This window comes from Actinomyces bowdenii (assembly GCF_017592395.1).
In the GTDB taxonomy this organism is placed as follows: domain Bacteria; phylum Actinomycetota; class Actinomycetes; order Actinomycetales; family Actinomycetaceae; genus Actinomyces; species Actinomyces bowdenii.
In genome coordinates this window covers 1-43,213 of sequence record NZ_JAGFOU010000030.1, presented here as the reverse complement: position 1 = coordinate 43,213, position 43,213 = coordinate 1, and the positions used below count along the sequence as shown (strand labels likewise).

At 70.1% G+C, this 43,213-nt stretch carries 37 protein-coding genes and 1 tRNA gene; 16 read left to right on the top strand and 22 right to left on the bottom strand.

Annotated features, from left to right (window positions below; all coding sequences use genetic code 11):
- Nucleotides 1–191 (top strand): transposase family protein (locus J5X07_RS11615; protein ID WP_208479902.1); only part of this gene is annotated, 191 nt, incomplete at its 5' end.
- A 132-nt stretch (nt 192–323) separates the two neighbouring features.
- Here J5X07_RS11615 and J5X07_RS11610 read toward each other — a convergent pair.
- From J5X07_RS11610 to J5X07_RS11545, 15 genes are all read right to left on the bottom strand, one after another.
- A complete protein-coding gene (locus tag J5X07_RS11610; protein ID WP_208479901.1) occupies nt 324–857 on the bottom strand; it encodes a hypothetical protein in 534 nt (177 codons plus the stop codon).
- A gap of 341 nt (nt 858–1,198) precedes the next feature.
- Nucleotides 1,199–2,578: a hypothetical protein gene (locus J5X07_RS11605; RefSeq protein ID WP_208479900.1), complete on the bottom strand. Its 1,380-nt coding sequence runs from the start codon at nt 2,576–2,578 to the stop codon at nt 1,199–1,201.
- Nucleotides 2,579–2,767: 189 nt separating this feature from the next.
- Nucleotides 2,768–3,220 carry a hypothetical protein gene (locus J5X07_RS11600; RefSeq protein WP_208479899.1) on the bottom strand — a complete coding sequence of 151 codons (453 nt, stop codon included), beginning with the start codon at nt 3,218–3,220 and terminating at the stop codon, nt 2,768–2,770.
- 985 nt (nt 3,221–4,205) lie between these two features.
- Nucleotides 4,206–4,781, bottom strand: coding sequence for a hypothetical protein (locus J5X07_RS13140; RefSeq protein WP_243896793.1), 576 nt, complete (start codon nt 4,779–4,781; stop codon nt 4,206–4,208).
- A gap of 225 nt (nt 4,782–5,006) precedes the next feature.
- The gene (locus J5X07_RS13135) at nt 5,007–5,177 is read right to left on the bottom strand and encodes a hypothetical protein (RefSeq protein ID WP_243896792.1); all 171 of its coding nucleotides are present in this window, start codon (nt 5,175–5,177) and stop codon (nt 5,007–5,009) included.
- A 210-nt stretch (nt 5,178–5,387) separates the two neighbouring features.
- Nucleotides 5,388–5,476, bottom strand: a tRNA-Ser gene (locus tag J5X07_RS11590).
- A gap of 88 nt (nt 5,477–5,564) precedes the next feature.
- A complete protein-coding gene (locus tag J5X07_RS11585; protein WP_208479898.1) occupies nt 5,565–6,914 on the bottom strand; it encodes an AGE family epimerase/isomerase in 1,350 nt (449 codons plus the stop codon).
- Nucleotides 6,915–7,067: 153 nt separating this feature from the next.
- A complete protein-coding gene (locus tag J5X07_RS11580; RefSeq protein ID WP_208479897.1) occupies nt 7,068–8,630 on the bottom strand; it encodes an extracellular solute-binding protein in 1,563 nt (520 codons plus the stop codon).
- Complete coding sequence (locus J5X07_RS11575; protein WP_208479896.1) at nt 8,630–9,646, bottom strand: HAD family hydrolase; 1,017 nt, start codon at nt 9,644–9,646, stop codon at nt 8,630–8,632. The genes J5X07_RS11580 and J5X07_RS11575 overlap by 1 nt, the downstream gene beginning before the upstream one ends.
- Before the next feature lies 1 nt (nt 9,647).
- Nucleotides 9,648–10,922: a serine--tRNA ligase gene (serS, locus tag J5X07_RS11570; RefSeq protein WP_124934510.1), complete on the bottom strand. Its 1,275-nt coding sequence runs from the start codon at nt 10,920–10,922 to the stop codon at nt 9,648–9,650.
- 116 nt (nt 10,923–11,038) lie between these two features.
- The gene (locus tag J5X07_RS11565; protein ID WP_124934509.1) at nt 11,039–11,722 is read right to left on the bottom strand and encodes a hypothetical protein; all 684 of its coding nucleotides are present in this window, start codon (nt 11,720–11,722) and stop codon (nt 11,039–11,041) included.
- Nucleotides 11,723–11,973: 251 nt separating this feature from the next.
- On the bottom strand, nt 11,974–13,101 hold the full coding sequence (locus J5X07_RS11560) for a hypothetical protein (RefSeq protein WP_124934508.1): 1,128 nt from the start codon (nt 13,099–13,101) through the stop codon (nt 11,974–11,976).
- A gap of 118 nt (nt 13,102–13,219) precedes the next feature.
- The gene (locus J5X07_RS11555; protein WP_208479895.1) at nt 13,220–14,347 is read right to left on the bottom strand and encodes a DUF6545 domain-containing protein; all 1,128 of its coding nucleotides are present in this window, start codon (nt 14,345–14,347) and stop codon (nt 13,220–13,222) included.
- Nucleotides 14,348–14,356: 9 nt separating this feature from the next.
- A complete protein-coding gene (locus tag J5X07_RS11550) occupies nt 14,357–14,695 on the bottom strand; it encodes an ImmA/IrrE family metallo-endopeptidase (RefSeq protein WP_124934506.1) in 339 nt (112 codons plus the stop codon).
- Between the two features lie 98 nt (nt 14,696–14,793).
- A complete protein-coding gene (locus J5X07_RS11545) occupies nt 14,794–15,069 on the bottom strand; it encodes a hypothetical protein (protein ID WP_208479894.1) in 276 nt (91 codons plus the stop codon).
- Nucleotides 15,070–15,805: 736 nt separating this feature from the next.
- On the opposite strand from J5X07_RS11545, the gene J5X07_RS11540 reads away from it, so the two are divergent.
- The 3 genes from J5X07_RS11540 (at nt 15,806) to J5X07_RS11530 (ending at nt 20,302) form a co-directional block, all read left to right on the top strand.
- Nucleotides 15,806–16,741, top strand: coding sequence for a LysR substrate-binding domain-containing protein (locus J5X07_RS11540; RefSeq protein ID WP_124934504.1), 936 nt, complete (start codon nt 15,806–15,808; stop codon nt 16,739–16,741).
- A gap of 84 nt (nt 16,742–16,825) precedes the next feature.
- A complete protein-coding gene (locus J5X07_RS11535) occupies nt 16,826–18,052 on the top strand; it encodes a diacylglycerol/lipid kinase family protein (protein ID WP_208479893.1) in 1,227 nt (408 codons plus the stop codon).
- Nucleotides 18,053–18,370: 318 nt separating this feature from the next.
- A complete protein-coding gene (locus J5X07_RS11530; RefSeq protein ID WP_208479892.1) occupies nt 18,371–20,302 on the top strand; it encodes a MinD/ParA family ATP-binding protein in 1,932 nt (643 codons plus the stop codon).
- Nucleotides 20,303–20,333: 31 nt separating this feature from the next.
- On the opposite strand, the gene pheA is transcribed toward J5X07_RS11530, so the two are convergent.
- Nucleotides 20,334–21,269: a prephenate dehydratase gene (gene pheA, locus J5X07_RS11525; protein ID WP_124934501.1), complete on the bottom strand. Its 936-nt coding sequence runs from the start codon at nt 21,267–21,269 to the stop codon at nt 20,334–20,336.
- A 144-nt stretch (nt 21,270–21,413) separates the two neighbouring features.
- On the opposite strand from pheA, the gene J5X07_RS11520 reads away from it, so the two are divergent.
- The gene (locus J5X07_RS11520) at nt 21,414–22,343 is read left to right on the top strand and encodes a fructosamine kinase family protein (protein WP_208479891.1); all 930 of its coding nucleotides are present in this window, start codon (nt 21,414–21,416) and stop codon (nt 22,341–22,343) included.
- A 9-nt stretch (nt 22,344–22,352) separates the two neighbouring features.
- Nucleotides 22,353–24,791 carry a hypothetical protein gene (locus J5X07_RS11515; protein WP_208479890.1) on the top strand — a complete coding sequence of 813 codons (2,439 nt, stop codon included), beginning with the start codon at nt 22,353–22,355 and terminating at the stop codon, nt 24,789–24,791.
- 228 nt (nt 24,792–25,019) lie between these two features.
- Here J5X07_RS11515 and J5X07_RS11510 read toward each other — a convergent pair whose 3' ends face one another.
- The 3 genes from J5X07_RS11510 to J5X07_RS11500 form a co-directional block, all read right to left on the bottom strand.
- The gene (locus tag J5X07_RS11510; protein WP_208479889.1) at nt 25,020–25,883 is read right to left on the bottom strand and encodes a glycosyltransferase family 2 protein; all 864 of its coding nucleotides are present in this window, start codon (nt 25,881–25,883) and stop codon (nt 25,020–25,022) included.
- Nucleotides 25,884–26,257: 374 nt separating this feature from the next.
- Nucleotides 26,258–28,090: a DUF885 domain-containing protein gene (locus J5X07_RS11505; RefSeq protein ID WP_208479904.1), complete on the bottom strand. Its 1,833-nt coding sequence runs from the start codon at nt 28,088–28,090 to the stop codon at nt 26,258–26,260.
- Nucleotides 28,091–28,100: 10 nt separating this feature from the next.
- Nucleotides 28,101–29,525 carry an amidohydrolase family protein gene (locus J5X07_RS11500; protein WP_208479888.1) on the bottom strand — a complete coding sequence of 475 codons (1,425 nt, stop codon included), beginning with the start codon at nt 29,523–29,525 and terminating at the stop codon, nt 28,101–28,103.
- A gap of 617 nt (nt 29,526–30,142) precedes the next feature.
- Here J5X07_RS11500 and J5X07_RS13125 point away from each other — a divergent pair.
- The 3 genes from J5X07_RS13125 to uppS all read left to right on the top strand — a co-directional run bounded on the left by J5X07_RS13125 (nt 30,143) and on the right by uppS (nt 32,455).
- The gene (locus tag J5X07_RS13125) at nt 30,143–30,445 is read left to right on the top strand and encodes a hypothetical protein (RefSeq protein WP_243896791.1); all 303 of its coding nucleotides are present in this window, start codon (nt 30,143–30,145) and stop codon (nt 30,443–30,445) included.
- Nucleotides 30,446–30,472: 27 nt separating this feature from the next.
- A complete protein-coding gene (locus J5X07_RS11495; protein ID WP_243896790.1) occupies nt 30,473–31,099 on the top strand; it encodes an HNH endonuclease in 627 nt (208 codons plus the stop codon).
- 612 nt (nt 31,100–31,711) lie between these two features.
- On the top strand, nt 31,712–32,455 hold the full coding sequence (gene uppS / locus J5X07_RS11490) for a polyprenyl diphosphate synthase (RefSeq protein WP_208479887.1): 744 nt from the start codon (nt 31,712–31,714) through the stop codon (nt 32,453–32,455).
- A 278-nt stretch (nt 32,456–32,733) separates the two neighbouring features.
- Here the strand turns inward: uppS and J5X07_RS13440 are convergent, their stop codons facing one another.
- Together J5X07_RS13440 and J5X07_RS11480 are read right to left on the bottom strand one after the other, a co-directional pair.
- On the bottom strand, nt 32,734–34,164 hold the full coding sequence (locus tag J5X07_RS13440) for a family 4 glycosyl hydrolase (protein ID WP_208479886.1): 1,431 nt from the start codon (nt 34,162–34,164) through the stop codon (nt 32,734–32,736).
- Entirely contained in the window at nt 34,161–34,910 is a 750-nt protein-coding gene (locus tag J5X07_RS11480; RefSeq protein WP_124934493.1) for a DeoR/GlpR family DNA-binding transcription regulator, read from the bottom strand. Before J5X07_RS11480 ends, J5X07_RS13440 begins: the two co-directional genes overlap by 4 nt.
- A gap of 146 nt (nt 34,911–35,056) precedes the next feature.
- On the opposite strand from J5X07_RS11480, the gene J5X07_RS11475 reads away from it, so the two are divergent.
- From J5X07_RS11475 to J5X07_RS11445, 7 genes are all read left to right on the top strand, one after another.
- Nucleotides 35,057–36,208: a carbohydrate kinase family protein gene (locus J5X07_RS11475; protein ID WP_124934492.1), complete on the top strand. Its 1,152-nt coding sequence runs from the start codon at nt 35,057–35,059 to the stop codon at nt 36,206–36,208.
- On the top strand, nt 36,205–37,731 hold the full coding sequence (locus J5X07_RS11470) for an ABC transporter substrate-binding protein (protein ID WP_279596198.1): 1,527 nt from the start codon (nt 36,205–36,207) through the stop codon (nt 37,729–37,731). The genes J5X07_RS11475 and J5X07_RS11470 overlap by 4 nt, the downstream gene beginning before the upstream one ends.
- Entirely contained in the window at nt 37,728–38,675 is a 948-nt protein-coding gene (locus J5X07_RS11465) for a carbohydrate ABC transporter permease (protein WP_124934490.1), read from the top strand. Before J5X07_RS11470 ends, J5X07_RS11465 begins: the two co-directional genes overlap by 4 nt.
- Nucleotides 38,672–39,481 carry a carbohydrate ABC transporter permease gene (locus J5X07_RS11460; protein ID WP_124934489.1) on the top strand — a complete coding sequence of 270 codons (810 nt, stop codon included), beginning with the start codon at nt 38,672–38,674 and terminating at the stop codon, nt 39,479–39,481. Before J5X07_RS11465 ends, J5X07_RS11460 begins: the two co-directional genes overlap by 4 nt.
- Nucleotides 39,482–39,701: 220 nt before the next feature.
- Nucleotides 39,702–40,271 carry a TetR/AcrR family transcriptional regulator gene (locus J5X07_RS11455; protein ID WP_124934488.1) on the top strand — a complete coding sequence of 190 codons (570 nt, stop codon included), beginning with the start codon at nt 39,702–39,704 and terminating at the stop codon, nt 40,269–40,271.
- Nucleotides 40,268–40,861, top strand: coding sequence for an NAD(P)H-dependent oxidoreductase (locus tag J5X07_RS11450; RefSeq protein WP_124934487.1), 594 nt, complete (start codon nt 40,268–40,270; stop codon nt 40,859–40,861). Before J5X07_RS11455 ends, J5X07_RS11450 begins: the two co-directional genes overlap by 4 nt.
- A 193-nt stretch (nt 40,862–41,054) precedes the next feature.
- A complete protein-coding gene (locus J5X07_RS11445; RefSeq protein WP_208479885.1) occupies nt 41,055–41,810 on the top strand; it encodes a DNA alkylation repair protein in 756 nt (251 codons plus the stop codon).
- 110 nt (nt 41,811–41,920) lie between these two features.
- On the opposite strand, the gene J5X07_RS11440 is transcribed toward J5X07_RS11445, so the two are convergent.
- Entirely contained in the window at nt 41,921–42,799 is an 879-nt protein-coding gene (locus J5X07_RS11440; protein ID WP_208479884.1) for a DUF5926 family protein, read from the bottom strand.
- Between the last annotated feature and the right edge of the window lie 414 nt (nt 42,800–43,213).

Here is a 43,213-nt window from a genome sequence, read left to right as displayed (position 1 = left end):
CCAACGGCGATCTCACCAAGGCCCAGAAGCAGTCCAACAAATCCCTGAACAACATCCGATACGTCGTCGAACGAACCATCGCACACATCAAATCATGGAAGATCCTATCCCACGACTACAGGCGCCCACTGGACACCTTCAAAGAAACCATCACAGCCACCCTAGCCCTATACACCTACACCAACCCCTGAATAACCTTCGAAGAACGACTGGGCGGCCTTGCTGCGGTCGACATAGATTTTTGTGCGCTTATCGGCAGGGAGCCACATCCTCCTGGTCTCCGTCTCGTGCTCAACCCGGACCTCATCGACGGCGTAGACCTCTCATCCCTGGGCCAGCAGGTCCTCGACCTGGTCTGTGACCTGCGCCATCCGCTTGTTGATGACCTTCTCATCACACCGCTTGTCGAACGGGTCGGGCAGCTTGAAGGTCATGCCCAAGAAGCGCATGAGCAGTCGGTAGGAGGAGTCCGACTTGTACTCGACATCGAATATGGTCCTCACTACATCGGCCAGGGCGGGCACGTCCCAGAAGTCGGCGCTGATGCCGGACTGCGAGGGTGGCTTGCTCAGGACCTCTTTGAGTTGTTCTTTTTGTTCTCGGGTAAGCTTGGCGGCGTTCTCATTACCCGCATGACCGGTGATCACCGAGTGCAGCCTGGTGGCACGCCACGCAGACAACCATTCTTTAACCGTCCTGACGGTTCGGCCCACCATCTCCGCGATGAAATCCAGGTCAACGCCGTGCGAGGCGTAGAGAATAGCTTCGGCTTTCAGTCGAATGAGGATCAGGCTGTCGCTGCGCTTTTTCCATCCGAGGAGGGCCTGCCGCTCTTCGACCGTGATATCTACCTGCATGCAGGTATTCTACAACGACCGGCGCCATCATTTCCATCCCGAAAGACTCCTAGGATACGGCTTTGTTTAATTTCAGCCATATCATCATACCGCTGTCCACATCTTTGACTATGTCGCCGGCCCGGCCAGCGGACTGCTAGGCCTGGGATTCAGGCAGCACCAGTGCTACACCGGCTTACCGATACCACCGATATTAATCTGGCACGTGATAACAACACTTCGGCGGTAGCGGTCTGTCTAGAGAAGACCCTTTACAGCACCCTTCAGGCCTGTCTGAGCGTCCCCAATCGGAGAGCCAACACTCTTAAGGCTTTAAATCGCTGAAGACAGGCTGAGTTTACTCACTTTATTCCGACTTTTCCCTTAGGGCGAATAAACATCACAAAAAAACAAATTGTAAGCATAATTAAGTACACGCCAACACCAATTCTAGAGTACTGGAGGATGTCAGGAATAAAGCCCACACTTCGATCGTGCACACCAAACAACTCACCAAGCTTAATTGCTGCATGAGGTAAGAAAGGGAAGGCCACTACGAAAAACATCCCTATTCCCAACCCCCATTGAATTCTTTTTACCATCCAACCATATAGGAAAGATCGCTCATGATTCCTGTAAAATAATGTCGGGATATTAGCGGTATAGTAGGCTAGAAGAAAAGCGTAGGAAGGGCGCTTAGCAAAAAGTCCTACGGTTTGTTCGTTCCAGTCGCTGAGAGGCGTTCTTTGTGTAGAAAAGTACCAATAAATGCACAAGCAAATTCCGAACAATAGTATCAATAATCCGGGAGTGACAGTATGTGCGCGACGAGGGTAGAATGTTATAGCCCACTTGATTATATCGCTAGAATGATTCTCATTTATATGTGCCCAACTTCCGTCTCCATATAGTGACGCTTGATACGGCGTCGGTTGTTGCATATCATATAAAGCAGCTGACTTTATACGTACATCTGGAGGAACTACGATTTTAATACTGGAGGCTCTTCTTGATCTCAAGGCTGCAGGCCCCGTCGCCAACATCGCCTGCTTCAGTTTTCTGTGCGGAAAGTCAAGAGTTCTCCGTTCGCGTAACTTCAGTATAGAAAAATCATAACTCTTCTTCGCCTTGAGAATTAGAGGCTCACGGCTTCTCATTCTGAGAAAATCTGAGTAGATTTCAGGATCGCTCATTAATGAATTCCATAATTCTTCACACTGAGTAGAATGGTTAGCGCATGATTGACCACGTAATTTTACTCCTTGTCTTAGGTTTGCTGTCCCATTAATTACGGCAACTATATGGTCTCTAATACAACTTGGAAGACTGGAAGAACTAGAGAGTTTTCTCTGGCATGATTTTAAAAACCGCCACTCCGTGTATCCATGCCTGAATGACAGAGGCATCAGTTGCAACGATTCTCCGGAGTTGGCCTTGCAGTCGAATTCCAAAAAAGTGTGTCTTTGACGCCATCCAAGTGGTATATAATAATGCTCAGAGCGTTCGTGATTAATACTCTCTTCAAATTTAGCCTTATCTATATCAATACTAAGGTGCTCTACATATGTGCCCGCTCCATCAGCAAAATCGAGAGTTATAATAGAGCGACTTCTCCATGAAACATAACTATTTTCCAATGCTTCTATCTGAGAATAGATAGTAGAACGATCCTCAAGAAGTTCTTCTTTATCCGAATCGTCTTTAGGAATAAAGTTGCTTGAGGTGGCATTTTCATTATACATTTTGTATCAACACCTTTACACACTGCCGTACATACCCGCAAAATGCTGGTTAACTTAGAAGCGAGACGTAACTGTATGACAAACAGGGCCAACAGAACTTAGAAACTTAGATTAGACCAAACTCTATGATGCGAATCAAAGTCTAATATTAAACAGGGCTTGCCATCACGAGGGGTGCAGCGAGACCCACTAATCTGTGGTTATATTGTCGGGGTCGTCAATTATGTTGTAGCGATTAAAATACTTTCTAGCACCTTTTGGCCCTATGCAGGCCACGGGATCAAGCGGATCGACAGGGTCTCCTGTCACGATGATGTCGTCCCCCGGTTTCCAAGTTACACTCGCCCACCATTGCGAGATCCGAGTCCGCAACTTTTCCATTTTTTTTGCGGTTGGATTCGTTGGATAGATCGCTACAGTTGCCATGGTGTCATCCTTTTCTTCTGCCGTTGCTTCACGGTTGTGTGTACGCATCTGGCATAACGCCTCTTGGCAGGCAGTCGCTCCAAGTTGTGCTGCTACCTCACCCGGCACTACAACCTGTTCACTGCAGTCTGCTACCTCGTGGTGCAGTGGTGCTGCGTCCGTCCCTTGGCAAGGCTGGTATTCGCTGGAGTTTGTGGGGTGTTCAAACTCAGTCATAGACATTCCTGTTTACAATTACATGATCTCCTTGCATTGTAAACGAGATGGCAGATTAAGGCAATACCTTTGGGGTATTCTGTTCGTCCTCGCCGCTGTCTATTGTCTATTATGCGCGCACTACCGTATGGAGTTCTGTCCAATGGGTGCTATCTGCCCATTATGGCTCGGCACGTTCTAACCGTCGGTGTACATCATGCGCCGCGTCTTTCGGAGCGTGCCGTGCGAGCAAATCAGCACTTGGCCGCTGGTCAACATCGTCGGAACATCAAATGCCAACGCGGATTAACGCGCCTTTGAGGTCGAGTGAGCCACCAGCCAGATCCTCGGCATATTCGATGCCGCGAGGCATACGCCTTCCGAACGTATCGTTGCAAGCGCGCCAAGGCAGAACGAGGGGAAGCATAATTTTTTTCGACTGAGGGCGTCACCTGAGTCTCTGCTCGCGGAAGAAGCACGTACAGGGACTGGCCCAGCTCAGCAACAACCAAAGCAATACCAACTAGAATATCTGCAGGGATATACCAGAAACTAAAAGGACCACGTGTGCGTGGGGTACTGGCAAGCGCCCAATCTGCTGACCGCTTGATCTGTTGGGCCTCGCTGACCCAGTGCGCACTCACATCGTGGCGCATGACTCCTCATCCAGTACCACGCCTTTCGGCGTCCCGATCGTTGCCCACCCTAACGATGCATGAGCTTCGATCCAAGTAGCCGTTCTCTCTCGCCAGCAAGATTCTCGGAATCCTACAACAGAGTTGTAGAAACCCAAGCAGCAGCGGTGATAAAACGACACGAGCCTGGACTACCCCTTGGGTAACCCAGGCTTTGCACTTTCAGCGTAAGACATCGAAGCCAATGGTGCAAGTCGTGTGACGATCCCCATACATGTGACCTTTGAGGTCTCCTGGGCTGGCTGACCACGCATCTCCAGTAGGCCGTTCAAGCACACTGCCAACGGCCAGAGATCATCCGCCGCCTCCCCCTACCACTCCCACCCGAACCCGCTGAACAGTCCACCGTGGACGTCGCGCAGCACCAGGGTGGCCTGCTGGTGGGCGTCCAGGCCGGTGCGGTTGTAGCGGCTGGCGGTTTGGGGGCGGGCGAAGGGGCTGGCCCCCTCATAGGCCCAGATGCTGCGGGGCGCTTCCCCGATGAACCGCACCCGGATGGTGGCCAGCAGGCTACGGGCATGGAAGGCCCGGCTGGCCAGCAGCAGCGGCTCAGCCACCGCCTCATCCTGAGGATCGGGCTCCAGGCGGAAGGCCAACTGGTAGCGAGTGGCATCCCGCATCGGGGCCGGCTGACCACTCGCTGGGTCGATGTGCCAGAAGTGATCACTCCACCCCGAGCCGGCCACCTCCCGGGAACGCACCACGAACTCCCCAGCCGGGTCGGCACTCACAACGGCGGGATAGGAACGGGCAATGGTCAGGTAGTCCACCTCCCCGGCCATGTTGGCCAGGCGGTAGCGCTCCACCGTGGCCCGCCAACGCCGCTGGGCCACCACCACCAGCGTACTGGTCTCCTCATAGACCACCCCACCATGCATCTCAGGCACATCCAGCACCAACGGAGCCTGGGCGTAACGGCCCGCCACCAGCCGAGCATGAAGCAACCGCATGCCCGCCTCCTCACGATGAGCCACGGTCTCCATGCTGCACCCCAGGCGATCAGCCACCACACGCCTCCGCGCCAGCAGCCCACCGCAACCGGCCGTGGCCTGGCTCAGCCCATAGGCATCCAACAGCACCTGGGGCAACTGGGCATCGTCCTCCTCCAGGGATCAGATCGCCGAGACGAAGCGATGACGCAACCGCTCAGAAGAATCCTCCAGGCTGGCACGCAGCGCCTCATCGACCAACGGTGCGCCCGCCAGGCGCGCCGCGGTGAAGCCCGCCCGCTTGCGCAACCAGGCCAACTCACGCAACAACCACGCCGCATCCTGCTCATCCAACCGCGCCCCAGTCTGCCTGCTACCCCCACCCCACAGACAGCCCCACCAGCCAGACCCCCACCACCCCACTGGCCAGCCTGCTCACCCCCACCTACCCGGACACCGAGCCCACTTCCCCATCCCAGCCAGACACCACCGACCACACCACCCCCAGACACGCCACAACCCCCGGCAGTCCGGGGACCGTCGGGGGTTCGAGTAAGCAGGGTATGGCGGAGAGGGAGGGATTCGAACCCCCGGTGCGCCAGGCGCACAGCGGTTTTCAAGACCGCCACATTCGGCCGCTCTGTCACCTCTCCATGCCCCGCCGTGGCGGGACGAGGCCCGAGACTACCACCACCGGGCCCGGGCCGCAGCCGCACGGCTGCGGCGACCGGCGGGCTCCTGCTACTTGCGCCCGAAGAAGCCCCGGCGGCGCGGCTGCTGGGCGTGCACCGGCAGGGCCGAGGCGGGGTCGTCGAGCCGCCCCTCGGCCAGCGCCTGGCCCATCGCCGGCCACACCGGCAGGCGGGGCATGAGGGTCATCTGGAGGGCGTGGTAGATGTCCGGGTGCCCGGCCCAGGTGCGAGTCGAGGGCGCGTTGCCGGCGTCGAGCTCGTGGGTCCACACGCCGGGGGCCTCGATGAGGTACTCCTCGGCGAAGTCCAGCCAGGAGCGGTAGCAGTGCTCGTACAGCTCGACGTCGATCTCGCCCCGGCCATCGTCGAGCAGCGCCCGGCGCAGGGCCGCCGCCGCGCTCACGCCCTCGCACACCACCCAGTGCATGCGCTCGTGCACCACCGGCTTGCCCGAGAAGTCGGTGGTGTAGACGAAGCCGGGCTCGCCGTCGACCCTCCAGCCATCACTGCGGGCGCGGTCGAACAGGGACTCGGCGGCGTCGAGCATCCACTCGGGCACGGGCAGGGCCCGGGCCACCAGGGCGCCGCGGGCCTGGACGGTCAAGCGCGCCCACTCCAGGCCGTGGCCGGGGGTGACCCCGTAGGGGCGGAAGGGGTGGGCCGGCTGGTCCCGGTTGTACTCCAGCTGGGGGCGCCAGGCGGTGTCGTAGTGCTCGGGCAGGCGCCAGTCGTTGCCGCGGGCCTGAACATTGACCGCGAAGTCGATGATCTGCACGGCCCGCTCCAGCCAGCGCACATCGCCCGTGACATCGGCGGTGACCAGGTAGGCCTCCACCGTGTGCATGGCCGCATTGATGCCGCGGTAGTCCTCGGGATCGGTGAAGTCGACCGCGTAGGACTCGATCGGCAGGCCGTGGCGCTCATCCCACCAGTGGCGCTCCTGGAGCGCCATGGCCTCGCGCAGCAGCTCGTGCGCCCCGGGGCGGTCCGCGGCCGTGGCGGTGGCCGCGGCCAGCAGGACGAAGGCGTGCTGGTAGCACTCCTTGCGGCCCCTGGGGTCCACGGGGACGCCGTGGCCCTCGGAGTCCAGCTCGTGCTCCACTGCCGAGTACCAGCCCCCGTGCTCGTGGTCGCGCAGCACCTTGCTCAGGGTCCGCACGCCGTGGTCGGCGTAGCGGCGGCAGCCGGGGATGCCCATGAGGGCGCCCAGGGAGAAGCAGAAGGTCATGCGGCCGGTGATCCACAGCTCCACGGGGTGCGAGGCGTCCACGGCGCCGTCGGGTCCGATCCAGCCGAAGCCGGCCGGGACGGCGGCGGCGCGCGCATAGCCCAGCAGGGCGTGGGTCTCCTGGGCGAGCCAACGATGGTGCTCCGGAGCACCGAACCATCCCAGTCCCATGGGTCCTCCTCGACCTCGCGGATGAAGGGACGGCGGTGGCGCAAGGTGGTGGTGGAGGTCGCACCACCGCCGTCCGAGCGCAGGCTACCAGGAAGTCCTCCCCCCGTGTCCAGCGCCACTTCTCAGTCGTGGGATGCCCTGACGGCGGCGCCCTCACTTCTGGGGCCAGGCCTCCTCGGCCCGGCCCAGGGCCTGCTCGGAGGTCAGGGAGCCGGTCGTCCACTGCTCCAGGGAGGACCACAGGGCGTCGGTGCCCACGGCCACGGGCATGCGGTCCGAGGCGTCCATGCGCACCGCCGCCTCCCGGGACTGGAGCAGGGCGCTGGAGCGGCGGGCCACATCACTCGGGATCTGGGAGGGGTCGACCCCCCGGTGGGCGGTGGCGATGCCTCCCAGGGCGGTGCGCTCCTGCGCCCACTGGGCGGAGGTCAGGTAGGCCATCACCGCGGTCTGGGCCTCCCCCCGGGAGAAGGCCACCAGGTATTCGGCCCCCACCAGCACGGGGTCGCCCCCCTGCTCATCGGTGGGCAGGAGGAAGGCCGAGACGGCGCCCTTGGTGCTGATGCCGCCCATGTCCGCACCGCCGGGGCTCGCACTGGCGGTGGCCGGGGAGGCCGCCTGACCGGAGGCGGCCTGCCCACTGCCGTCGGTCCCGGCGCCCGGGGCCGAGGGACTGCGCGAGGCGACCGGGGCGGGGACCGCCTCCCCGCCCCTGAGGTCGGTGATCATCGTCCCCGCGGGCAGCTCGGACTCGAAGGAGGAGGAGGCCAGGAGCATGAGGCAGCGCCCCTCCACCAGCTGGGCGCCCGCCTCGACGGCGCTGCGGGCGGCGGCGGCCTGGCCACCGCCGGGCACATGGCCCGGGGCCATGAGCATCTGATCGACCTCCCCCAGGGCGCTGAGGGCGGAGGGGTCGTCGAGCGGCACGCTGTGGTCGGCCCAGGCCTCGTAGGCCCCCGGCCCCTGGGTGGACAGGAGCGCGGCCTCCAGCCAGTCGGTCATCACCCAGCCCGAGGCCTTGCCGTCGGCCACGCCCAGGCACCAGGGGGCGACCCGGCCGTCGGGATGGTCGGCGGCGATCTGCGCGGTCAGGGACTCCAGCTCGGCCCAGGAGGTCGGCACCGTGTACCCCTCAGCCGCGAAGGCCGATGGGGAGTACCACACGAGTGACTTGACCGAGGCCATGAGGGGAGCCGCGTAGGGGACCGAGGCGTGGATTCCCACCTGCCCCCACTGGCGGTCCCAGCCAAGCTCGACATTGGCGTTGACCGCGTCGGGCAGCGGCTGGACGACGCCGGTGTCGACCAGCTCGGCCGCCAGTCCCGGCTGCGGGATGATCGCCAGGTCCGGCATGCCCTCGTGGCTGGGGAGCTTGGCGGGCGAGGCCCCCGATTCAGTGGCGGTGTCCGCCCCCGAGGCCGCCAGGAGGTCCCCCTCCAGGGAGTCCGAGCCGGTGTGGACGATGTCGATGCCCGTGCACTGCTCGAAGGCCGCCACCGAGGCCTCGAACCGCTCAGCCTCGGCACCGCCCAGGGAGGAGGCCACGGTGACCTGCGCCGGGGCCACGTCGTAGGCCTCGAAGGCCGCGCAGGCATGCGCCCTCTCACCATCGGAGCCCGCCGAGGGCGAGCAGGCGGCCAGGCCCGCGGCGGCCAGGGCCACGGCGCAGCCCGCGGCCAGGAGCCGGGAGGAGGGGCGGGCGGGGAGGTGGAGCATCAGTCGTTCTGCCTTACTCGTTCCACGAGGGCGTCCAGGACGGCGGCGCATCCCTCGCGCCACACCGGTTCGGTGAGGATGTCGCCGCGCTCGCGCACCCACTGCGGTGCGCTGCCCATGACGACGCCGACCCCGGCCCACTCGATCATCTCAACATCATTGGAGCCGTCCCCCACCGCCAGGGTGCGGGCCGGATCCAGGCCCAGGCGCGCCACCAGCGCATCCAGGGCTGAGGCCTTGGTCACGCCCTCGGGCGCCACGTCGAGCCAGGCGGTCCAGCCGATGGCGTACTCCACCGAGTGCAGTCCCGAGCCGGCCACCAGCGCGGAGAACTCGTCCACGGACATGCCCGGGGCCCGCAGGACCACGCGGGTCACCGGGGTGGAGCACATCTCATCGAGGCCCACGACGACCTGGTCCTCGATGAGCTCGCCATTGGGGAAGGGCCGGGAGACCTTGAACCCGACCCGGGGGACCTCCACGGCCACGATCCCCTCGGGGACGGCGGCCAGAAGGGTGGAGATCGCGGTGGTGGGGTCGAAGGAGCGCTCATCGACGATCTCGAAGCCGTCGGGGGCGCCCGGGTCCAGGCGCAGGGTCAGGGCGCCGTTGGCGCACACCAGCCAGCCCTCGGAGATCCCCAGGTGGCGGACCACCGGCAGGGCGGCGTCGATGCCGCGCCCCGTGGAGATGACCACGGCCGCTCCGCAGGCCCTCAGGCGGGCGATGGCGGCCATGACCCGCTCCGAGACGCCGCCGTCCAGGTCCAGGATGGTGCCGTCCACATCGAGGGCCACCAGGAGGCCCGGGCCCGGGGTCAGGGGCGCGCCGCCCTGCTCCTCCAGGCGCTCCAGGTCGGCCATCCGCTCCTGGATGAGGGCGTGGTAGGCCTCGTGGCCCAGCGGGTCGCGGCGCAGGCTCCTGGTCCACTCGGCCGGCAGCCCCAGGGGCACGACGGCCGGGCCCGAGGCGGGGGCGCCACCGCCGTCGGCGGCACGGGAGGCGGGTCGGGACATCTCAGCGCCCCGCAGGCTCGATGACCTCCAGGCCGCCCAGGTAGGGGCGCAGGCCCTCGGGCACCCGCACGGAGCCGTCGGCCATCTGGTGGTTCTCCAGGAGTGCCACCAGCCAGCGGGTGGTGGCCAGGGTGCCGTTGAGCGTGGCCACCGGAGCGGTGCCTCCCTCGCGGCGCTCGCGCACGGCCAGGCGCCGGGCCTGGTAGGTGGTGCAGTTGGACGTGGAGGTGACCTCCATCCAGCGCTCCTGGGTGGGCAGCCAGGCCTCGCAGTCGAACTTGCGGGCGGCGGAGGACCCCAGGTCCCCCGCGGCGGTGTCGATGACCCGGTAGGGCAGCTCGACCAGGGCCAGCATCTCCTCCTCCAGGGCCAGGAGCCTCTGGTGCTCGGCCTCGGCCTCCTCGGGGCGGCAGTAGGAGAACATCTCGGCCTTGTTGAACTGGTGGACGCGGATGATGCCGCGGGTGTCCTTGCCCGCGGCCCCCGCCTCGCGCCGGTAGCAGGTCGACCACCCCAGGTAGCGCCGGGGGCCCGCCGACAGGTCGAGGATCTCATCGGTGTGGTAGCCGGCCAGCGCCACCTCGGAGGTGCCGGTGAGGTAGAGGTCGTCAGCGGGCAGGTAGTAGATCTCGTCGCTGTGGGCGCCCAGGAAGCCCGTGCCGCCCATGACCTGGGGGGTGACCAGGGTGGGCGTGGTCATGGGGATGAAGCCATGGGCCGTGCCCCTGTCCAGCGCCGCGGTCATGAGGGCCAGCTCCAGGCGCATGCCCCAGCCCTTGAGGAAGTAGAAGCGGGCGCCGGAGACCTTGGCGCCCCGCCGGGTGTCGATGATGTCCAGGCCCTCGCCCAGGGCCAGGTGGTCGGCGGGGGTGAATCCCTCCGCGGCGAAGTCACGGGGCCGGCCGCCCTCGTGGCGGAGGACCACGTAGTCCTCCTCGCCGCCGCTGGGGGCACCGGCGATGAGGTTGGCGAACTGGTGGGCCAGCTCGTCGAGCGCCTCGGCGGCCCGATTGGAGGCGGCCTCGGCGGCCTTGACCTGCTCGGCCAGCTCCTTGGCCTGGGCCAGGATCGCGGGGCGCTCCTCGGCCGAGGCCCGCCCCACCGACTTCGAGATGGTCTTCTGCTGGGCGCGCAGGCCCTCGAAGGCGCTCAGGGAGCTGCGGCGGGCCTCGTCGGCCGCCAGGATGCGGTCGACGAGCTCGACGTCGGCGCCGCGGGCACGCTGGCTGGCGCGGAAGGGCTCGGGGTTCTCACGAAGCGCACGCAGGTCGATCATGGGGCGAGTGTAGCCAGGAAGCCGGCCCCGCCCGGCCCCGGGGGCACGGGCCGGGGGCGCAGGAGGCGGGCGGACGGCATCCGATCGGGCACTGGGCTCACCGGGACGGCGCTCCCTCAGGCCGCGCCGGCGGACTCGTGGCGCCGGTCGCGGTACCTGGCCCAGGCCACCCGGATCTGCTCGGCGGTGACCTTGTTGTCCCACACGTCGCCGCGCTCGAGCCAGTGGATGAGCTCGACCACCTGCTCGGCGTCGACCTCCTCCTGGGTGCTGCGCAGGATCCGGGCGACCGCCTCCGCATCGATGTAGTCGGTGACCATGCCGCAGGCCCCATCCAGGATGCTCAGCAGGGCGCCGGCGGACAGCTGGGCGCGCTGGCTGTAGGCGTGCCACGACTGGGCCAGCGCGGTGGTCAGCATCCAGGAGTCGTGGCAGGAGCCGTCCAGCGCCAGGCGGCGCCCTCCGGTGAGGTGCTCGGCGATGGCCCGGCGATCGGCGTCGTCCGCGCCCGCGTTGTCCAGGAGGTCGTCGATGAGGTGGGCCAGGTGGGCCACATCCACCGCGTGGCGCGCGCGCTGGGCGGCACGGGCCGCCTCATCCACCACTTCATCCACCACTGCTTCCACCACGACCTCATCGTCCTGCCGGCCCTGCCCGTCCAGCACCTCGTAAACAGCCTGAACCGCAGGAGCGCCCCGGGTGCCCTGGCCACGCCCCTCATGGGCGTCCGGGCCATCCGTGACCGAGCGGATGAGGGAGACCCCTCCGGCCTGGTCGCAGACCGAGATGTGCGCGGTCATGACAGGACGGCGCAGTTGTCCAGATCGCGGCCCCGGGCCTGGCCGGGGAGGCGATGGGTGCGCATGGGGCGGGCGTGGATCATCAGTGAACTCCTTGCTGTGGCGTTCGGATCGGCATCAGCCACCGGATCGGGTGCCCTCTGCCGTGCCCAGATCATGTCACTGGAATATAAAAATTTCCACTGGCGACGAACGCGCCTCCCCCGGTGAGAGCGTACTCCGCAACACCGCCACCGCCTGGAACGCAGGTTTCACAATCGGTTTCCGAGCGGCTCGGCCAGGGACAGGCGCCTGCGCCACTTGGTGCGTGTGGCGAACGCGACTCTGAGCTCGTAGAGGTCCTTGACCGAGGAGGCGATCTCATCGTCGGCCATGAGCGCACCGGTGCGCACCAGGAGCCTGGTGCGCAGGCTCAGGGGCCCGGGCACCACGCTCTCGCCCAGGAAGTGGATGAGCAGGTCCACCGTCAGCCGCGGATCGGCCGGATCGCGCCCCTGGAACGAGTCGGGACTGGTGGCCGAGTCCCGGCGGATGAGGTGGAGGGCGTCATTGGTCTCCACCACCAGGCGCAGGAGCCGCTCGCGCGGGGTGAGCCGGTCCACCGGCAGCATGACGCCGGGGTGGAGCTTGACCACCTCGCGCCACAGGGGCTCGACGATGTCAGTGCCCAGGCTCGTGGTCAGGGCCTCCTGGCCCTCCACCACGATCTTGCGGATACCGCCCACGGCGATGCCCGCCAGCAGCAGGGTGATGGTGCTCAGGAACAGGTAGTGGCGCAGCGCCGCCGAGCCGCTCCCCTGGGCATCCAGCAGGGTGAGCCAGCCCACGACGACGTAGCCGACCGCGGCCACCGCCGAGAGCGTGCCCAGCAGCAGGGACAGCCGCGCCAGGAAGGGCTGACGGGTGCGCAGCAGCGCGGAGGTGCTCCCCACGGCGCAGGTGATGACCGCCGCGGCGATCGTCGTCTCGTACAGGGCGTAGTACAGGAAGACCGCAGGGGACTGGGCCGCGGCCTCATACGGGGGCAGGGCGCCCCAGGGGCCGGCGGGCATGAGGGCGAGCAGCAGGCACTCGACCAGGCCGATGGCCCCGGCGCTGATCCAGAGGCGCCGGGCGGCCCTCCTGGAGATCGATGGCCGCCGGAAGGTCAGGACCAGGATGAGCACCGAGGACAGCGTCACCAGGAAGACCAGGCGCTTGAGGAGGTCGAGCAGGGCCAGGCCCGGGTAGAGGGCCTCCGCCTCGCGCAGGAGCGTGGCCAGGAGCAGGGTGATGGCCGCCCCGCGCAGCAGGACCGTGCGCGGCCCCCGGCCCTTGTGCAGCAGGGTGACGACACCGACCAGCCCGACTGCCACACCGATCCCGAGGAAGGATGTCATGGACGTCATCATGATTCTCACGCTTTCTGTGCGTCCGGGGACTCGGGCGACCCGGGGTGCGGGCCCCGGGGGATGCGCCCGCGGGGGTGGGGTGGTCGGTTGCGGTCGAGCGCTGCCATCAGGGGGCCGTCCGCATCCATCCGGTCGTCTCGGGCGGGAGGACCGGGACGATCGTCGTCGGGCGTGGGCTCCGATGATCGCGGGCGGCGAGGGCGATCCTCATATCGTACAAGTCCCGGATGGACGACACGAGGGGATCATCGGCCCGCAGCGCCCCCAGGCCCACCAGCACGCGGGTGCGCCGGCTCAGGGGACCGGGCACCGCCTGCTCGCCCAGCACGTCGACGACCATCTGGGCCATGGCCCGGGGGTCGAGCGGATCAGGCGGGCTCTGGGCGCCGCGGCGCATGCGGTGCAGGGCGTCATTGGTCTCCACCACCAGGCGCAGGAGCCGCTCGCGGCGGGTGGGCTGGTCCACCGCCAGCCTGACACCGGGGTGGAGCGCCACCACCTCGCGCCACAGGGGCTCGACGACGTCGGCGGCCACGCTCATGGTCACCGCCGCCCGGACGGCCGCCATGAGCCGATGGAGCGCTGAGGCGGTCATGCCCACCAGCAGCAGCGTGATCGTGGCCAGGAAGAGCCGCCGCCGCAGGACGAGGAGCTCGAGGCCGGAGCCCTGGCCCACGGAGAGCCAGCCGACGCCCACATAGCACAGTGAGATCGCGGCGGCCAGGGTCAGCAGCACCAGGGACAGGCGGGCGATGAAGGGCTGACGGGTGCGCACGAGGGCCGCGACGCTGCCCAGGGCGCAGAAGACGGCGGTCCCAGCGATGGTGGCCTCGTAGATGGCGTAGTAGAGGAAGGCCGCCACGGAGGTGTCGGCGTGGGCGTAGAGGAGGTCGCTGGGCGCGGCGGGCATGAGCGCCAGCAGGGCGCACTCGATGAGGCCGATGACCGCCGCCCCCGCCCACACCCGGCGGACGGCGCGCGGGGAGACGGCGGGGCGGCGGAAGGTCAGGACCAGGACCACCACGGCGGCCAGGGCGACGAGGAAGATGAGCCGCTTGAGCAGGTCCGCCAGGGGCGGGCCGCCATCGATCCCCTCCAGCTCCCGCAGCAGGGCGGAGGCCAGGAGGGTCACGGCGATGCAGCGCAGCAGGAGGGTGCGCGTGCCCGTGCCCCTGTGGATCAGGGTGACGACGACGAGGGCGGCGCAGACGCCGACGATGAGGGCCGATGTCATCACGGCGCGTCAGTGCCTCAGTGAGTCGTCCGCGCTCCCCGACAGGAAATCGAGGAGGTCGGAGCTGTGGCAGCGGCGGTGGAGCTCGAACATCAGCCGCATGGCGGTCAGCTCGGCCCGCCGCTCCTGCGGGGTCTCGAAGGTGGTGCGGTAGCTGGTCGCGCTCTTCTCCGAGCACAGGTCCCCGTGCAGGATGTGCGCGAACTCGTGAAGGATGGTCTGGGTGCGGTTGAGCGGGGACAGGCGCGGGTCGTAGTAGACCTTGGCCGTGCTGCCCACCGAGACGGTCAGGCCGTTGACCTCCGCGCTCTGGAGCTCCTCGGGGATGGGGGTCAGGACCACGCGCATGCCCCGCACCCGCCCGATGGCCTCGCCCAGGCTCTGGACGGAGGGCTCCTCGGGCCAGGCGATGCTCTCGACGTCGTCCCCGGAGGGCTGCGGGCCGGTCAGCCCTGCGAGGGGTCGTCCAGCTGCTCGCTGCGGCGCGCGAGCTCCACGATCGCCCTGATGCTCCTGAGCGCCTCGTCGCTCAGCCCGTGGACCCGCATCGCGACCATCCGCTCCTGGGGCGTCAGGCTCTCCTCCACCGAGCCGCCCTCCTCGGAGGTGTCGATGAAGAAGGACAGCGGCACCTCGAAGGCGTCGGCCAGGGCCCGCAGGTGCTGGAGCCTGGGGTTCTGGGCCTGCCCGGTGCGCAGCTGGTGCAGATAGCTGACGGACATCGTCGAGATCCCCCGCTCCTCCATCCGCCGGGTGATCTCCTGCAGTGTAACGGGTCGCCCCAACGGGCCTGTGGTCTGTGCGAACAGCTCTTCGAGCCGTTGGGCGATACTCACGATGGACTCTCTCGTTTCGGGCGTGGTCAGGCACAGGGCCGCTCTCGGGACCGGCATCGGGCGCAGAAGCATCCCATACCGCCGGTGGACGGGCCAACCGGGGCGCTCGCACGCACTGCCCCGGAGCCCCGGCCCCCATCTGCTCGGCCGAGGCGGGCCGACCCCGACCCCCGTCGGGGAGCAGCGCAGCGCGCAGACCAGCCAGGGCACTCAACACGGGATTCATTATCACTCCTCCGAGCGGGAGGCGCGGAAGCGCCCACCGCCGGCCATACCAGGGCTCCAGCCCCGCCATTCTCCTTCTCCCCCGGACCTTACCCAAGTCGGGGGCAGTGAGAAAGATGTCCTGAGCACAGGCGCCCGGGGCCCCGAGGGCCGCCGAGGGGCGGCCGGGCCGCGGCGGGGCGGCCCTCCCGGCCCCACCCGGCCGGACGGGGGCCGCCGTCGCGTCCGGATCGCCTCACGATCGTTACCTGCGCTACATGAGCGTGATATCGCTTCTGAGGCTGATCCGATTGATTGGAGATGACCTATAGTGCTCTTCCGTAAGAAGGACCTCCAGAGCCCTTCACTATCACTTGTCATCACGTCCCTGAATCCCATCGACCACAGGAACACTCTCATGCCGACCTCCAGCCTGCCATCCTTCTCCCAGCTCAGAGCCTTCGTGGCGCTGTGCGATCACCAGCACTTCGGTGAGGCCGCAACCGCCCTGGGCGTCAGCCAGCCCAGCCTCTCCCAGGCGATCACCGCCCTGGAGAAGCGCGTGGGCGGGGAGCTGGTGGAGCGCACCACCCGCCGCGTCCTGGTCACCCCCCTGGGCGAGACCCTCCTGCCCTATGCCCGCGAGGCGGTGCTGTCCGCCGAGGCCTTCCGCGAGGCGGTCACCAATCAGGGGGCCGCACTGACCGGATCCATGCGCCTGGGCATCATCCCGACCCTGGCCCCCTACCTGGCCCCCATCCTCCTGGACGGGCTCATGGATGCCCTGCCCCAGATGAAGCCCGAGCTGCGCGAGCTGGTCACCGGCGACATCCTCGACCTGCTCGGCCAGGGCCGCCTGGACGCGGCCATCATCTCCCTGGAAGAGGAGGAGGTGCACCGCTCCACGGCGGTGCCGATGTTCGATGAGCCCCTGGTGGTGCTGGTCTCCGCGGACCACCCCTGGGCGGGGCGCGAGGACCTCCGGCCCGAGGAGCTCGAAACGCAGTCCGTCCTGCTGCTCGACGAGGGCAACTGCCTGCGCGAGCAGACCCTGGCCCTGTGCCAGCGCTACGGCTCCCAGCCGCCCCTGGCCGTGGCCACCACCCTGTCCACGGTCATCCGCATGGTGGCGCACGGCTCGGGCATCACCGTCATCCCCGAGGGCGCGCTGCGGATGCTGCCGCCCCAGGAGGAGTACGCAGTGGTGCGCTTCGAGGGCCGCGGCCCGGTGCGCCACATGAACCTGGTCCACCGCACCTCCTCCTCGCGCGGCGCCGAGTTCAAGCAGCTGGCCGAGGTCATCACCGACCTGGTGTGCAAGGCCGGCCTGCCCATGATGCCCATCGAGTCCTGAGCACCCGAGCGCCTCATCGCCCCGGTGCTCCAGCCCGCATGGGGCCGGCAGGAGCGCGGCCATCGGGCCAGCTAGCCTTGGCCCATGACTGCAGCGCGGCGGACGGGCCGGACCGGGCACAGCGGCTCCGAGACGGACCGCCCCCTGGCCTGCGTGGTGGTCAACCCCTCCAAGCACAAGGCGACGCGCGCCGTGGGCGATCTGCTGGGCAGGCGACTGCGCGAGGCCGGGTTCCGCGGTCCGGTCTGGCTGGAGACCTCCGGCGCCGAGCCCGGCGCCACCCAGGCGCGCCTGGCGGTGGCCAGCGGTGCGCGCCTGGTGGTGGCCGCGGGTGGAGACGGGACCGTGCGCTCGGTGGCGGCGGGGCTGGCCTCCACCCCCGCCGAGCTGGGGATCATGCCGCTGGGCACGGCGAACCTGGCGGCGCGCAATCTGGGCCTGCCCACCACCGACCTGTCCCAGGCCGCCGAGGTCCTCGCCTGCGACTCGGCCGGCCCCTGCGACCTGGCCTGGGTCTCCACCGACGCCGATGACGGGGCCGATGACGGGGCCCCTCCCGGCGGTCCCGGGGGCCCGGCCGGGGAGACGGCCACGAGCGCCGGGGCGGGCGGCTCCCCGCCCCCGGCCGGCTGCGACTCCTGGGCGCGCCCGACCCTGGGCCGCGAGCACGCCTGCATGGTGGTGGCAGGGATCGGCTTCGACGCCGGGCTGGTGGCGGCGACCCGCCCCATGCTCAAGGCCCGCCTCGGCTGGGGCGCCTACGCCCTGGCGGCCATGGGCAATCTGCGCTCCCCACGCATGGACCTGGTGCTCAGCCTGGCGGGCGAGCCGGGCAGCGCCCACCGCCCGGAGGCGCCCGCGGCGCCGCCCGCACCCGGTGGGCGGGCGGCGCCGTCGGGCACCGGGCCGGAGGGCGCGGCGCGGGGCGGCGCTCCCGGCCAGGCGGGGCGGCGCGTGGAGCGGCTGACGGCCCGCAGCCTGCTGGTGGCCAACGGGGGCCGGCTGCCGGCGGGGATCACGCTCCTGCCCCGGGCCCGCCTCGATGACGGCCTGCTGGACATCGCCGCCATCGACACCGTGGCCGGGCTGGTGGGGTGGGGCTCCCTGGCCAGGCAGGTGCTGCCGCCCTATGCCGCCGCCTACGCCGACCCCGAGCGCGCCACCGGCAGGGTGCTGCTGCGCCAGGGCAATGACGTCACAGTGCGCCTGGCGGCCCCCGCGCTGGTGGAGGTCGACGGCGATCTGCTGCCCCCCACCCGGGGGGTGCATGTGCGCCTGGAGGCCGGTGCCCTGCGCATCCGCCGGCCCTGAGCGCCGGCGCCCACCAGGGGCGGCCCATCGGGCCGGCCGCACCGGCCCGTGCCCGGCCTGTGACCCGCCCCGGGCGTAACGGGGCCCGCGGCCGACCCCCACCGGGGATTGCGCGCCAGCAGCCGCCTCCGGCCGTGACCTCATCGCAATCCGAGGGCTCGGGGCGGGTATCGTGGGCCGCCGTCAGATCCTCCAAGAGCACCGGCGCCCTCCGCGCCTCCGTCCCCGCGCCCGCGGCATCGGGGAGCGGCGGCGGACCGGCGGGGGCTCGATGGGGCTGATCGGCTCACGCACCACTGAGAGGGACGAGGGGATTCGATGAGCAGCACTGCCAATGGGTGGCCGCGCGCCGTCGTCACGATGGACGCCACGGGCCGGGCGCATGTCAACCTCTCCGGGGTGGTCACCTCCTTCGAGGAGGGCGATGCCGATGCGGTCCGCACCAGTGTCATCAGGTTCATCGTCCAGCGGGCCCTGGTGCTGGGCCGTGAGATCCCGGCCTCGATCACCGAGCCCGATGATCATTGGGAGATCATCATCCACCCCGATGGCATGGTCACTGAGAGCCCTCTGACCTCGCAGGACTCGCAGGGCCCGGGGCGGCCCGACGAAGGCGCCGCGCAGCCGGTGCAGCCTCCGATGGGACCGCCGATGGAGCCGGCGGCCCAGCCGGATGATCCTTTCACCGCGGGCTACGGGTACGTCCCCGCAGCGGCCCCCGACTCTCCCCCGGCCACCGGCCCGCTGGATGAGGCGGCCCCAGCGGGCCCGAGCGCCGCCCCGCCATCGATCCCGCCATCGATCCCTCCATCGATCCCCCCATCGACCGCGCCGGCCCATCACCCGGTCGAGCGGGCATCAGCCCCGGGCCCGGCCCAGGCCCTCCAGGTCCCGCCCGGCGGATCGGCCCGGCACGACACCGCCACGGCCTCGGTGGAGACGCCCCCGTCCATAGCCGCTCCCGGGCCTCCCCCGGTGCCGGCCGACCCCCAGGCCCTGGAGCCGCCGGCAGCGCCATCGGCTGAACCGGCATTCCCAGAGGCACTGCCCGCCTCGCCCTTCGAGACCGCCGCGAGCACCGGGGCCGCCACGATCCCGTCCACCACCGCGGAGGCCGGCCCCGCGGCGCCCGCCGCCTCCCCGCCCCCGGCCGGGCAGAGCGGTCCAGCCCTCTGGCCCGCGGGCGCAGCCGCCCAGTCCGATCCCCCTGGGCAGCCGGCCCCGGCCGGCCAGGCCCCGAGCCTGCTCCACCAGAGCCCGGACACCGCCTCCTGGCAGCAGGGGGTCCCGCCCTCCCCCCAGGAGGATCCCGCACCGGGAGCCGCCGCCGGCCCCCGGCCCGCCGACCAATGGCCGGGCCCCCTGGGAGAGGACCGGGCCCCGGCCCGCACCGGCCTGCGCGGGGCGATGAACCGGGTGGGCCTGAGTCTGCGGCCCTCCCGCAGCGAGCAGGGCCAGCGCCGCGACATCGCGGCTGTCGCGGCCCACTGGAGCGGCTCGCGCACCATCGCCGTGGTCAATGGCAAGGGCGGGTCCATGAAGACCCCCACCACCATCCTGCTCTCCGCGCTCTTCGCCCGCCATGGCGGGACGGGCGTCGTCGCCTTCGACAACAGCCCCGCCCGCGGGACCCTGGGCTGGCGCACCGAGCAGGGGCCCCATGGGCGCACGGTCATCGACCTGCTGCCCAGCATCGACCGCCTCCTGTCCCCGGAGGCCGGCCCGGTGGAGATCTCCGCATTCACCCACCACCAGGACGACGGCTTCGACGTGCTGCGCTCGCGCCCCGAGCTCCTGGCCGACGGCCACTGCCCCACCGATGAGGACTTCACCCGGGTCCACGGCGTCCTGTCCTGGTACTACCGCCTCGTCGTCGTCGACAGCGGCAACGATGAGGGCTCCCCGGCCTGGCGGGCCATGATCGCGCGGGCCGATGCCATCGTGGTGCCCACGATCACCCGCCCCGAGCACGCGGAGTCGGCCCGCCTGCTGCTCAGCGAGCTCGCGCAGCGCGACGCCCACGGGGCCGAGCTCGCCTCCGGGGCGCTCGTCGTGGTCTCGCAGAGCTCGGCCGCCGAGCCGGGGCCCGATGAGCTGGTCTCGCGCTTCCAGCAGATCGGCCACGAGGCCGTCGCCATCCCCTACGACCCGATGATGGCCGGGCGCCCCCTGCAACTGCGGTCCCTGGCGCCGGGAACGCAGCGCGCGTGGCTGCACGCCGCCGCCCGCCTCGCCGCCCGCCTGCACTGAGGCCCGGCACGCCTCGTCGTGGCACCGCGGCCTACCGGGCCCTGCCCTCCAGGACGTCGGCCACCCAGGAGCGGGCCACCACGAAGTCCTTGTCACTGGTGCCCGCCAGGACCATGACCGGGCGGGCGTCCAGGCGCGGGTAGGAGCCCAGGAAGCGCACCATCGGGCAGGTGCGGTGCAGGCCGATGAGGGCGGCCTGGACGCGCTCCTCGCGCACATGGCCCTCGACGTCGATGGAGAAGCGGTAGCGCCCCAGGGAGTCGCCCACCGGCCGGGACTCGATGCGCGAGAGGTTGACGCCGCGAGCGCTGAACTGCTCCAGCATGCCCAGCAGCGCCCCGGAGCGGTCGTGGGGGAGCTGGACCATGAGGGTGGTCTTGTCGGCACCGGTGGGCTGGGGGACCCGGCCGGGCCGGGTGACCTTGACGAATCGGGTGACGGCCTCGGGATTGTCGGCCACCCCGGCGGCCAGGACCTCCAAGCCGTAGGCCTGGGCGGCCAGCGGGTTGCACAGGGCGGCCTGGAAGCCCGGCTCCCCGTCGTCGGCCAGGGCCTGGGCCGGGGCCGAGGTGGAGGTGGCCGCGACGTAGAGGGCCTCGGGCAGGTTGTGGTGGACCCAGCCGCGGCACTGGGCCCAGGCGTGGGGGTGGGTGGAGATGGCGGTGACATCCTCCAGGCGGGTGCCGGGCCTGCCCGCCAGGACGAAGGTGATGGGCACGGCCATCTCCGCGGCGATGACCAGGGGCGTGGAGGCCACGAGGTTGTCGAGGGTGGCGTTGACCCCGCCCTCCACCGAGTTCTCGATCGGGACCACGGCGGCCTGCGAGGCGCGCGAGCGCACCCGGTCCAGGGCCGTGGGGACGTCCTGGCAGGGGTCGAGCTCGACATCCACGGGGGCGACCTGCCTCAGCGCCATCTCGGTGAAGGTGCCGGCGGGCCCCAGGAAGGACCAGAGGTTTTCCGTCATGGGCACAGGGTAGCGATCCGGCGGGCGGGTCGCCCCGGGGGTCCGCGGACCGGCGCCGTGGGGGGACTTCCGCCCGCCCCGGGCCTCGGACCGGCGCCGTGGGCCCTGGCTGCGCCGGGGGCGGACTGCTGGCACGCTGGTGCCATGTCGCATCCCCCTCAGCGGTTCCGCAAGCACGACGACGGCCCGGTCTCCACCCGCCTGGAGGCCCAGGGCCTGGAGTGGCTGGCCCGGGCCATGCCCGAGGGCGGGGCCCACGTGGTGCCGGTGACCACCGGCCCGGGCTGGCTGGAGGAGCCGCGACTGGCGACCACGCGGGTGACGCCGGGGGCGGCGCGGGCCTTCGGGCGGGCCCTGGCGGTGACGCATGCCGCGGGCGCCCCGGCCTATGGGGCCGCGCCCCCCGGCTGGGACGGCAGGGCGCGGATGGGCCGCTCGAACCTGCGCCTGCGGCCGCATGGGGCCGATCCCCGTGAGACCGGGGGCGGGCCGCGGCGGTGGGGCGAGTTCTACGCCGAGGACAGGATCCTGCCCTACCTGGGGCCCTCCCGGGACAACGGCTCGATCAGTGCGGCCGGGGCGGCGGTCATCGAGCGCCTGTGCTCGCGCCTGGCCGACGGCGTGCTGGACGCCGACCAGCCGGCGCTGGTGCGCCGTGCCGGCGGAGCCGGGGCACCGGTGGTGGCGCGCACCCATGGGGACCTGTGGTGCGGCAACATCCTGTGGGTGCCTGCCGATGAGGTGCGCGCATGGGCTCCGCCGCGGGCGGGGCTCGGCCCTGGGCCCTCTGGGCGGGCGGCCCCGGTCGGGGCGCGCGGCGGCGACCCGGTCGGGGTCCTCATCGACCCCATGGCCCACGGCGCGCACGCCGAGACCGACCTGGCCGCACTGGGGGTCTTCGGCCAGCGCCACCTGGACCTCATCTACCGCTCCTACGACGAGGTCTCCCCCCTGGCCGAGGGCTGGCGCGAGCGCATCGGCCTGCACAGCCTGCACATCCTGATGATCCATGCCTGCCTCTTCGGTGGCGGGTACGGCGCCGAAGCGGTGGGAGCGGCCCGGGCCTACGCCTAGGCTGGTGGCGTGAGTCCCTCCAAGCCCCGGCGCGGACGCGCGACGCTCCGCGCGACGGCCCACGCCCTCATCGTGATGATGGTGGTCGGCATGGTCCTGGACATCGCCGGCTCGGCACTGGCCGGCCCGGCCGCCCCCGCGAGCGCCGGCGGCCCAGCGGGGCCGGGGGCTCCGGCCGCGCGCTCCCCCGGCGAGGTCAGGCCGTCCCAGGGGCCGCCCGCCTCCCCCACCGGCCCCGCCGAGCGGCCCACCCCCACGATCGTGCTGGCCACCTACAACCTCACCTGGTCCGACCTGGCGGTCCTGTCCCGCGAGCCCGATTCGGCCGAGGATGCGGCCATGGTCCTGGACTTCGCCCGGGCCAATGAGCCGGTCAACCTGGTGCCCCGCAGCCTGCGGACCAGGACGAGTCTGCAGGACGGGTGGACGACCCTGGGGGCGGGCACGCGCATGGGCTGGTTCGGCCAGGGCGCGGAGCGTCGCCTGGAGCCCGCCGGCAGCACGGCCCCGGGAGCACTGGCACGTGCCCTGGAGGCGCGGGGCCTGAGCGTCAGCGCGGTGCGCCAGGACGCGTATCTGGCGCTGGAGCCCCATCCCGGGCAGCACCGGGGATCGACCGCCGCCCCGGATGCGGGGCCCAGCGCGCAGGAGGCCGTGCGCGCAGCGGACTCCGACCTCACCCTCATCGACACCACCCTCCAGGAGGGCCGGATCGGCGATGCGGGCCAGTTGGCCTCCCTGGCTCAGGCCCTGCGCGCGGCCCTGGCGCGCGCCGACAGCCGCATCCTCCTGGTCTCCCTGGCCGACGACGAGGATCCCGGCCCGCAGATCGCGGTCCTTCCCGCCGGCACCACCGGCGCGCGGGGCCGGCAGGGCGGCCTCATCGTCGGGGACTCCACCCACCGGCCGGGCCTCATCCAGCTCACCGACCTGGCCCCGACCCTCATCGAGTCCCTCACCGGCCAGGCGGCCTCAGGCCTCGACGGGCATGCCCTGCGCCTGCCCCCGGGGCCGACGGCGCCCCCCGGCCCCTCCCGCTCGGGGAGCGCGCCCGGCGGGACCGGGGCGGGCCTGCCTTCCGACCCGAGACTGGACCGGCTGCTCGACGACGCCCTGCACGCCCGTGCCTCCCATGCCTCCGTCATCCCCTCCAGCACGCTCCTGATGGCGGCGGCCCTGGGCCTGCTGGTCGCCGCGGCCCTGGCCCTGGGCAGGCCCGGGGCCGGGGAGGCGGGCCGCCGCCGGGCCCTGGGAGGGGTGCGGGCGGGAGCGCTGGTGGTGGCCGCCCTGCCGGCGGGCGCGCTGCTGTCCAACCTCCTGCCGTGGTGGCGCGCCGGCTCCCGGGATGGAGTCCTCTCCGCCCTGGCGCTGCTCTCGGGCATGGGGGCCCTCCTCCTCATGGCTATGGCGGTCCTCGGGCTCCTCGCGGTGGCAGTGCTGGGCCTGGGATCGCTGCCGGGGCTGCGCGGAGCCGGGGGGAGCAGTGCGGCCAGGGCGATGAGTGGGCACGGCCGGGCCGGTGCCGCCGGCACCAGAAGCGGGCTGAGCGGCCCCCTGGGCCTGGCGCTGGCGGCGGCGACCTGCCTGGGATGGCTCATCGATGGCGCCTCCGGCGCCCACCTGTCCTTCAACGGAGTCCTGGGGATGAACGCGGTAGTGGCCGGGCGCTTCTACGGGATGTCCAACACGGCCTTCGCCCTGGCCGGCGGCGCGCTGATGGTGCTCATCGCCGTCGTGGCGGATGAGGCGGGGCGCCGGCGCAGGATCCTGGCCCCGGTGGTGGTGGCGGCCCTGGGCGGGGCGGCGCTGGTCCTCGATGGCGCCCCCCAGCTGGGCGCGGATGTGGGTGGGGCCCTGACCCTGGTGCCGGCGCTCGTGGCGCTGGCGGCGGCCCTCATGGGCTGGCGCCTGGGCTGGCGGCGGTGGCTGCTGGTCGGGGCCGTGACCTGTGGGACCGTCGCAGGCTTCGCGGCACTGGACCTGGCGCGCCCCGACGGGCAGCGCACGCATCTGGGGCGCTTCGCCCTGGGGGTCCTCGACGGCTCGGCGCTGAGCACGATCGCCCGCAAGGCCTCTGCGCTGGTGCGGCCCTTCCTCGCCTATCCGCCGGCCCTGCTGCTCCTCGTCCTCGCCGCGGTTGCCCTCGCGGCGGCGGTGCTGTGGGGCCACGCGCAGCGGCGCCAGTGGCGGGCGGGGACGAGCCGCTACGGGTGGCTGGCCCAGCAGGCCCTACTGCCTCCGCCGTGGTGGCCTGCGGCGCTGCGGGCCCTGGGGGTGCTCACGGTGGTGGCAGTCGCACTCAACGACTCGGGAGTGACGATGGCCGGCTTCGTCCTGGTTGCGGCCGCCCCCACGGCGCTGGCCATCGCCCTGGCACCCGCCCCACCGCATGTCCTCGGGCCCGCGGGCGCCGACAGCCCTCCGCCCGGATCCGGTCGGGACCGCTAGGTGTGGTGGGTGATGAGGCTGTAGCCGTAGGGTGTGGGGGCTGGTAGCCCACCAGGTCTGGTGGTGGGCTGCGGTGCGGTTGGACGTCGCTTCGCGACAGAGGCATCACTTCGCGACGTGGACGGTACCTACAGGTGTCGTCCACGTCGCGAAGTGTCGCGCTTTCCGCCAAACGACGCCCAACCTGCGGCCCCACCGCCCCGGTCGCGCCTCCCCGGGGAGGGACGGCTAGTCCCCGGTGGGGGCGGTGGCCCCCTGGCGCTCCTGCGCGGGATGCTCCGAGGAGCCGGCCGATGCGGCCCTGGCCCAGGAGCGGTAGGCGTGGAAGGGGCTCTGCTCCTCGGCGGCCTTCTCGTAGTGGGAGGAGGACACGTGCTGGCGCCGGAAGCGGCGGGCCGCGATCGCGCGCACGACGTCGCGGTACTGGGAGGCGCGGTGCATGACCCCGGCACGGTCGTTGCCCGTGACGCGGTGGGTGATGTCGCAGGGCACCTCGATGACGGCCAGCCCGGAGACCAGCACATCCAGGGTCAGGCCCACCTCGACCCCCCAGCCCTCGGCCAGGGGCATCGCGGCCTCGTAGGCCTCGCGCGTGAGGCACCGCTGCCCGGACAGGGGTGCCACGGGCTCCCAGCCGGTGGCCCTGGCGATGGCCCGGCGGGCCGCCCGCACCACTCGTCCGCGCCCGCCGGCGCCGGCCTGCTTGGGCGGGACGGCGATGGCCATGTCCGCGACGCCGTCGACCACGGGCGGGACCAGCTCGGCGCAGGCGGCGGCGGAGTCGCCCAGGTCGGCATCGATGAACAGCAGGAGGCGGGCAGGGCCGTCGACGTAGTCGCGCATGCCCACCACACTGGCGCCGGTCTCCATGGCGGAGGCCTTGCCCCGGGTCACGGAGTGGCGCACGGTGACCGCCCCCGCGGCGCGGGCGTGGTCCTGGGTGCCGTCGGTGGAGCCGTCGTCGACGACGACGACGAGATCCACCCGCGGTATGGAGCGGCAGGCGCGGACGGTGGCCGCTATGCGCTTGGCCTCATCCTTGGCTGGGATGACGACTGCGACGCGCTGGTCGGGGCGCTTAGCTGAGCTCACGCCACCAGGGTAGCCAGAGCCGGAGGGCTGGGCGCTGCAAAATCGCCGCACTGGCAGCAGTCACCGATCTGCAACCTTGCGCCTATCAGCCAATTCCTAGACGAAGCCCGAGGTTCTACCAGCCTCACAGCAGACCGGAAGAAATCCCCTGACCACGCGAAACGGCGTCATCACAACCATACGACGGACCAGGACCTAGGTCCCCGGGGAAACGTACATCGGTTGCAGAATCCGATTCTGTCGGCGTGTCGTCTCATAGGAGTGAGTTGCTTCACACACAGGTGCTGTTTCTCGTGGCACGCTGGGCTCAGGGACCCGTCAACGGCGCCGGGTTCCGCCGACCCGCCCCGGCGCTGCACGAGCGGCCCCCGCGCTCACAGGCTGCGCTCGAGCAGATCCAGCCCCAGGGAGCCCAGGGCGATGCTGCGATTGTGGAAGTCGCACAGCTCCGCGCGCCCCCAGGGGCGCCCCTCGGACAGCGCTCGCGCCTCGGCGGCGCGCCTGCCCGCGAGCCAGACCCTCTCCCCCAGGACGTAGGACAGGGCCTGCGCGGGCCAGCCCAGCTGCCGGGCCACCTCGAAGCGCAGGAAGCCCTCGGAGATCACGGTGTGGTGGCGCAGCAGGGCCGTCACGGTCGCCCGGTCCCAGGTCCCCGAGGCGCCGGGCAGTGCGGAGACGTGGGCGGGGACCGACAGGTGGGAGTGCACCCCCAGGTCGACGAGCGTGCGGGCCAGGCGCCAGCGGCGGGCCGCCAGCCACCCGAAGTGGTCGGCGGGGTCGCTCAGCAGCCCCATCTCGCGCCCGAGGGACTCCCCGTAGAGGGCCCAGCCCTCATTGCAGCCCGGGACCCGCCCCAGATGGCGCTGCCAGGGGCTCAGACGGGAGTCGACGGCGTGCCACCCGGAGTGGGCGTGGTGGCCGGGGACGGTCTCGTGCAGGACGGTGGTGCGCTCGGCCCACGGCCACATCACCTCATCCCCTTGGGCCGGGGAGCGCAGCATCGTCCCGGGCCGGCGCCTGCCGCCGACCTCCCCGGGCTCCTCGTAGTGGACGCCGCCCCCGGGCTCACCCAGGCGCACCACGGGGCGCCCCAGGACGTCGGGCGGGTCCAGGACGGTGCCGACCACGGCGTCCCAGGCCTGATCGGCGGTTTCCTGGGCCCAGGCGATGTAGTCCCGAGGGCTCAGCCCCTGGGAGGGGTCGGAGCGCAGGTGGGCGTCCAGGTCGGCGGCCACCGCCCCGGGGCCGAGGATGTCGGCAGCCACGGCGTCCTGCTCGGCGATGACCTCCTCCAGCTCCTGCTCGGCCCAGGCGTAGGTCTCCTCGGGGTCCACCCGGGTGCCCAGGAGCCGCCGCATCCACAGGGCGTGGCGCCGGGGGCCGACGCCCTCGGCCCGCGGGGCGCGCGGGGCGAGGTTGGCCCGCAGGTGATCGGCGAAGTCGGTGATGGCCCGCCGGGCGAGGACCTCGGCGTCCTGGATCCCCACGCGCAGTGTGGCCGGGAGGTCCTCGGGCGGGTGCCACCAGGTGCGCTGGGCGAGGTCCCGCGCCTGCCCGACCACGACGTCGACCTGGCTGAGCGGGGCGATGACACCCCGGGCGGCGGAGGCCTCGAGGGAGGCGCTCAGACCCTCCAGGGAGGCGGGCAGCGCCTCGAGGCGGATGCGGTGCAGGTTCCAGGCGTCCTCCCACTTGGCCTCGGCCTCGGCCAGGTCCGCCTCCTCCGGGCCGCCCGGCTCGGGGGCGAGCCTGGGGGAGATCAGCTCCTCCCGGATCCGCTGGAAGGGGGAGGCCAGAGAGCCCAGGCTGCCTCCCTCCTCACCGGAGTCGATGAGGTCGATGGAGGAGGTGAGCCGGTCCAGCAGCTGGTCGCGCAGGATCTGGTCGGAGGGGCCGAGGCCGTCGACGACCGCCTCGACCCTCACGCGCAGGCTGCGCTCGCAGGCCAGACGGGAGGCCAGGGCCTCGGGGGAGAAGTCGGGGAGGAGGGCCTGGCCGGGCATGCCGGTAGTGGCGGCGGCGCGGGGGTCGTGCGCGGACAGGAGCCTGGCGTACTCATCGGCGAGATCGCGCAGGGTCTTGGCCGGGGGCCCGGAGGCGGGGGGCACCCCGGGCGGCGGGACGCCGGAGGAGGCCGGGGAGGGGGCGAGCACCGGGCCGCCCCGGGCGCTGCGCGGCGACGACTCGGGCGACTCGTGACTGGGCATCATGCTCTCCTCACACATCCGGATGGGTGGCGGCGCGCTCGACGCCGGCTCGGTGGGCGGCCAGGACCCCGGCGGGCCCCGGGTCCAGGGCGTGCTCGGGATCCCGGCCCGGGACGGGCCATCGCCGCCGCGCCAGGCCGGGGACGGCATCGGGGATGAACTCCCGGCCCCGCGTGGCCACCAGGCGCAGGTCGCGCAGGGCGCCCAGGCCCTTGCGCGGGTCGCCGGCCACGGCGATGAGGTCGGCGTCATAGCCCGGGGCCAGGACCCCCGCGACCCCGGCCAGGCCGATGGCGGCGGCGGCCCGGGAGGTCGCGGCCAGGATCACCTCGTGACGGGGCAGGCCCATGGTCTCCAAGGCCTCCAGCCCGCCGACGTAGGCGCGGTTGGCCACCTGGGGGATGCCGGCGTCGTGCCCGGCGACGATGCGCACGCCGCGCTCCCACAGCTCGCGCACCGGCGGGGCGAAGGAGTCGTCATGGGCCACCATGGCGGGGATGTCGGCGGTGATGGTGCAATCCACATAGATGCCGGCCCGGGCGATGCGGTCGGCCAGGGCGGGGTCGAGCTCGGTGCGGCCCCGGGCGGAGATGAAGGAGGCGTGGGCGAGGTAGTCCACGCCGGCGGCCACCGCCCGCTCGATGCCCTGGGTGCCGTGGGCGTGGGCGGCGCACAGGTGCCCCAGGCGGTGGGCCTCGGCGGTGATGAGGGCGATCTCCTCGGCGGTGAACTGGGCGTTCCAGGGCACGGAGGCGTCGGTGGTGAAGCCGCCGGTGGCCATGACCTTGATGGTGTCGACCCCCCGCTTGTGGTGCTCGCGCACGCTGCGCCGAATGCTGTCGGGGCCGTCGACCTCGCTGCCGGCGTGCCAGGAGTGCCCGCCGGTGGTGGTGATCTGGGGGCCGCTGGCGCGCACGCGGGGGCCGCGCAGCTCTCCCTGGGCGATGGCCTCGCGCAGGGCGACGTCCACGTAGTGGCGGGCGCCCAGGCTCTGGACGGAGGTGACGCCGACGCTGAGCAGCTCGCGGGCGCTGCGTGCGGCATTGAGGGTGAGGCGGGCGATCTCCTGGGGCCCGTAGTCGGGGTACTCCTCCTCGGTGCCCGAGGTGGCCAGGTGGGCGTGGGTCTCGATGAGGCCGGGCATGAGCGTGGTGCCGGGGAGGTCGACCCTGGTGGGGGGCGGGCCCGCGGGCGCGGCGGCCTCGAGCTCGGGCACGGGGCCGACGGCGGCGATGGTGGAGTCCCGGAGCAGGACGCCGACGCCGTGGAGGGGGTCGGCCAGGGCCTCGAGGCCCGCCTCGCCGCCCCTGGGGTCCCGGCGGCCGGTGAGCACGCGGTCGGCCGTGACAATGGCGGATCCGGTCCCGGGCAGGCGCTCCCTGCCCGGAGTGGGCGGGGTGATCCAGGAGGTGCTCGGGTCCGGGGACGGGTTCATGGTGGCCTTCCGAGCCTCACCAGCGGCGCTGCTCTGGGGGTCGAGGTGGCTGGTGGACTGGGCTGAGGCCCTGATCACCCCAGCCTGCCAGGCTCGCGACGCGGGGTCCAGGCTTTTGCTGAAAGTCCCCGAAGTTCTCAGCCTGCGAGCAGGCGGGCGGCGGCGATCTGCAGCTGCTCAGAGACGGGCAGCAGCCGCCAGTGGATCAAGCCTCTTGGTGTGGTGCATGTGGGATGCCAGTTGGGCCGCCTCTGCTCCAGGCCGACACGGCGTACTCCCGCCACGCGCGATCGGCGCCGCCCGAGCCGGAGCGGATCCACCGGGGCGCACACAGCCCAGATGCGCCCCCAGCCCCGACCAGCGCAAGCGGGCCCGCGGGGACTGCCACCACACCCAGGGACTCACCCGGGCTTCAGTCACCTCAACGGACCAACGCTCTCTATTGCACATTGCAAAGGAACACCCCGACCTCACCAACACACCCGACCCACCAGGGTCACCAATGATACACTCGCTCAGCGCACACACGAACCGAACAAGCACAACAACCAGCCCCACCATGATCTCAGAATAATTCTAAGCACTTCCCAAGAATACTAGGCGAGGAGTCAGGCTTCGTGTCGCCTCAACCGCAATACACGATCGAAGAAGAGCGCGATGCCCACTTCGCGGCAATGCAGTGGTTCGAATCACGACGGCTGGCCGGGCACGAGCTCTTCACCCACAAAGACCTCATGCAAGGGATGATGTGGCACGGTCACCGCATCGCGCTCACCCACCAAACTCAAGGGATATGGAGACCCCAAGGGTTCGACGCTGCTTTTACCTTCAAAACGGTAGCGCGATCACCCAACAAGGAGGCACCATACGAGGATCGCATCGATGCTGATGGGTTGCTCCGCTACAAGTTCGCCGATTAACCCAGTAAGAACTGGACGAATGACGCCATGATCAACGCCGCCCAGCAGAATTATCCACTCGCATGGCTGATAGGAGTAAGGCCCGGCAATATTCTATACTATTACGCCCGCTTTCCCGTCTACATCGAGCGGGTCGATCATCGACGCCGAGAGTTCATCGTCAGTATTCACGAGACGGTTCTGGAACACACAGGAATCAGCAATCACGAGCCACCCATGATCGAACGCAAGTACGTATCCCGTTGGACAAGAGCCCGCGTTCACCAACACGATTTTCGCGAGCACGTCATTAGTGCCTATGAGATCTCTTGCGCCATCTGCGACCTCCCACACGCACAGCTACTCGAAGCGGCACATATCATTCCGGACTCGGAGGAATCCGGCGTTCCCGAGGTCAGTAACGGCCTCGCATTATGCCGCACTCACCATACAGCTTATGACCGCAATCTCATTGGGATCGACACAGACTACCGCATCCACGTGGCGTCAAGGGCTCAAAAGTTGGAGAAAGACACTCATCGCATCAGCCTCACCCCCTTCGACAGGAAGCCATTGACTCACATTCCAAGGAGCAAGAGGTTACATCCCGACCAGGACCGTCTCAACGCCAGATTCACCAGCTTCCTAAAGACAGAGCAAGCAATGAATCATTAAGTGGCAGAGGCGCACCACACATCACCCAACACTGCACCTACACCTTTGGATTCAAAGGTGAATTATCCCACATGAATGGTGGCGTGTCGCCCCAACATCGTCGGTCGGCTGAACTATCGCAACAGCCACATCATTCAGTTATCTTTCAGGTAGCTCCCAAGATCTGGATTCATCCAGCGATCCGGGCGACGACTTGCCACCCACCAAGTACTGAGCCTCGGCTCAGGCAGTAGTGCCCTCCCAGCATCACGACACAATCGGACCGCATATGAGAAAGTAGGACTCAAGTCCCCCTTCCCAAGCGTCACCCACTGTGCGGCTGAACCACCCGCCATCGGGGAGCCGGCCTGGCAGTGTCGGCGGGGTGCCGCCGGGGTGCCGGCGGGACAGGAGCCCACTGGCGGGCAAGCCGGCATGCTATAGTTCTGGTAACGGCCTGTCCCTTGGCCGAATCGGCTGAGGACATCCGATTCCCCTACGAGCAGGCCACCACGCATTGCATGACACATAGTTCTCACTAAACACCCCGAGCGCCGTCACGAATCAATCCCGACAGCCTTCAATGGATCGAATATCTAGCAGTGTTTGTGTGAACAAGGCAGAGGAGCGAGTATGAGCGATGTGACGAGCGCCGCGGACTATGATCTGATCAGACAGAGCGTCGCCAACGGCAAGTTGAGGCATTTTGCCCTCACCGCAGATGGGAACGGACGATGGGCGACAACTCAGGGGCTCAAGCGATCCGTGGGTCATGAGGAGGGCATCCGCTCATTCGTGGCCTGCCTCAAGGTCCTGCGGGAGCTGGGGGTCCAGTACTTCTCCATCCACGCCTTCTCCCCCGAGAACTGGGGCCGCAACACCGCGGAGATCCAGTACATCATCGACCTCGTCCAGCGGGCTCTCACCCATCTGGAGCCATCCTTCATGCGCGACCAGGTGCGATTCACCTGGGCCGGAACCACGAATAATCTCGAAGCCTCAGTCGTGGACTTCTTCCACGGGCTGGAGGAGAGGACCGCCGGCAATACCGGGCTGACCCTCCAGTTCTGCTTCAACTACGGCGGCCGGCAGGAGATCTACGAGTGCCGCTCCCAGTTCGAGGACGACAGCATCGACTGGAACAGCCCCGCCAGCAGATTCGGCTACCACCCCGACATCCCTCCCGTGGACTTCTACGTGCGCACCGGGGGAGAGCTCCGCATCTCCAACTTCCTCATCTGGCAGCTCGCGCATGCCGAGCTGTACTTCACCGAGGTCCCATGGCCCGCCTTCCGGGAGGCCGAGCTCCTGGCCTCACTCACAGAGTTCTGCACACGGGACAGGAGCTTCGGCCGAGTGCCCGCCTCCAGGCGATAGCGCCCGCAGGGCCATCACCTCGCCACGAGGCAGGCCCGGTTCCGACTCGTCGGCGGCGCCGTGGCAACCGCCACCTCCTCATCCACTGGCCCCAGTGCACATCACTGACACCCTCACTACCTACAGTGAGGCCCTCATTCGCTTCACTGATGGTCTCAGTGTATGCACTGAGGCTGTCAGTGCATACACTGAGACCATCAGTGGAGTGCAGTGAGCATCGGGCGCCGACGCTCAGCAAAGCGGGCCCCGCCATGGCACAAGCCCGCATGATCCCGCACTCAGCGGCCCAGGATCCGCGCTACCTGCGGGTGCTCCTGCATGTACCCCTCCAGGATGCGGCGCGCCACCTGCACCGAGTCCACCAGCGGATGGGAGGCCAGCGCCCGCCACGCCAGCGAGGCGTCCCCGTGGAGCGCCGCATCGATGATGAGCTCCTCGCAGCCCTTGACCGTGGCCATCAGCCCCAGCTCCGCCCCACCCAGGGGCGCCACCCGCTGGGGGTGCACCCCCTCGCCGTCGACCACGCAGGGCACCTCCACCACCGCATCCTCACGCAACTGGGGCACCAGCAGCCCACCGCCATCGGCACCGTGGGCATCATCATTGGCCACATCCAGGATCATGCGGGCCGGGGCGCCCGTGGCCACCGCCGTCATGAGGTCCAGGGCCACCTGCTGGTAGCCGCCGCCCGCCAGGTCCTCCTCGCGCCGGCCCGCGCGCTGGGAGTCCTCCCGCGTCTCCGCCATGTAGGTGGCCTCGCGCTCATCGAGCACGCGCGACCACAGCTCCCCGGCACGCCCCGGCTCACGGGCGGCCGCCTCGTAGAAGCCGCCCTGCTGGAGGACCAGGAACTCCCCCCGCGTGCGCTCCTCCTCGCGGATGCGCTGCACCGCCTCCCGGTTGAGGTAGTAGTAGAAGAGGTACTCATTGGGCAGCATGCCCAGCGTCCGCACCCAGTCCGCCCCCAGGGTGCGGGCCTCCTCCAGATGATCCAGCAGGGCATCGTCACCCAGCAGCTCGGGCAGGCGATCGCGCCCCGCCACCTCCAGTGAGCGCAGCCACCCCAGGTGGTTGAGCCCCACATAGTCGAAGCCCAGCGGCCCATCGGCCCCACCGGCTGCGCCCTCCCCCACCGAGGCCGCATCGCGGGGATCGAGCCCCAGGGCGGCGGCCGTGCGCCGCACCAGGCCGATGGGGGTGTCGCAGATCCCCACCACCCTGGGCCCCAGCACTGTGCGCATCGCCTGGGTGATGATGCCCGCCGGGTTGGTGAAGTTGATGACCCAGGCCTGCGGGGCCAGATCGTGCACCGCGCGGGCCAGCTCCATGGCCACCGGGATCGTGCGCAGCGCGTAGGCGTAGCCGCCGGCGCCCACCGTCTCCTGGCCCAGCACTCCCTGGGCCAGCGCGACGCGCTCATCAACCACGCGGCCATGAGCTCCCCCCACCCGCATGGCGGAGAAGACGAAATCCGCGCCGCGCACGGCCTCACGCAGATCCGTCGTCGAGGTCACCCGCGGCGCCCCCGGGTAATCCAGGTCGGCGATGACCGAGGCGATGACATCCAGGCGCCGCCGCGAGCAGTCGTAGAGCCTGACCTCATCCACCACGAGTCCCGGGTAGGGACCGGTGCCCGAGCGGGCCGCTGCGAGCACATCAATGATCTGGGGGACGCGGAAGCCGCCTCCCCCTGCAATAACTAGCCTCACGCGAAGAGGACCTCCGTAGCAGTGCCCTCCAGGGCGGGCAGGGGATCGGCCGCGGGGTCGGCCGTGGTGATGATCATGTGCGCGTCGCTGAGCGCGCACACGGGCAGGAGCCCAGAACCGGGGAACTTGTCCGACGTCGCCACCAGGCAGGTGCGCTGGGAGGAGGCGGCGATGGCGTGCTTGACGGGGACCTCGGCCCCCGTGGAGTCCAGCACCGTGCCATCGGGGCGCACCCCCGAGGTGCCGATGAAGGCGATATCCGCGCTCAGCTGGGCGATCGCCTGCTGGGTCAGCGCCCCCACCAGGGACAGGTAGGAGGGGCGCAGCAGCCCGCCCAGGACGATGAGCTCGACCGCGGTATCCGCGCGCAGCTCATCGACCACCGCCAGGGAGGCGGTCACCACCGTCACCTCCCGGCCGCGCAGGTGCCGGGCCACGGCCGCGCAGGTGGTGCCGATATCCAGCAGGACGACGTCGCGCTCCCGCACCACTGCGGCCGCACGGGCGCCCACACGGTCCTTCTCCTCGGCCCTGTGAGCAGCCACGCGCGCGAAGGGCGTCTCATCGGCCTCCACCGCGCCCCCTCCGCGCACCCGCTGCAACCTGCCCTGACGGTCCAGGTGATTGAGATCACGGCGGATCGTGGAGGGGGAGACCTCCAGGCGGGCAGCCAGCTCCTCCACCGACACACCCCCGTGCTCACGCACCAGGTCGACGATGGCGGAATGCCGCTGCGGAACCAACATGCTCGAAGAGTACCGCACGTTGCGCACTAGTGATCATACCTGCGCATTTCCACCCAAGGATCCCGCAGCCGTGTCGTATACTTTTTCCCGTTGCACGCAGGCTCCCCCCAACCGGAGCCAGCCCCTCGCCGACCAAGGAGACCACCGTGGCGAACACCAGTCACTCCAACGATGGAGAGCCTCCCAGCCCCATACCCCCCACCGGCGGGCCAACCATCACCACCCCGCACCCCACCCGTGAGTTTCCCGTCTGCGTCCTGGGCCCCGTCTTCCTCGACGTCATCATGACCGGCCTGACCCAGCCCCCCGTCCCCGGGGAGGAGCACTGGGTCCCCGGCTGCGAGATCATGCCCGGCGGCAACGCCAACCAGGCTGTCGCCCTGGCGCGCCTCGGCCTGCCCGTGGCCCTGTGCTGCTACCTGGGCCAGGACCGCGCAGGCTCCTTCGTGCGCACCATGCTCGCCGAGGAGGGCATCGACCTGGCCTGGGCCCAGGACGCCGAGCGGCAGTCGGTCACCGTCTCCCTGGCCTACGACGGGGACCGGGCGATGGTCACCCGCGGCTCCGAGGACGCCCCGCCCCTGAGCAGCGCCCCGCTGGCGCCCGCGGTCCTCATCGCCAACCTCAAGACCCTGGAGCGCAACCGGACCACCGTCACCGCCTGGCGCCGCTCGCACACGCCCGCCACCGTCATCGGCCAGGTCGGCTGGGACCCCACCGGGCGCTGGGACCCCGCCGACCTCGCGTCCCTGTCCCTGTCCGACGTCTTCGTGCCCAACGACGCCGAGGCCACCCACTACACCCGCACCTCCACCGCCTCCCAGGCCGCCAGGGCGCTGGCCGAGCGCGTGCGCCTGGCCGTGGTCACCTGCGGGGAGCGGGGCCTGGTGGCCTGCGACGGCGAGCACGAGATCGCCCTGCCCGCCGCGCCGGTCCGGGCCGTGGACACCACTGGCGCCGGGGACTCCCTGACCGCCGGGCTCACCTGGGCCCTGGCCCATGGGCTGCCGCTGCGCGCCGCCCTGTCGGCCGCCTGCCTGACCGCCTCCTTCACCGTGGGCCGCCCCGGGGGCTCGATCAACGCCCCCACCGCGGCCCAGGTCGCCGCCCACGCCCGCAGCCTCGACCTGGACCCCTCCTACGATCTCAGCTTCCTGGACCTGCTCGACGACCTCGCCCAGACCGGCGCGGGGCTCTCGGAGGGCACCCCGGCCTGCCACGCCCCCGCCACCCCCCTGCCGCAGAGCACCACTCTGTGCCCGGACCAGTCACCGACCCATGAAGGAGCCCCGCAATGACCCCTCCCTCCCCGCTGCCCCTGACCTCCCTGCCCCGGACGAGCCGGCGCGGCCTGCTCCTGGGGACCGGCGCCCTGGCCGCCGCCGGCGCGCTGGCGGCCTGCGCCCCCAAGGGCTCCAGCACCTCCACCACCAGCAGCACGCCGGTCGCCGTCTCCACCGACATCGCCTCACTGCCCAAGCAGACCCTCACCGTGTGGGACCAGGAGACCCGTGGCGGGCAGAACGCCCAGATGGAGCAGCTCAACGCCGCCTTCATGGAGAAGTACCCCAACATCACCATCTCCCGGAACTCCCAGTCCTTCGAGGACCTGCAGAGCACCCTGCGACTGGCCCTCAGCGGCGAGGACGCCCCCGACGTCGTCCAGGCCAACAACGGACGCGCCACCCTGGGGCAGTTCGTCTCCGCCGGGCAGGTCATCTCCCTGGACCCGTGGATCCCCACCTACGGCTGGGACTCCGCCTACTCGCCGTCGATCCTGTCCTACTCCTCCTACTCGGCCGACGCCACGACCTTCGGCGAGGGCAGCCTGTGGGGCCTGCCGCAGGTCGGCGAGAGCGTGGGCATCTACTACTCCCCCTCGCGCCTGAGCGAGCTGGGCCTGAGCGCGCCCGCGACCTGGGAGGACTTCACCGCCCAGCTGCCCACCATCAAGGAGGCCGGCAAGGTCCCGCTCATGCTCGGCAACGTCGAGAAGTGGCCGGCCCTCCACGTCTTCGGCCCCGTCCAGGGCGCGCACGTGGACCCCGAGACCATCCGGGCCCTGGGCTTCGGCAACGCCGGCGCCTCCTGGGACACCCCCGAGAACCTCGCGGCCGCCACCGAGATCCAGGAGTGGGCCACCAAGGGCTACTTCAACGAGGGCTTCAACGGCGCCGACTACGACGCCACCTGGCAGAGCTTCTCCCAGGGCGAGGGCATCTACCTCATCGCCGGCTCCTGGCTCGCCGCGGACCTGCACAGCGCCATGGGCCAGGACGTCGCCTTCCTCCTGCCCCCCAAGGCCAAGGGCATGAGCAAGACGGCCTCCACCGGGGGCACCGGCCTGCCCTTCGCCATCACCTCCGCGGCCAAGGACCCCAATGTGGCCGCCGCCTACATCGCCTTCATCACCAGCGCCGAGGCCATGAAGGTCCTGGCCGACAACGGCAACGTCCCGGTCAACGACACCGCGACGTACGCCACCGGCGAGGCCAGCGTGACCAACGACGTCATGAAGGGGTTCTCCGCTCTGACCACTGAGGGGGAGGTCCTGCCCTACCTCGACTACGCCACCCCCACCTTCGACCAGGTCATCGGCGACGCCCTCCAGAGCCTCCTGGACAACCGGACCAAGCCCCAGGAGTTCCTCGACACCCTCCAGGCCGCCTACACCGAGTTCACCGGCAAGGGCCGGCCGGGGGCCCGGGCGCGCACCGCCGTCGGGGCCCCGCGGAGCAGCAGCCGCGCCCGCGGCGGTGACCGGGTGCCCCCACCCGGTCACCGCCGCGGGCGACGCCTTCCCCACCCAGGAGCACCATGACCACCCCCGACCACTCCCCCACGGCCGGGCCCTCGGGCACCGGCCCCCGCCGTCGGCCCGCCGGCCGGCAGCTGTCCACGCGCGCCGGGCGCCGGCTCGCCTCGCTGTGCCTGCTGGCACCGCCCCTGCTCGTCTACGGGCTGTTCATGCTCTACCCCCTGGGGCGCGTCCTGGTGCTGTCCCTCTACCGCTGGGACGGGCTGGGCACGGGCACCTGGGCGGGACTGGGCAACTACGTGGAGACCTTCACCGACCCCCGTCTCCTGGAGGCCTTCGGCCACGCCCTCATCCTCATCATCTTCTACGCCGTCCTGCCCCTGGGCATCGGACTGGTGCTCGCCAGCCTCCTGACCCGGGCGCGCCTGCGCGGCATCGGCTTCTTCCGCACCGCCGTCTTCCTGCCCCAGGTCATCGCCATGGTCGTCCTGGCCGTGGCCTGGCGCCGGATCTACGCCCCCGACGGCCTGATCAACACCGTCCTGCGCGCCGTGGGCCTGGACGCCCTGACCCGCACCTGGCTGGGCGACTTCTCCACCGCCCTCATCGCCGTCGGCCTCATCGGCACCTGGGTGAGCACCGGGCTGGTCACCGTGCTGCTCATGTCCGGCATCGCCCGCATCCCCAAGGACTACTACGAGGCCGCCATCCTGGATGGGGCCGGATGGTGGCAGCGCCTGCGGGCGGTGACCATCCCCGGAGTGCGCGCGGAGATCCTCGTGTGCCTGACCCTGACGATCATCGCCGCCCTGAAGACCTTCGACCTGGTCTACGTCACCACCTCCGGGGGCCCGGGCTCGGCCACCACCGTTCCCTCCTACGAGGTGTACAACCACGCCTTCCGGCTGGGGCAGGTGGGCACCGCCTCCTCCCTGGCCGTCGTGCTGACCGCCGTCATCTTCCTCATCAACCTGTCCATCAACCTCCTGGGGGAGCGCGACCGATGAGGATCTCCCGCACCGAGAGGACCATCAGCTACGTCGTCCTGGCCGTCTTCGCCCTCCAGGCCCTCCTGCCGGTGGCCTACATCCTCATCCTGGCCCTGGGCTCGGAGCGGATCGGGGACGACTCGTGGGGCCACGTGGAGAACCTCGCCACCGCCTGGGAGCGGGGGCGGTTCTCCCAGTACATGGCCAACTCCGTGACCGTGGCGCTCATCGTGGTCAGCGCCGCCCTGGCCCTGTCCCTCATGAGCGGCTATGTCCTGGGGATCCTCAGGCCCCGCGGCTCCGACGCCCTGTTCTACGTCTTCCTGGTGGGCATCATGGTGCCCTCCGAGGCGATCATCCTGCCGCTGTTCTTCGACCTGCGCGCCGTGGGCCTCATCGACACGATCTGGGCGGTGGCACTGCCCCAGATCGCCCAGTCGCTGGCCTTCGGCACCTTCTGGATGCGGGCCTTCTTCCGCGGCGTGGACCCCTCCATCCTGGAGGCCGCCAGGCTCGACGGCGCCGGGGACCTGCGCATCCTGTGGTCGGTGCTCCTGCCCCTGGGCAGGCCCGCCGTCGTGACCCAGATCGTCCTGACCTTCATGTGGACCTGGAACGACTTCCTCATCCCCCTGGTCATGTCCCCCTCCGGCACGGTGCGCACCGCGCCCCTGGGGCTGGCCTTCTTCCAGGGCCAGTACACGCAGGGCTCCACCCTCCTGGCCGCCGGGGCGGTGCTCGTGGCGCTGCCCGTGGTGGTGCTCTACCTGTTCCTCCAGCGCCAGTTCATCTCCGGCATCACCGAGGGCGCCGTCAAGGGCTGAGGCGGCCCCGGGCGACCAGGAGGCCGGGTTCGCGGCGCCGCCGTGTCCAAAACGCTGACAAAGGCACTCCGAGGCCCCCGAGGCACCCACGGTGATCCACGGAATCATGCGGATCCCTATGATCACGGCGCACCCGCTCGGCTCGTTTGTCAGGGATCTGGACAGCCGTGGCGCCCCACAGCGCTCTTGACAGGTAAGTGAATGCCGTTAACCTCAGTGTGTGGCCCTCGTCCTGGAGCGCGGCAGCACGAGCACGCGCGAGCGGCTCATCACGGCGACCCTGGAGCTCATCGACGCCCAGGGCTGGCCGGCCGTCACCCTGACCGGGGTGGCCCGCGCCTGCGGGCTGACCACGCCCGCCTGCTACAAGCACTTCCCCTCCAAGACCAGCCTCTTCCAGGCCGCCCTGAAGCGGCTGTCCACGGACCTGGGCGAGCGCGCCGCAGGATCCCTCCAGGAGGATCCCGCGGAATCACTGCTGGCGATCGGCCTGCTCCTGGTCGAGCTCGCCGAGGACCACCCGCGCCTGTTCGAGTTCAACCAGCTCAGCCCCGTGGCCATCGCCGCGGTGGCCGATCCGGCCGCACACCACCCGCTGCTGGCCACCATACGCCGCGAGGTGGAGCGCCTCGCCGCAACGAGAGGAGCCGACCCCGACCCCCTCCACCTCATCATCTGGTCCTGCCTCCAGGGCTACACCCAGCTCATCGCGGCAGGGGCCACCACCGCGGACCCGGAGTTCATGCGCCGGGCCCTGCACGCCGCCATCACGATAGGAGACCACCCATGAGCCGCAAGAACGACCGCACCCTCATCATCTACGCCCACCCCTACGAGGGCTCCTTCAACCATGCCGTGCTGGAGGCCGCCACCACCGCCCTGGACAAGGCCGGCCGCCCCTACGACGTCATCGACCTCTACGCCGACGGCTTCGACCCCCGCTACACCACCGAGGAGCTGGCGCTGTTCGGCGAGGGCGGCACCCTGGACCCGCTGGTCACCCGCTACCAGGACCTCATCGACAGCGCCACGCGCCTCATCATCATCGCCCCCATCTGGTGGAGCGAGCTGCCCGGGGTGCTCAAGGGCTTCGTGGACAAGGTGATGAAGCACAACTGGGCATACACGGCCACCCGCACGGGCGTCAAGGGCCGGCTGACGCATATCAGGGAGGTCCTGGTGCTGACCACCTCGACCGCCCCCACCTGGTTCCTCAAGCGCCTGGCCGGCAACGCGGTCAACGGGGTCTTCCTGGGGTCGGTGATCAAGCAGCTGGGCATGGGCGGGCGCCGGTGGGTCAACTACGGGAAGGTCGACAAGGGCGGGGCCTCCCGCCGCAAGAAGCACCTGAGGCGGGTGGCCCGCCTGGCGCGGGGCTGATGCCTCCAGGAGCCAGCAGGGCGAGGAGCCCCGGCGCCCTGAGCGGGGAGCCGCCGCCGAGCGCGGCGCGCGTCCCAGCCCAGTCCGGCGAACCGGCCCCAACCCGGGACGGCCCGCCACGCCGCTGTCAGCCCGGCAGGCCCGCCGGTGCGACGGCTCCCTGGCTCGACCGCCCCGACGATACGATGAGCCCATGAGTCGCACCTCGTTGAGCCCCGACAGACTCGCGGAGCTCAACGGCGGCGGCGAATCGCGCATCCTGGGCGAGATCCTGGCGATCAGCCACGCCCGCCTGCTGGCGGCGGTCCTGCCCGAGGCCCCGGAAGGGCTCAGAGACGCCGCTCGGAGCGCCGACTCCCTGGGGATCCTGGCGCGCATGCGCGCCATGGGGCGGGCCCTGCAGGCGCACCTGGGTCCGGAGCCCCTCGGGCCCCTGGCCGGGCACCCCTCGGACACCGTGCGCGGCTGGGCCGTCTTCGCGCAGGCGGCGGCCCTGGAGGAGCGGGCGGAGCCGGTCACGGAGGTCCTGGCCTCCGTGCGCGGCGCTGCCGACGACCCGCACTTCGGCGTCAGGGAGTGGGCCTGGCTGGCGGCGCGCCCGCAGCTGGCCGGCAGCCTGGACGAGGCTGTGGCCGCACTGGTCCCCTGGACCTCCGACCCCTCGGAGCGCATCCGCCGCTTCGCGAGCGAGTCCCTGCGACCACGGGGTGTCTGGGCCCCGCATATCCCCGAGCTCAAGGAGGATCCGGAGCGGGGGCGCGCGCTGCTGGAGCCGCTGCGGGCCGATGAGTCCCGCTACGTCCAGGACTCGGTGGCGAACTGGATCAACGACGCCGCCAAGACCCGCCCGGACTGGGCCAGCGGCCTGTGCCGGCAGTGGCTGAGCCAGGATCCCGGCCCGGCGACCCGCCGGATCGTCACGCGGGGCCTGCGCTCACTGCGCTCCTGAGCCGCGCTGCCGCCCCCGACGGGCAGGGCCGCGCAAGCAGGGCCGCGCCTGACATCGGGGTGCCCGACGGCAGGCGCGGCTCCAGTGATCAGGGCTCCGGGACCAGCCCCTCAGAGGTTGACCTGGCGGGAGATGATGCCGGCCCTGGCGCGGCGCGCGGCAGCATCCAGCGGCCCGCTCTCCGCGAGCGCGGCGTCCAGGCGCTCGCCCATGGCGCTCAGCGGCCCGGTCAGCTCCTCGGCCTCGGTGCCGGGCACCAGCTCCCACACGGGGATCGCCAGCCCGCAGGCGCGGAAGGCCCCGATGAAGCGGGCGCCCTCCTCCAGGTCCGACTCCCGAGCGGCGTGCACGCGGGCGAAGGCGTTGAAGAACTCGTCCTCATCCTCCCCGCGCACCCAGCGCACGAACTCCTTGCCGTTGATGCGGCACCAGTAGGCGTGGTCCACACCGGGCACGGGGCGGGTGGGCGGCAGCTCGTCCTTGGAGCCCTCGATGGCGCGGGCGGTCTCCTCATCGGCGGCGGACTCGGCGTCGACCCAGAAGTCGAGGGCCTCGCGCACGTCCACCATGGGCTCCACGCTGAGGTCCAGGATGTCCTGGAGGCGCGGCCCCGGCTCGGGCAGGCCCTGGCGCGCCAGCCCCTGGCCGGCCTCCAGCTGCAGGGTATCGAGCAGGGCGGCGGCCACGTCACGGGAGGCGTCCCCGGAGTGCATGGTGGTCTGGAGGGCCACGAGCACCTCGCCGTCGGCCCGTCGCATCGCCTGGGCGAGCTCGGGCAGGAGGGTGACGAGCTGGACCTCACCCCCTCCGTGCTCCTGGGCCAGGCGCACGGTGGCGGTGGCAGCGGGGATGATCTGCATCATCGCCACCAGGCCCTCCTCGCCCGGGATCCCGGCGAAGGGGCGGGCGACGAACTCGATCTTCTTGGGCTTGGCGGCCTTGGTCTCACCAGCGTCCCGGCGGCGCCCCTGGCGCTTCTTCTTCGACATGCCGGCAAGCCTACCCGTCCGCGTGCCGGCGCCCAGGATCCGACGCCGCACCCGCAACCGCAGCCGCTGTTGCACATCTTCAAGTATTGACCGACAGGTTGATCCGCATGATTCCGCGGCTCACCCATCCCGGATCCCGACAATCGGCTTTGAAGATGTGCAGCGGGGGGCCTGTTGCACATCTTCGGCCCCTGCCGGCCTCAGCACCCGGCGGGATCCCGCGGAAAAGCAGGGACCAGCGGGCGGGCCGGGACCTGAAGATGTGCAACGGAGGCCGCACCGCTAGGTGTACTTCCTCGGGAGGTTGTGAACGTCGGGGGTGAGGAGGAGGCCTCCGGCATGATGTGGGTGTGCACGTTCACATCTGTACCGGAGGCCTCCATGACTCACGCTAACGCACCTTTGACGCCCCAG

Coding starts and splice junctions, on each gene's coding strand:
- J5X07_RS11610 (WP_208479901.1), bottom strand. CDS start 857: ATGCAGGTAGATATCACGGTCGAAGAGCGGCAGGCCCTCCTCGGATGG.
- J5X07_RS11605 (WP_208479900.1), bottom strand. CDS start 2,578: ATGTATAATGAAAATGCCACCTCAAGCAACTTTATTCCTAAAGACGAT.
- J5X07_RS11600 (WP_208479899.1), bottom strand. CDS start 3,220: ATGACTGAGTTTGAACACCCCACAAACTCCAGCGAATACCAGCCTTGC.
- J5X07_RS11585 (WP_208479898.1), bottom strand. CDS start 6,914: ATGGGACTGGGATGGTTCGGTGCTCCGGAGCACCATCGTTGGCTCGCC.
- J5X07_RS11580 (WP_208479897.1), bottom strand. CDS start 8,630: ATGCTCCACCTCCCCGCCCGCCCCTCCTCCCGGCTCCTGGCCGCGGGC.
- J5X07_RS11575 (WP_208479896.1), bottom strand. CDS start 9,646: ATGTCCCGACCCGCCTCCCGTGCCGCCGACGGCGGTGGCGCCCCCGCC.
- serS (WP_124934510.1), bottom strand. CDS start 10,922: ATGATCGACCTGCGTGCGCTTCGTGAGAACCCCGAGCCCTTCCGCGCC.
- J5X07_RS11565 (WP_124934509.1), bottom strand. CDS start 11,722: ATGACCGCGCACATCTCGGTCTGCGACCAGGCCGGAGGGGTCTCCCTC.
- J5X07_RS11560 (WP_124934508.1), bottom strand. CDS start 13,101: ATGACATCCTTCCTCGGGATCGGTGTGGCAGTCGGGCTGGTCGGTGTC.
- J5X07_RS11555 (WP_208479895.1), bottom strand. CDS start 14,347: ATGACATCGGCCCTCATCGTCGGCGTCTGCGCCGCCCTCGTCGTCGTC.
- J5X07_RS11550 (WP_124934506.1), bottom strand. CDS start 14,695: ATGCGCGTGGTCCTGACCCCCATCCCCGAGGAGCTCCAGAGCGCGGAG.
- J5X07_RS11545 (WP_208479894.1), bottom strand. CDS start 15,069: ATGTCCGTCAGCTATCTGCACCAGCTGCGCACCGGGCAGGCCCAGAAC.
- J5X07_RS11540 (WP_124934504.1), top strand. CDS start 15,806: ATGCCGACCTCCAGCCTGCCATCCTTCTCCCAGCTCAGAGCCTTCGTG.
- J5X07_RS11535 (WP_208479893.1), top strand. CDS start 16,826: ATGACTGCAGCGCGGCGGACGGGCCGGACCGGGCACAGCGGCTCCGAG.
- J5X07_RS11530 (WP_208479892.1), top strand. CDS start 18,371: ATGAGCAGCACTGCCAATGGGTGGCCGCGCGCCGTCGTCACGATGGAC.
- pheA (WP_124934501.1), bottom strand. CDS start 21,269: ATGACGGAAAACCTCTGGTCCTTCCTGGGGCCCGCCGGCACCTTCACC.
- J5X07_RS11520 (WP_208479891.1), top strand. CDS start 21,414: ATGTCGCATCCCCCTCAGCGGTTCCGCAAGCACGACGACGGCCCGGTC.
- J5X07_RS11505 (WP_208479904.1), bottom strand. CDS start 28,090: ATGCCCAGTCACGAGTCGCCCGAGTCGTCGCCGCGCAGCGCCCGGGGC.
- J5X07_RS11500 (WP_208479888.1), bottom strand. CDS start 29,525: ATGAACCCGTCCCCGGACCCGAGCACCTCCTGGATCACCCCGCCCACT.
- J5X07_RS11495 (WP_243896790.1), top strand. CDS start 30,473: ATGATCAACGCCGCCCAGCAGAATTATCCACTCGCATGGCTGATAGGA.
- uppS (WP_208479887.1), top strand. CDS start 31,712: ATGAGCGATGTGACGAGCGCCGCGGACTATGATCTGATCAGACAGAGC.
- J5X07_RS11480 (WP_124934493.1), bottom strand. CDS start 34,910: ATGTTGGTTCCGCAGCGGCATTCCGCCATCGTCGACCTGGTGCGTGAG.
- J5X07_RS11470 (WP_279596198.1), top strand. CDS start 36,205: ATGACCCCTCCCTCCCCGCTGCCCCTGACCTCCCTGCCCCGGACGAGC.
- J5X07_RS11465 (WP_124934490.1), top strand. CDS start 37,728: ATGACCACCCCCGACCACTCCCCCACGGCCGGGCCCTCGGGCACCGGC.
- J5X07_RS11460 (WP_124934489.1), top strand. CDS start 38,672: ATGAGGATCTCCCGCACCGAGAGGACCATCAGCTACGTCGTCCTGGCC.
- J5X07_RS11450 (WP_124934487.1), top strand. CDS start 40,268: ATGAGCCGCAAGAACGACCGCACCCTCATCATCTACGCCCACCCCTAC.
- J5X07_RS11445 (WP_208479885.1), top strand. CDS start 41,055: ATGAGTCGCACCTCGTTGAGCCCCGACAGACTCGCGGAGCTCAACGGC.
- J5X07_RS11440 (WP_208479884.1), bottom strand. CDS start 42,799: ATGTCGAAGAAGAAGCGCCAGGGGCGCCGCCGGGACGCTGGTGAGACC.